This is a genomic window from Oceanobacillus sp. CF4.6 (genome assembly GCF_051262635.1).
Lineage (GTDB): Bacteria > Bacillota > Bacilli > Bacillales > Amphibacillaceae > Oceanobacillus.
On sequence record NZ_JBIMEX010000008.1, the window covers coordinates 115,344 to 173,014 of the forward strand.

General features: G+C 38.1%; 60 protein-coding genes and 1 other annotated feature (2 of these 61 cut by a window edge). Of the genes, 38 read left to right on the top strand and 22 right to left on the bottom strand.

Going from position 1 to position 57,671, the window contains the following annotated elements; genetic code table 11:
- The 3 genes from ACHABU_RS13345 to ACHABU_RS13355 form a co-directional block, all read left to right on the top strand.
- Positions 1 to 1,219, top strand: partial view of an AAA family ATPase gene (locus ACHABU_RS13345; protein WP_435765392.1) — the 3' portion only. The gene continues 1,742 nt to the left of window position 1, outside the view; 1,219 of the gene's 2,961 nt are visible here — the last part of the coding sequence; its start codon lies off the left edge, out of view; it ends in the stop codon at positions 1,217 to 1,219.
- 55 nt (positions 1,220 to 1,274) lie between these two features.
- Positions 1,275 to 2,222 (top strand): 3'-5' exoribonuclease YhaM, encoded by a 948-nt coding sequence (gene yhaM / locus ACHABU_RS13350; RefSeq protein ID WP_435765393.1) that lies wholly within the window; start codon positions 1,275 to 1,277, stop codon positions 2,220 to 2,222.
- 67 nt (positions 2,223 to 2,289) lie between these two features.
- Positions 2,290 to 2,484 carry a sporulation YhaL family protein gene (locus ACHABU_RS13355; protein ID WP_435765394.1) on the top strand — a complete coding sequence of 65 codons (195 nt, stop codon included), beginning with the start codon at positions 2,290 to 2,292 and terminating at the stop codon, positions 2,482 to 2,484.
- A 51-nt stretch (positions 2,485 to 2,535) separates the two neighbouring features.
- Here ACHABU_RS13355 and ACHABU_RS13360 read toward each other — a convergent pair whose 3' ends face one another.
- The 3 genes from ACHABU_RS13360 to ACHABU_RS13370 form a co-directional block, all read right to left on the bottom strand.
- Entirely contained in the window at positions 2,536 to 3,456 is a 921-nt protein-coding gene (locus ACHABU_RS13360; RefSeq protein ID WP_435765395.1) for a peptidylprolyl isomerase, read from the bottom strand.
- Between the two features lie 109 nt (positions 3,457 to 3,565).
- Entirely contained in the window at positions 3,566 to 3,751 is a 186-nt protein-coding gene (locus ACHABU_RS13365) for a hypothetical protein (protein WP_379497016.1), read from the bottom strand.
- A 152-nt stretch (positions 3,752 to 3,903) separates the two neighbouring features.
- Positions 3,904 to 4,440, bottom strand: a complete 537-nt coding sequence (locus ACHABU_RS13370; RefSeq protein ID WP_435765396.1) for a DUF3267 domain-containing protein — start codon at positions 4,438 to 4,440, stop codon at positions 3,904 to 3,906.
- A 199-nt stretch (positions 4,441 to 4,639) separates the two neighbouring features.
- On the opposite strand from ACHABU_RS13370, the gene ACHABU_RS13375 reads away from it, so the two are divergent.
- Positions 4,640 to 4,999: a DUF1878 family protein gene (locus ACHABU_RS13375; RefSeq protein WP_435765397.1), complete on the top strand. Its 360-nt coding sequence runs from the start codon at positions 4,640 to 4,642 to the stop codon at positions 4,997 to 4,999.
- 70 nt (positions 5,000 to 5,069) lie between these two features.
- Here ACHABU_RS13375 and ACHABU_RS13380 read toward each other — a convergent pair whose 3' ends face one another.
- From ACHABU_RS13380 to ACHABU_RS13390, 3 genes are all read right to left on the bottom strand, one after another.
- The gene (locus ACHABU_RS13380; protein WP_435765466.1) at positions 5,070 to 5,429 is read right to left on the bottom strand and encodes a YtxH domain-containing protein; all 360 of its coding nucleotides are present in this window, start codon (positions 5,427 to 5,429) and stop codon (positions 5,070 to 5,072) included.
- A gap of 635 nt (positions 5,430 to 6,064) precedes the next feature.
- Entirely contained in the window at positions 6,065 to 6,586 is a 522-nt protein-coding gene (locus tag ACHABU_RS13385; RefSeq protein ID WP_435765398.1) for a tryptophan transporter, read from the bottom strand.
- Between the two features lie 151 nt (positions 6,587 to 6,737).
- Entirely contained in the window at positions 6,738 to 7,163 is a 426-nt protein-coding gene (locus ACHABU_RS13390; protein ID WP_435765467.1) for an HIT family protein, read from the bottom strand.
- 614 nt (positions 7,164 to 7,777) lie between these two features.
- On the opposite strand from ACHABU_RS13390, the gene ACHABU_RS13395 reads away from it, so the two are divergent.
- Positions 7,778 to 8,524 carry an ABC transporter ATP-binding protein gene (locus ACHABU_RS13395; protein WP_435765399.1) on the top strand — a complete coding sequence of 249 codons (747 nt, stop codon included), beginning with the start codon at positions 7,778 to 7,780 and terminating at the stop codon, positions 8,522 to 8,524.
- Positions 8,517 to 9,731 (top strand): ABC transporter permease, encoded by a 1,215-nt coding sequence (locus ACHABU_RS13400; RefSeq protein ID WP_435765400.1) that lies wholly within the window; start codon positions 8,517 to 8,519, stop codon positions 9,729 to 9,731. The genes ACHABU_RS13395 and ACHABU_RS13400 overlap by 8 nt, the downstream gene beginning before the upstream one ends.
- Before the next feature lie 35 nt (positions 9,732 to 9,766).
- Here the strand turns inward: ACHABU_RS13400 and ACHABU_RS13405 are convergent, their stop codons facing one another.
- The gene (locus ACHABU_RS13405) at positions 9,767 to 10,936 is read right to left on the bottom strand and encodes a M20 family metallopeptidase (RefSeq protein WP_435765401.1); all 1,170 of its coding nucleotides are present in this window, start codon (positions 10,934 to 10,936) and stop codon (positions 9,767 to 9,769) included.
- A gap of 686 nt (positions 10,937 to 11,622) precedes the next feature.
- Positions 11,623 to 12,057: a ferritin-like domain-containing protein gene (locus ACHABU_RS13410; protein ID WP_435765403.1), complete on the bottom strand. Its 435-nt coding sequence runs from the start codon at positions 12,055 to 12,057 to the stop codon at positions 11,623 to 11,625.
- Between the two features lie 106 nt (positions 12,058 to 12,163).
- Here ACHABU_RS13410 and ACHABU_RS13415 point away from each other — a divergent pair, with 106 nt between their 5' ends.
- The 3 genes from ACHABU_RS13415 (at position 12,164) to ACHABU_RS13425 (ending at position 13,893) form a co-directional block, all read left to right on the top strand.
- Complete coding sequence (locus tag ACHABU_RS13415) at positions 12,164 to 12,805, top strand: phosphatase PAP2 family protein (RefSeq protein WP_435765468.1); 642 nt, start codon at positions 12,164 to 12,166, stop codon at positions 12,803 to 12,805.
- Positions 12,806 to 12,975: 170 nt separating this feature from the next.
- Positions 12,976 to 13,410, top strand: a complete 435-nt coding sequence (locus ACHABU_RS13420; RefSeq protein ID WP_435765404.1) for a disulfide oxidoreductase — start codon at positions 12,976 to 12,978, stop codon at positions 13,408 to 13,410.
- A 3-nt stretch (positions 13,411 to 13,413) separates the two neighbouring features.
- Positions 13,414 to 13,893: a thioredoxin family protein gene (locus tag ACHABU_RS13425; protein ID WP_435765405.1), complete on the top strand. Its 480-nt coding sequence runs from the start codon at positions 13,414 to 13,416 to the stop codon at positions 13,891 to 13,893.
- Between the two features lie 51 nt (positions 13,894 to 13,944).
- On the opposite strand, the gene ACHABU_RS13430 is transcribed toward ACHABU_RS13425, so the two are convergent.
- Complete coding sequence (locus ACHABU_RS13430) at positions 13,945 to 14,445, bottom strand: antibiotic biosynthesis monooxygenase family protein (protein ID WP_435765406.1); 501 nt, start codon at positions 14,443 to 14,445, stop codon at positions 13,945 to 13,947.
- Positions 14,446 to 14,608: 163 nt separating this feature from the next.
- On the opposite strand from ACHABU_RS13430, the gene ACHABU_RS13435 reads away from it, so the two are divergent.
- From ACHABU_RS13435 to ACHABU_RS13455, 5 genes are all read left to right on the top strand, one after another.
- Positions 14,609 to 16,780 (top strand): transglycosylase domain-containing protein, encoded by a 2,172-nt coding sequence (locus ACHABU_RS13435; protein WP_435765407.1) that lies wholly within the window; start codon positions 14,609 to 14,611, stop codon positions 16,778 to 16,780.
- Between the two features lie 102 nt (positions 16,781 to 16,882).
- Complete coding sequence (hemE, locus tag ACHABU_RS13440; protein WP_435765409.1) at positions 16,883 to 17,917, top strand: uroporphyrinogen decarboxylase; 1,035 nt, start codon at positions 16,883 to 16,885, stop codon at positions 17,915 to 17,917.
- A 30-nt stretch (positions 17,918 to 17,947) separates the two neighbouring features.
- Entirely contained in the window at positions 17,948 to 18,883 is a 936-nt protein-coding gene (gene hemH, locus ACHABU_RS13445; RefSeq protein ID WP_435765410.1) for a ferrochelatase, read from the top strand.
- Positions 18,883 to 20,292 (top strand): protoporphyrinogen oxidase, encoded by a 1,410-nt coding sequence (gene hemY, locus ACHABU_RS13450; RefSeq protein WP_435765411.1) that lies wholly within the window; start codon positions 18,883 to 18,885, stop codon positions 20,290 to 20,292. Before hemH ends, hemY begins: the two co-directional genes overlap by 1 nt.
- A 309-nt stretch (positions 20,293 to 20,601) precedes the next feature.
- Positions 20,602 to 21,570, top strand: a complete 969-nt coding sequence (locus ACHABU_RS13455; RefSeq protein ID WP_435765412.1) for a nuclease-related domain-containing protein — start codon at positions 20,602 to 20,604, stop codon at positions 21,568 to 21,570.
- A gap of 285 nt (positions 21,571 to 21,855) precedes the next feature.
- Here ACHABU_RS13455 and pepF read toward each other — a convergent pair whose 3' ends face one another.
- Positions 21,856 to 23,670 carry an oligoendopeptidase F gene (gene pepF, locus ACHABU_RS13460; protein WP_435765413.1) on the bottom strand — a complete coding sequence of 605 codons (1,815 nt, stop codon included), beginning with the start codon at positions 23,668 to 23,670 and terminating at the stop codon, positions 21,856 to 21,858.
- A gap of 191 nt (positions 23,671 to 23,861) precedes the next feature.
- The gene (gene yhfH, locus ACHABU_RS13465) at positions 23,862 to 23,993 is read right to left on the bottom strand and encodes a protein YhfH (RefSeq protein ID WP_379496996.1); all 132 of its coding nucleotides are present in this window, start codon (positions 23,991 to 23,993) and stop codon (positions 23,862 to 23,864) included.
- Between the two features lie 112 nt (positions 23,994 to 24,105).
- Here yhfH and ACHABU_RS13470 point away from each other — a divergent pair, with 112 nt between their 5' ends.
- From ACHABU_RS13470 to ACHABU_RS13480, 3 genes are all read left to right on the top strand, one after another.
- Complete coding sequence (locus ACHABU_RS13470; RefSeq protein ID WP_435765414.1) at positions 24,106 to 24,837, top strand: MBL fold metallo-hydrolase; 732 nt, start codon at positions 24,106 to 24,108, stop codon at positions 24,835 to 24,837.
- A gap of 133 nt (positions 24,838 to 24,970) precedes the next feature.
- On the top strand, positions 24,971 to 25,966 hold the full coding sequence (locus tag ACHABU_RS13475) for a lipoate--protein ligase (RefSeq protein ID WP_435765415.1): 996 nt from the start codon (positions 24,971 to 24,973) through the stop codon (positions 25,964 to 25,966).
- Positions 25,967 to 26,232: 266 nt separating this feature from the next.
- On the top strand, positions 26,233 to 26,772 hold the full coding sequence (locus ACHABU_RS13480; RefSeq protein ID WP_435765416.1) for a competence protein ComK: 540 nt from the start codon (positions 26,233 to 26,235) through the stop codon (positions 26,770 to 26,772).
- Here the strand turns inward: ACHABU_RS13480 and ACHABU_RS13485 are convergent.
- Positions 26,702 to 27,094, bottom strand: coding sequence for a hypothetical protein (locus tag ACHABU_RS13485; RefSeq protein WP_435765417.1), 393 nt, complete (start codon positions 27,092 to 27,094; stop codon positions 26,702 to 26,704). The two genes, ACHABU_RS13480 and ACHABU_RS13485, sit on opposite strands and share 71 nt — an antisense overlap.
- A gap of 208 nt (positions 27,095 to 27,302) precedes the next feature.
- On the opposite strand from ACHABU_RS13485, the gene ACHABU_RS13490 reads away from it, so the two are divergent.
- From ACHABU_RS13490 to ACHABU_RS13520, 7 genes are all read left to right on the top strand, one after another.
- A complete protein-coding gene (locus ACHABU_RS13490; protein ID WP_435765418.1) occupies positions 27,303 to 27,959 on the top strand; it encodes a TVP38/TMEM64 family protein in 657 nt (218 codons plus the stop codon).
- Between the two features lie 56 nt (positions 27,960 to 28,015).
- Positions 28,016 to 28,567, top strand: coding sequence for a signal peptidase I (gene lepB / locus ACHABU_RS13495; RefSeq protein ID WP_435765420.1), 552 nt, complete (start codon positions 28,016 to 28,018; stop codon positions 28,565 to 28,567).
- A 184-nt stretch (positions 28,568 to 28,751) separates the two neighbouring features.
- Positions 28,752 to 32,246 carry a helicase-exonuclease AddAB subunit AddB gene (addB, locus tag ACHABU_RS13500; RefSeq protein WP_435765422.1) on the top strand — a complete coding sequence of 1,165 codons (3,495 nt, stop codon included), beginning with the start codon at positions 28,752 to 28,754 and terminating at the stop codon, positions 32,244 to 32,246.
- On the top strand, positions 32,239 to 35,976 hold the full coding sequence (addA, locus tag ACHABU_RS13505) for a helicase-exonuclease AddAB subunit AddA (protein WP_435765423.1): 3,738 nt from the start codon (positions 32,239 to 32,241) through the stop codon (positions 35,974 to 35,976). Before addB ends, addA begins: the two co-directional genes overlap by 8 nt.
- 93 nt (positions 35,977 to 36,069) lie before the next feature.
- Positions 36,070 to 37,266 (top strand): DUF418 domain-containing protein, encoded by a 1,197-nt coding sequence (locus ACHABU_RS13510; protein WP_435765424.1) that lies wholly within the window; start codon positions 36,070 to 36,072, stop codon positions 37,264 to 37,266.
- Between the two features lie 359 nt (positions 37,267 to 37,625).
- The gene (locus tag ACHABU_RS13515; RefSeq protein ID WP_435765425.1) at positions 37,626 to 37,997 is read left to right on the top strand and encodes a YisL family protein; all 372 of its coding nucleotides are present in this window, start codon (positions 37,626 to 37,628) and stop codon (positions 37,995 to 37,997) included.
- Between the two features lie 329 nt (positions 37,998 to 38,326).
- Positions 38,327 to 39,829: an alpha-amylase family glycosyl hydrolase gene (locus ACHABU_RS13520; protein WP_435765426.1), complete on the top strand. Its 1,503-nt coding sequence runs from the start codon at positions 38,327 to 38,329 to the stop codon at positions 39,827 to 39,829.
- Between the two features lie 51 nt (positions 39,830 to 39,880).
- On the opposite strand, the gene ACHABU_RS13525 is transcribed toward ACHABU_RS13520, so the two are convergent.
- The 3 genes from ACHABU_RS13525 to ACHABU_RS13535 all read right to left on the bottom strand — a co-directional run bounded on the left by ACHABU_RS13525 (position 39,881) and on the right by ACHABU_RS13535 (position 42,183).
- The gene (locus tag ACHABU_RS13525; RefSeq protein WP_435765428.1) at positions 39,881 to 40,753 is read right to left on the bottom strand and encodes an SDR family oxidoreductase; all 873 of its coding nucleotides are present in this window, start codon (positions 40,751 to 40,753) and stop codon (positions 39,881 to 39,883) included.
- 90 nt (positions 40,754 to 40,843) lie between these two features.
- Positions 40,844 to 41,035 carry a YppF family protein gene (gene yppF / locus ACHABU_RS13530; protein ID WP_435765429.1) on the bottom strand — a complete coding sequence of 64 codons (192 nt, stop codon included), beginning with the start codon at positions 41,033 to 41,035 and terminating at the stop codon, positions 40,844 to 40,846.
- 281 nt (positions 41,036 to 41,316) lie between these two features.
- Complete coding sequence (locus ACHABU_RS13535) at positions 41,317 to 42,183, bottom strand: DegV family protein (RefSeq protein WP_435765430.1); 867 nt, start codon at positions 42,181 to 42,183, stop codon at positions 41,317 to 41,319.
- A gap of 115 nt (positions 42,184 to 42,298) precedes the next feature.
- Here ACHABU_RS13535 and ACHABU_RS13540 point away from each other — a divergent pair, with 115 nt between their 5' ends.
- Positions 42,299 to 43,141, top strand: coding sequence for a YitT family protein (locus ACHABU_RS13540; protein WP_435765431.1), 843 nt, complete (start codon positions 42,299 to 42,301; stop codon positions 43,139 to 43,141).
- Positions 43,142 to 43,158: 17 nt separating this feature from the next.
- A complete protein-coding gene (locus tag ACHABU_RS13545) occupies positions 43,159 to 43,563 on the top strand; it encodes a hypothetical protein (protein WP_435765432.1) in 405 nt (134 codons plus the stop codon).
- Positions 43,564 to 43,663: 100 nt separating this feature from the next.
- Here the strand turns inward: ACHABU_RS13545 and ACHABU_RS13550 are convergent, their stop codons facing one another.
- From ACHABU_RS13550 to ACHABU_RS13565, 4 genes are all read right to left on the bottom strand, one after another.
- Complete coding sequence (locus ACHABU_RS13550) at positions 43,664 to 43,927, bottom strand: NifU N-terminal domain-containing protein (RefSeq protein ID WP_379496978.1); 264 nt, start codon at positions 43,925 to 43,927, stop codon at positions 43,664 to 43,666.
- 153 nt (positions 43,928 to 44,080) lie between these two features.
- Positions 44,081 to 44,293 carry a DUF3813 family protein gene (locus ACHABU_RS13555; RefSeq protein WP_435765433.1) on the bottom strand — a complete coding sequence of 71 codons (213 nt, stop codon included), beginning with the start codon at positions 44,291 to 44,293 and terminating at the stop codon, positions 44,081 to 44,083.
- The gene (locus tag ACHABU_RS13560; protein WP_435765434.1) at positions 44,294 to 44,443 is read right to left on the bottom strand and encodes a hypothetical protein; all 150 of its coding nucleotides are present in this window, start codon (positions 44,441 to 44,443) and stop codon (positions 44,294 to 44,296) included.
- A 136-nt stretch (positions 44,444 to 44,579) separates the two neighbouring features.
- Positions 44,580 to 45,416: an HAD family hydrolase gene (locus ACHABU_RS13565; RefSeq protein WP_435765435.1), complete on the bottom strand. Its 837-nt coding sequence runs from the start codon at positions 45,414 to 45,416 to the stop codon at positions 44,580 to 44,582.
- A 137-nt stretch (positions 45,417 to 45,553) separates the two neighbouring features.
- Between ACHABU_RS13565 and ACHABU_RS13570 the strand changes: the two genes are divergently transcribed.
- Both ACHABU_RS13570 and ACHABU_RS13575 read left to right on the top strand, forming a co-directional pair.
- Entirely contained in the window at positions 45,554 to 46,315 is a 762-nt protein-coding gene (locus ACHABU_RS13570; protein WP_435765436.1) for an alpha/beta fold hydrolase, read from the top strand.
- Between the two features lie 115 nt (positions 46,316 to 46,430).
- Entirely contained in the window at positions 46,431 to 46,742 is a 312-nt protein-coding gene (locus tag ACHABU_RS13575; protein WP_379496973.1) for a metal-sulfur cluster assembly factor, read from the top strand.
- 169 nt (positions 46,743 to 46,911) lie between these two features.
- On the opposite strand, the gene ACHABU_RS13580 is transcribed toward ACHABU_RS13575, so the two are convergent.
- Positions 46,912 to 47,730 (bottom strand): undecaprenyl-diphosphate phosphatase, encoded by an 819-nt coding sequence (locus ACHABU_RS13580; protein ID WP_435765469.1) that lies wholly within the window; start codon positions 47,728 to 47,730, stop codon positions 46,912 to 46,914.
- A gap of 147 nt (positions 47,731 to 47,877) precedes the next feature.
- Here ACHABU_RS13580 and ACHABU_RS13585 point away from each other — a divergent pair, with 147 nt between their 5' ends.
- Complete coding sequence (locus ACHABU_RS13585) at positions 47,878 to 48,198, top strand: hypothetical protein (RefSeq protein WP_435765437.1); 321 nt, start codon at positions 47,878 to 47,880, stop codon at positions 48,196 to 48,198.
- A gap of 50 nt (positions 48,199 to 48,248) precedes the next feature.
- On the opposite strand, the gene ACHABU_RS13590 is transcribed toward ACHABU_RS13585, so the two are convergent.
- On the bottom strand, positions 48,249 to 48,425 hold the full coding sequence (locus tag ACHABU_RS13590) for a DUF2929 family protein (RefSeq protein WP_435765438.1): 177 nt from the start codon (positions 48,423 to 48,425) through the stop codon (positions 48,249 to 48,251).
- Between the two features lie 182 nt (positions 48,426 to 48,607).
- On the opposite strand from ACHABU_RS13590, the gene ACHABU_RS13595 reads away from it, so the two are divergent.
- The 6 genes from ACHABU_RS13595 (at position 48,608) to ACHABU_RS13620 (ending at position 53,801) form a co-directional block, all read left to right on the top strand.
- Positions 48,608 to 49,237 carry a hypothetical protein gene (locus tag ACHABU_RS13595; RefSeq protein ID WP_435765439.1) on the top strand — a complete coding sequence of 210 codons (630 nt, stop codon included), beginning with the start codon at positions 48,608 to 48,610 and terminating at the stop codon, positions 49,235 to 49,237.
- 90 nt (positions 49,238 to 49,327) lie between these two features.
- Entirely contained in the window at positions 49,328 to 50,293 is a 966-nt protein-coding gene (locus ACHABU_RS13600; protein ID WP_435765440.1) for a BMP family ABC transporter substrate-binding protein, read from the top strand.
- Between the two features lie 113 nt (positions 50,294 to 50,406).
- Positions 50,407 to 51,345, top strand: coding sequence for a beta-ketoacyl-ACP synthase III (locus ACHABU_RS13605; protein WP_435765441.1), 939 nt, complete (start codon positions 50,407 to 50,409; stop codon positions 51,343 to 51,345).
- 26 nt (positions 51,346 to 51,371) lie between these two features.
- The gene (gene fabF / locus ACHABU_RS13610) at positions 51,372 to 52,610 is read left to right on the top strand and encodes a beta-ketoacyl-ACP synthase II (RefSeq protein ID WP_435765442.1); all 1,239 of its coding nucleotides are present in this window, start codon (positions 51,372 to 51,374) and stop codon (positions 52,608 to 52,610) included.
- Positions 52,611 to 52,756: 146 nt separating this feature from the next.
- Positions 52,757 to 52,957: a hypothetical protein gene (locus ACHABU_RS13615; RefSeq protein WP_435765443.1), complete on the top strand. Its 201-nt coding sequence runs from the start codon at positions 52,757 to 52,759 to the stop codon at positions 52,955 to 52,957.
- 82 nt (positions 52,958 to 53,039) lie between these two features.
- Positions 53,040 to 53,801, top strand: coding sequence for a YjbA family protein (locus tag ACHABU_RS13620; protein WP_435765444.1), 762 nt, complete (start codon positions 53,040 to 53,042; stop codon positions 53,799 to 53,801).
- 223 nt (positions 53,802 to 54,024) lie between these two features.
- On the opposite strand, the gene trpS is transcribed toward ACHABU_RS13620, so the two are convergent.
- The gene (gene trpS / locus ACHABU_RS13625; RefSeq protein ID WP_435765445.1) at positions 54,025 to 55,014 is read right to left on the bottom strand and encodes a tryptophan--tRNA ligase; all 990 of its coding nucleotides are present in this window, start codon (positions 55,012 to 55,014) and stop codon (positions 54,025 to 54,027) included.
- Between the two features lie 54 nt (positions 55,015 to 55,068).
- Positions 55,069 to 55,243 (bottom strand) — a binding site (T-box leader).
- Between the two features lie 786 nt (positions 55,244 to 56,029).
- On the opposite strand from trpS, the gene ACHABU_RS13630 reads away from it, so the two are divergent.
- From ACHABU_RS13630 to ureC, 3 genes are all read left to right on the top strand, one after another.
- A complete protein-coding gene (locus tag ACHABU_RS13630; RefSeq protein WP_435765446.1) occupies positions 56,030 to 56,332 on the top strand; it encodes an urease subunit gamma in 303 nt (100 codons plus the stop codon).
- A 302-nt stretch (positions 56,333 to 56,634) separates the two neighbouring features.
- On the top strand, positions 56,635 to 56,967 hold the full coding sequence (locus tag ACHABU_RS13635) for an urease subunit beta (protein ID WP_435765447.1): 333 nt from the start codon (positions 56,635 to 56,637) through the stop codon (positions 56,965 to 56,967).
- A protein-coding gene (gene ureC / locus ACHABU_RS13640) for an urease subunit alpha (protein ID WP_435765448.1) crosses the window boundary here: on the top strand, positions 56,957 to 57,671 show its start. It continues 998 nt past the right edge of the window; 715 of the gene's 1,713 nt are visible here — the first part of the coding sequence; it begins with the start codon at positions 56,957 to 56,959; the stop codon falls past the right edge of the window. The genes ACHABU_RS13635 and ureC overlap by 11 nt, the downstream gene beginning before the upstream one ends.

Below are 57,671 nucleotides of genomic sequence, written 5' to 3' on the forward strand. Positions count from 1 at the left end.
AAAAGCAAGACGGTTGGAGCAGCAAATCCATCAGCAATATGAGAACTACCCCTATTTGGAAAGGGTAGAAGTATCCTATTGGCCGGAATTCTTTCATAAATTAAATCAAATCTCAAAATTGCTCAGAGAGCGGCAAAAGCATGTTAAACAAGCTGCTGTACTTGAGGAAGAGATACGTGTCTTCAAACAGAAGGTCGATCGATTCCTAGTGTATTCAGGAATCGATATTGCTGATAAAAGCGATGAAGATAAGCTTCATGTAATTCGGAAAATGATAAAAACACAGGATGAAAAATTACAGGAGTATGAGCACTACTGCAATTTACTGAATGAATTAAAAGACAAGTATCAGGAATTAAAACAGAAAATGCAGACATATGAGATCGAAATAAAGCAATTATATGAAATTGCAGAAGTTGACACAGAAGAATTATTTTATTCCCATGCAAGGATGACAAAAGAAAGAAACGACTTAAAAATCGAATTGGAAAAAACGGTTGCTCAGTTGATTAAAATCTTACCTCAAGGAAGCTTTCAACAGTATACAAACAATACTACTACAGAAGAAGAATTAAAAATAATGCAACAGCAGATCGCGATATCGGTGGATAGGTTGGAAGAACAAGTGGAAATGGAAAGAGAGACAATTGCTGCCATTCGGGCAGAACTTGCTGCAATGGAATCGTCTGAATCCTATTCCAATAGTCTCCATCGTTATGAAATGGAAGCAGAACAGTTAAAAAGTATGGCAAAAGAATGGTCCGTCCTAAAAACCGCGAAAGAAATGCTCAGCGAGACAAAAAGAGATTACCGTGACAAATATTTAACAAAGGTAATTGAAGTAACGACCAAATATTTCAATGAATTAACCGGAAATAGGTATGTGTTTGTCTATGCACCTACAGAGAACCATCCTTTTCAAGTAGAAACATGCGATAATATACGATACACTGTAAATGAATTATCACAGGGTACCATCGATCAGCTATACGTTTCATTGCGTTTGGCAATCAGTGAAATTATGAGTGAAAAACATGGGTTACCATTTATTATTGATGATGCATTCGTGCATTTCGATGCTGTAAGAACGAAAAGAATGATTTCTATGCTGAATCAGACAGCTGAAAAACAGCAAGTCATTCTCTTTACATGCAAAGAGGAAATTGCTGCAGTATCAACGATGAAACGAATTGACCTTACCGGCAACCTGTATGTCTGACATATATTTGCAATATAGAGTGTTTTTATTTATCAATTACTAGGGAGGGGAATATATGAAACAGGGAATTGGAAAGAGTACAGTAGGAGATACTTTCGATGATTTTCTACTAATCAAGGAAGCTACCAAGGGAGTAGCAAGCAATGGAAAGGCATTTCTGACACTGATACTAAGGGATGCCACTGGTGAAATGGAAGCAAAGCTTTGGGATGCCACAAAAGAGGATGAATCTCTTTTTATTGCTGAACAGATTATTCGAGTAACAGGAGAAGTAAATCAGTTCAGGGGAAAATCGCAACTGAAGATTATGTCATTGCGTCCTGCACAGCCAACGGATGGTGTTCAAATATCTGATTTTGTGGAGAAAGCACCCGTTGAGAAGGCATATTTATCAGAAAAGCTGACAGAAGCTATTTTTGAGATGCAAAATCCTACGATACAACGACTTGTACGGGCTTTTATTAAGAAGTATCAGGAAGGTCTGCTTACGTATCCTGCAGCCTCCAAAAACCATCATGAATATGCATCTGGATTGGCTCACCATATCGTGAGTATGCTTCATGTAGGAAGAGAACTACATAAACTGTATCCAGAATTGAATAAGGATTTACTATACGCTGGGATTATATTGCATGATCTCGGTAAACTAAAGGAGCTTTCTGGGGTCATTACAACTTCTTATACGTTGGAAGGTAAGTTGCTTGGACATATTCCCATCATGGTGGAGGAAATCGGCTTGATGGCCAGAGAACTTCAAATAGAGGGAGAAGAAGTATTAATACTTCAACATTTAGTCTTAAGCCACCATGGTAAAGCAGAATGGGGAAGTCCAACGCCTCCATTGGTGCGCGAAGCTGAATTACTTCATTTGATAGATTTAATTGACGCAAAAATGAATATGCTCAATCGGGCACTCGATAAAATCAACCCTGGAGAGTTTACCGAGCGGTTGTTTGCAATGGATAACCGAGCGTTTTATAAACCTTTATTCGAAGAAAATTAACCTATAGTTATTTTCCTCATTTTTGTTCATATATATGATAGAAAGGATTGGACAAGGAGGAAAAATGATGGAAGCAATTCCTTTATGGGTTTTCGCAGTAATTATCCTGATTTTCCTTAGTGGGTATATGGCTTATCGAGCAATGCTTGCAGAAAGAAAATTAGATCAACAATTTATTGAACGAGAAGGTAAAATTTATCTGGAGCGAATACAAGAGGATAGGCAGAAGCGTGAAGCAAGAAAACAACAGCGATCACATTAAAATAGGCTGTCAGGAGTTAAATGCTCCTTGACAGCCTATTTTTGTAAGATATTATCCTTGTGGTTCTTCTTCGGTTTCCTCATTTGTTTCAGTTTGTTCCTCTGTTTCCTCTGGTGGTGCAAATAAATCTTCATATCCTTCTATATTAACTTTGACTTCTGCCTCTTGTACCAAACTATTAATTTTCTCTTGTGCTTTTGTCATATCCAGTTTGGAAGCAGCCAAATCACGTTCAATATCACCTTTAACGTCTTCTAATTCGCCAACTGGTTCCTCTGTTTCACGTTTATCATTCACTTTGATAATGTGAAAACCGAATTCTGAAGCAACAGGCTCACTAATTTCTCCAACTTCCATACTATAAGCTTTATCTTCAAATTCAGGTACCATATCTCCTACAGTGAAATAACCTAAGTTCCCACCATCTTGTGCCGAACCATCTGTAGAGTATTCTGCAGCAAGTTCTGCAAAGTCAGCGCCCTCATCGAGTTTCGTTTTTACTTCATTTGCAGTTTCTTCATCAGCAACTAAAATATGCTGTGCATCAATTTCTGTTTCCATACGGTCGTATCTTTCCTGAATTTCTTCCTCAGTAACTTCAACATCTTCTGTTAAAGCTGCTTCTTGTAATAAGCTAATATAGATAACTTCTCTATAGGCCTCTTCATCAGCGAAACCACTTTGTTGAAGGACCATTTCAAATTGGTCACCAAATTGTTCTTTAGCTGCTGTGATTTCGGCATCGACTTCTTCGTCAGTAACTTCATATTTATCTTCAAGCACCTTTACCGTAACCATTTCAGAAAGAATTGCTTCACCATTACGGTCTTTTAATTCTTCATAAAATTCTTCTTTTGTAATATCTCCTGCAGTTGATTGTGCAACTATTTCAGAATCTGCTTCGTCTGAGCTGCATGCAGCCAATGTGAATATTCCTGCTGTTATAGTAGCAGCCAATGCCAATTTTTTCATAATCGAAATACACTCCTAATCTTTTGTTACTTCTAGTTTTTACAATCATAAATATATCATACTTCCACTTGAAATCAATCGTCTTACGTAAAAAACCTATAAAATACCGTTAAACTGCCACATTCAGAACACGTAAGTACGAACAAACAAGTAATGCTACCATAATCATATTGATCACTCTAAAGTTTTTTGCTTGTTTTGTTTTATCTAATTGCATTTTCACACAAAATTTACTGATAAGGAAATTAAAAATGACCAGCACAATAAATGCATATATCATATAAAAGATAAACATAACCTTTTCCCCCTTTACAACCCTGAGATCCCCATAACCTTCACTTTACCAAAAAGTAGTGTGAATGAACAGGTCAATATAGAAAAAGGTGATTTGCTGTACTTTAAATTTCTTCATCAAATTAAAAAAGAGTTAGGCACAGGTCCCGACTCCTAGTTTTCTTTAAGAAGGATATCTAATCCATCATGTACATTTTGAATATAGGCTCTCTTTGGAGCTTTAATAATATGATGAACAAATAAAAAATCGATAGAGGTTATACCAATATGGATACATGTAAATAGTAGAATATATACATAATCATTAGGGAATACAAGACTCGCAACTAAACCAGGTATCGTTATGAAAAGTGTTGGTGCCAAACTGACCATTAGTGATTCCAATTTAGATAAATGGGCCTCCGTATGAAAAGATGGAAACCATTTAACTTTAGATTTAAAATAGATTTTAATCCGTTTTTGCATCATAATTAAAGGTAGCATATTCATAAACGCGTGTATTATTGGTAATAGTAAAAGCGCAATTATAAAGGGAATTATTCCTGCTTCATTTATACTGGTTAAGCCATGTAAAAGTGAGATAGGAACAAATAACAATACAAATGCTAGGACGCCAATAATTATAGAAATTAGCATCAGTCGATTTTGTCCAATTTCTTTTGATATGTTTATAGATTTCCAGCAATTCATATCCGAATCACCTCAATACTTTCTAATGTTATTATTATCATAGTGTAATGAGCACTTCATGAATAATAGTACGTTTATCGATAAAAATCAATGGTTTTTTTATTATTTATTTGTAAAATATTTTTTGTATTATTTATTTATGCTGTACAATGGAATTACAGTTATATGAATTGCTTTTATTTGGAAGGGGAGTATACGATTGGAAGCATGTAATCAACCGAATGATGGTACATCTTTTCATATACAATTACTTTCAAAAATTATAGATTTGAATCAATACCCCTTGATTAAATTAATAATAGAAAATAATATTTCTTGTGAAGAATACAATGTGTTGATGGAGATGGTTCAAGGTCTAAATGAAACCTATGAATCGCAAAAAGAGGAGGGATTTTTAGATTTCACTTCTTTATTAATCCATTTTGCGGGAATGTTGAACCAAAAGCTAAATCCAGATGAAACAATAATAGCTTTGAAGAAAGAAGGATGTTTTCCACTTCTTATGGATGAATTCAGCAAAATACTGGATGAAAATGATAAAAAATATCGAAGAAGATAGATACGTTTGTTTGTTGAACAATGATAAAGAGCTTCCTGAAAATGGGAAGCTCTTTATCATTGTAAGAAGATTATTGCGTTTTCATCTTATTTTCGAGATCTTTAATACTCGTTTCAATTTGTTCCAAAGACTGGTAAATACTTTCCTGATGTGGTTCAACCGTGTCTTTCCAATCTTCAAGGGAATTTTTAATTTCCTCTGTCAGTTCCTTAATTAAAACTGCACCTTCTTTAGAAGTTTGTGTAAGCTGATCCTTTAGTCGCAAGCCATCTTTCTTTAAAGTCGATAGCAAATTCCCTATTTCCATTCCCTGATTCTTTACTCGACCTCGTATGGAACTACCGGATTCAGGCGTGCTTAATAATGTAACTGCAGCACTGAGAGTACTTCCAACCAGAAGTCCTAATACCAATGATTTCCCACTAGACATAATAACGCGCTCCTTTCCTGCTTCCATTATATCATTTCCTCTTTTGGTACTGCTATCAAACATCATTTTAAAAATTCATCTTTTTATTTTACATTATAAAAAAAGAAAGCATTTAATTCCATTTTAAATAAACAAAAGCTATTTTTAACATTCGTTGCTTATACTTTTCGCAGTTGAAATAAAATGAAGTAACTGCTGGCTGATTTCCAAAGACGTGCGCTATTGCCGCCGTCCGGGATCGCTCTGGGCGGATGCTTTCCGCGGGCACGACCTCAGCCTCCTCGAGAAACCCACTCTGCGGGTCTTCGGACACGTGCTATTCCCACAGGAGTCACCGCCCGCCGCTCACCCGGACTGGTGAAGTTGTATGATGCTATTTTAGCTATACAAGTATAGTAATTATTAGCAACCTTCAAGCCAGCTCTGGGAAATACACGTAGACTTCTGCGGGAGGAAAGGCTCACCAGCCGCCCGCGAAAAGCGAAGTGTATTTCCCAGAGCGGTTGCCGAAGTTTCTGCATACGGATAGAAAACCAGCAGTTACTTCGCAGTTTATAGATTTTGTAGCAAAGTAACAAACTTTTACATAGCTAAACAAAAACCCTCTGACCAAATGTCAGAGGGGTGGGAATGTGTTATGTGACCGTAATTGGCTTTGATCTTTTCATAATTCCTTGGACTACTGGATAAGTAACGATCATTATAATGGTATTTACAACAGTGGCTGGTAAAACAATACCAACGAATAATGCCACGAATCCGCCTTCCATCAACCCTACGATAAATAATGCTACTGCAAGGAATATGGACCCACTAATCATTGTGCCAACTGCAGTAAGTACAGGTGCACTTAGGTTAGTACTGACTCGGTCTTTTACCAATAAAAACATTGCTAGGAATAGCATAGCTGTGATTGGTTTATCAATGATGTTGGCAATTTGCCCACCAGGTGCCGATGTAGTTAAAGCAGATATGATTCCAGTTGCAATCGACAATATAAGAACATACTTCATTTTAGGGAAAAGCAAAATTCCCAGAAACATCATGGATAACAGCATATCGGGTTTAACACCAAATAACATTGGTGGTACAACCGTATGAAGGACAGCACCCATTCCCACTAAAAGTGATAAAATAACCAAAATTCTTGTATTCATTTGTAAAAACTCCTCTGCTCAGCTTTACTCAGCTATTTTTTTATTCCCAACTGTACACTATTGTCAGCTGCGGAATGTTAAAGATATTATACCAGAACTTATTGCAATTAAAAAGCATTCATTTTCTGTGAAAGGGACTTCTGGACGATTCCTAAATAGCTGCACTTATTTCACTTGCAATATTCTGCAGGTCTTCGGAAGTGTAGTCATCTGTATGTACTGTCCAATTTGGTGTGTAACCATCACTATCTCCGAAACGTGGAATGATATGAATATGCAGATGGAAGACGGATTGTTCCGCTGCAGCTTCATTATTATTTAACAGATTCATCCCAAGTGGACGATATGTTTTGTTAATTGCATTGGCAATAATCGGTACTCTTGCAAATAATTCTTTTGCAACCTCTGGTGGTGTTTCAAAAATATTTTTCGTGTGTGTTTTTGGGATAACAAGTGTATGACCTTTTGTTACTTGGCTAAGGTCAAGGAATGCATATACATGCTCATCCTCGTACACTTTTGCTGAAGGAATATCCCCATTAATGATTTTACAGAAAATACAATCGTCATGCGCCATTGTCAAATCGACTCTCCTTCAATAGTTATATTACTGTTATTGTATAAAGTTTCAGGAAGAAAAGTAAAGTAATTACTATTATTTTCTGACAAAATGGATTACTCGGAGAAAATAAGGAAACAGGCTAGATCCGCTTTTTACACGGACCTGCCTGCTTTAAGAAGAAAGAGGATGCCATCACCTCATGCAAGGCAATTGTTAACAATCAGTAAATTATGCGTGGATGATTCTTCACAATTTACAAAACCGCCATACCAATTATCCATATCACTCGAAGTGGACTTTGGTAAAAGGGCTTTTTTATTTCATTAGTATCCCAACACGAACACCCCATCTTGTGTACTACGAAATTCAGAACAATTATCGAAAACTAACACCTCATTTGTGTGTTTTTTACACGAAACTACATTAGATATTCGATCGCTGACACCTCATTTGCGGTTGACAAGATTTTGTTGCGATGAGACATCCTCGTTTCTTCTTTTATATTTTGTGCCGAAAAGTTCAACTTATACATCGATAATAAAAAAATGTCCAAATTTGTTGTAGGGTTTGGCTTTGGCAAGACCTCTCAATAATGATAAAATTAAAGGCAGTAAAGAGGAGGGACTCTTGTGGAATCATTATTACATATTGATAACCTGCATGGTGGGTATACACATAAAGATGTACTGCACGGCATTTCCTTTGATGTAAATCCTAAGGAAATCGTCGGTCTGATTGGATTGAATGGTGCAGGAAAAAGTACAACAATAAAACACATCATTGGATTAATGCAACCGAAAAAAGGAACTGTCCGTGTAAATGGGAAGTCATACAAAGAAAGTTCGGAAACGTACCGGAATCAGATTGCATATATTCCTGAGATGCCAATACTATATGATGAGTTGACACTACATGAACATCTTCGCCTAACTGCAATGGCGTATGGGATATCCGAAAAGGTTTTTGAGAAGAGGCTTCCACCTTTGTTAAAGGAATTTCGATTGGAAAAAAAGCTAAACTGGTTTCCAGTTCATTTTTCTAAAGGGATGCGTCAAAAAGTCATGATTATGTGTGCTTTTTTAATTGAGCCTCCATTGTATATTGTAGACGAGCCATTTGTTGGACTGGATCCATTGGGTATCCAATCGTACTTACAATTAATGGATGGGATGAAAAATAACGGATCGGGTGTATTAATGTCCACACATATTCTTGCGACAGCGGAGCGCTATTGTGATCGTTTCGTAATTTTACACGATGGAAAGGTAAGAGCAATTGGAACGCTCGAGGAATTACGTGAAAGCTTTAATATGGCTGGCGCAACATTAGATGATCTTTATGTGCAGTTAACGAAGGAAGAAGATAGCCATGTTTGATTCGCATGAATTTTATAAAAAACGGTTCTCTTCCCATATAAAAGAGACGAGCCGTTATTTAAAATATATTTTCAATAGTCATATGGTATTTGCAATTCTCTTCTTTATTTCTGCCTCAGCCTATTATTATCAACAGTGGCTGACACAGTTGCCTGAGAATTTTCCAACATCACTTATTATTGGTGTGATATTTGGGTTGATTGTGAGCTATAGTCCAATCCGAACATTACTAAAAGAACCGGACCTTGTGTTTATTATTGTAGCAGAAAACAAAATGGGGGCCTATTTTCGTAATTCACTTATATACAGTTTTGTTATTCAATTGTATTTATTGTTGCTTTGCGCAGCAGCATTTGGACCTTTATACTTTGCTTCATATCCGGACAGGCAAGGTAATATTTACCTGCTAACACTAGTCGTTGTGCTTATTTTCAAGGTTGCTAATTTAGTTGCAAATTGGTGGATGCTTAAAGTAAGGGAGCCGGGGATTCGAAATACGGATTTCTTCATACGAACAGTATTAAATGTTGTTATCTTTTATTTTATTATCAAAGGGGAAATGCTATTTGCGGGAATAGTATCTGTCATATTCGTTGGTGTTTTCCTTTATGATTACTATTTATCCAGTAAGCAGTCTGGTATTGCATGGGATATGTTGGTGGAAAAGGATCGAAATAGAATGCAGGCTTTTTATCGTCTTGCTAATATGTTTGCTGATGTACCGCATCTGAAAAATCGTGTGAAGAAAAGGCAATGGCTTGTGAACTTCGTAAGCAAAGGTATCCCTTTTGAAAAGGAAGCTACTTATAACTACTTGTTCCGTATTTCCTTTATCAGAAGCGGTGACTACCTCGGAATGTATCTTCGTCTAATTGTTTTGGGTGGATTATTTATTTATTTCATTCCTAATTTGTGGATGAAATTAATATTTGCCATTCTGTTTCTGTATTTAAGTACTTTCCAGATGATGACACTCTACCAACACCATCGGACTAATATGTGGCTCGATCTTTATCCGGTAGATAACATATACAGAAAAGAAGCGGTGTTAAAAATCATTTATCAGCTTAGTGGAATCCAAGTACTTATTTTCTCGCTATTGTTTCTACTGTTAGGTGAATTTGTAGGATTTATACTTGCTTTTGCAGCCGGTGTACTATTTACAGTCACTTTTGTCAACGGTTATATTAAATCACGATTGAAATAAAAAATGGAGCCCGCTCGTTGGGCTCCATTATTTATCTATGAGCGTTGGTAGCCGAAGTAGGCCCCAATTAAAGTTTTAGCGGCGATTGGCAGGGATTTCTCATCAATATCAAATTTCGGATGATGATGTGGGTATGGATTCCCTTTTTTATTTGCACCTGTAAAGAAGAAAGCACCCGGTTTCTCCATTGTATAATAGGCGAAATCTTCTCCTGCCATGTATGGGAGTGTTTCTTCTGCTTTATGAATTTCAACAATGTTTTTACTTGCATTTAATACAATTTCAGCTTCTTCTGGATGGTTAATTAATGGTGGATATCCCTTTACATAGTCAAATGTGTAAGCAGCATCATTTGAAATGCAAATACCTTTAACGATTTTTTCCATTTCCTCAATAATTTTTTCCTGTACGTCCACATCCATATGTCGAACAGTTCCAGTTAATTTTGCTTGATCTGCGATAATATTAAAAGCATTACCAGCCTCGAACATTCCAATTGTAATCACCGCAGTTTTCAATGGATCCAATCTTCTACTGACGATTTGCTGCAATTGGGAAACAACTTCAGATGCGATTACAATAGCATCTTTTGTTTCCTGAGGATATGCACCATGACCTCCTTGGCCTTGAATTGTAAGTTCGAAACGGTCCGCACCTGCCATCATTACTGATTTAGAAGTCTGTAGCACACCAACTGGAAGGGTCGCCCATAAATGATTACCAAACACTGCGTCCACATGATCAATGGCACCTGATTCGATCATCGGTTTTGCTCCACCTGGTGCATATTCTTCGGCATGTTGATGGAGAAATACGATTGTCCCTTCCAAGTCTTCCTGGTATCCCTTCATAACTTTTGCAAGTGTTAGCAATGAAGCTGTATGACCATCATGTCCACAAGCGTGCATGACACCCGGGACTTTAGATTTATAAGGGACATCCTTTTCATCCTGAATTGGTAACCCATCAAAATCTGCTCTTAAGGCAACCGTTTTTCCTGGTTTCCCCCCTTTAAGCGTGGCAATGACTCCATTACCTCCAATATTGGCTTCATATGGAATCTCCAGTTGTTCATAATAATCTGCAATATATTTTGCTGTTTTTGTTTCTTGAAAAGAAAGTTCAGGATACTGGTGCAAATATCTGCGGATTTCAACCATTTCTGAATATATTTCATCTATCGATTTATGTATTTTTTTCAACAAAATAATTCCCCACCTTTAATCTTTATTTAAAGCAAGCATGATGCTTCTGAATAGATACATGTATTAATACTGACTTTTTTCTACAAGAGTGGATTGCTTTTACTCGCCCCAACTTGTTTTTGCCACAAAATCTATAAACTACGAAGTAACTGCGATCCCGCCGTCCGGGATCGCGGCGGGCGGATGCTTTTCGCGGGCACGGCCTCAGCCTCCTCGAGAAACCCACTCTGCGGGGTCTTCGGACACGTGCTTTTCCCGCAGGAGTCACCGCCCGCCGCTCACCCGGACTGGGGAAGCTTGGTGATATGAGTTTTATAAATCACTAATCCAGTTAGCAGTTTGTATGCTTAAAATCAGCTCTGGGGAAATATACGAAGACTCCAGCCGCCCGCGGAAAGCGAAGTATATTTCCCCAGAGCGGTCGCCGAAGTTCCTATCCTAGTTCGCATTTTATCTTAATTTTGCATACTTACAAGACAACAAACATTACAAAAAGAGCCGTAATATAAATAGTATAACATTTTTCTAACAATTTTTAACTTAACACCCCCCAACATGTATGTGAAACGATTGTAGTAGTGCAGAGCATCTAAAAAGCAGAGCTTTTTAGACTAGCAAACCGAAATATAAAAAAAAAGGATGGCTGATTTAACAGCCATCCTTTAGGGAAAGGGGGTTACGATATATTAAGTAAGTCTCGGATCAGCAAGTAATCGTTCTATTTCTTCTTTGTGATGTGTCTCATCAGAAATCAAATCTTCCAATTTAACAACAAGTTCAGTATAGCCAAGTGACTCAGCCTGTTTCTTACGTTGTTCATATCTATCGATTGTATCTGACTCTGATTGAAGAGTAGCTTCCAATAATTCTTTAACTTCTGTTGGTTGTGGTACCTCGGCAGCTTTCGTAGTTGGCGTACCACCAAGCGATTTAATTTTTTCAGATAAATATAATGCATGACTCAGTTCGTCGGTTATTTCTGCCTCAAAGAAAGGTTTGAGAGCGGAACGGTATAAACCTGATACAACCGATGCGCTATAAGTGTATTGAATGGTAGCACCATACTCATGCGATAAGTCTTCATTTAAACCATCAATTAAATTCTGTAAATCTTTTTCCATAGTACCCCTACCTTTATTAATTATTTTGTATACTATATAAAATACCCGATTCAGTTTTTTTCAAACCTAAATTAAGATAAGATAATAGAAGGGGAGGAAGTAATTGGTGAAAAACAAAAGGCAATCTACTATTTTACTATTATTATCAATTGTGTTCGTAGTTACAGTAGGTTGGATTGTTCAAATTATTAATGGTAGTATCCCATATATTGATCGATGGACAAGGGGATTGGTTGGAACGCTGGATAATTCAGTTTTTTACGAGGGATTTCGTATCGTCACGGAACTGGGCTCCCGATCCTTTCTTTTTCCTTTTGTAATTGTAATGGCAGTTGTAATATGGGTATTGCTTAAGAATTGGTTTGCTGCTCTTGTGTTCGCAGGAGGGACTTTGGCAACACATATGTTAAATCTCTTTATAAAAAATGTGGTGGATCGGGAAAGGCCAAGTATTTCTGTGGCTGCTAATGCAGAAGGATACAGTTTCCCATCGGGGCATGCAATGATTCCAATGGTTTGTTATGGTTTGCTGGCCTATTTTCTGGTGAAAAAAATGAAATCCAAATCAGCAATTCTAATGACTCAAATTATCTTAGCTTTGATTGTATTTCTTATCGGGATCAGTAGATATGTTATTAACGTTCATTATTTAACCGATGTGATGGCGGGGTTTGTGATCGGCTTTATCTGTTTGGTTGGATTTATATATCTTTATGAATCTGTCCAAAAAATCAGGTCTCAGTCTTAAGACGGAGGGGTTAATTTAAACAAATATTTCTGGTAGAAGGATGGCAAATATATAAAATAAGATGTTCAATAATCTGTCAAATAACTTTTTACACCGAGAATAAAAAATTGTATTTATTTGAGGGCATTTGTATAATACAATTGTACACTAAAGTAGAGAGGAACATTCAGATGGGAAATATGACCAAGAAAGCAGAAAATTTATTACTGCTCATATGGATACAAGCCTTTCTGGCAATGGCCGGGAGTTTGTTTTATTCTGAGGTAATGGGATATATTCCATGTGAATTATGCTGGTACCAGCGTATTTTAATGTATCCTCTAGTGGTTATTTATGGTGTTGCAGCTATCAAGAAGGAAATTAATGTAGCATTACCAGGGCTAATTCTGAGCGGAATTGGGATGTTTGTTTCCATGTATCATTATATGGTTCAAAAAGTTTCTGCATTTCATGAATTAGGTGGAACATGTACTGGAGGAGTACCATGTAATGCTATTTACGTGAATTACTTTGGGTTTGTAACGATACCGTTTTTGGCTGGAATAGCATTTATTGTTATTTTTGTTTTGCATCTTATGCTACTAAAAGAAATGAGGAGAAATTAGCTTATGGGGAAGAAAATGTTAATTATTATTGGTTCAATTGTTGTATTATTTGTCGCTCTATTCTTTGTTATCGACTATAAAAATAACCAAGCATTAGACAGCAATGAAAATCCATACGGAACAAATGATTTAGATCAAGCTACGATTGATCAGTTAGACGATCCATTGTACCAAAATATCATTTTGCCGAATGATTTAAATGAAAAGATCGATAACGGGGAAGAAGTTACGGTTTATTTCTATAGTCCTACATGTGTATATTGTCAAAATACAACACCATATCTTGCACCACTTGCTGAAGATATGAATATTGACATGAAGAAATTTAACTTGCTTGAATTTGGTCAGGAAGGACTTTCGTATAATATTGAGTCTACACCAACTTTAGTCCATTTTGAAAATGGGGAAGAAGTATCCCGACTCGTTGGTCAATATCCTGAGGAAGAATATGAAGTATTTTTTAATGAATATGTTTTAAACTAATAATAAAGAAATCAGAAGCTAGCTGTGCCACTTTCAGCTAGCTTCTGATTTTTATTCTTCTTCTTCTTTTAACATGGTACAGGTAGTCAAGAAGGGCTGCTCCATAAAATTCGCGGGCTTTTTTGCGGTTTGATTTTTATGTGCTTCCTTAAACTGATCGGATTCTTTCCAGTTTTCAAAATCATTAGCGGTATGCCATTGCGTCAATACGACATACGTATTATTTACGCTCGGTCTTAGTAAACGAAATGCCTGGAATCCTGTCATACCTTCAACCGTATTCCTTCGATTTTTAAACCGATGCTCAAATCCAGGTTTACTTTCATCAGATACAGGAATATTGTTCATAACAACAAATCCCTCTTTAAGAATCTCACCTGTCTGCATGATTACCTCATATTCCCTTCCCGAACTAAATAGCTTCTTATCACTATTCTCATAGTAAGCAATACCACCACCACTGCTATTCATTAAATGAAGCTTAATATCTGGGTTTTTTTGATCGATGTTTTGCAGGAAATTAATCGTCCCATTCGTCATATATGCTTTCATACAAAATTAGCCCCCTTGTCGTTTATATATTATCATATTACCCTTTACTTTAAATAACTACACTAGATGTTATTTAAAGTAATTATCATCTAATAAGGAGTATATTCTTTAACCTTGGCGAAAAATGTCGTATAATAGTTTTGAAATGTGTAGAGGTGAACATATGCAAAAAAAAGAAAAAAAGGATAAAAAGCAGTGGACCTTTCGAGGAAAAGTTAAACTGTTTATATGGGTTGCTGTTTCCATTCTTACACTAGGTATTGTAGCTTTTGGAACGATCATGTATGGTGGGAAGCTTGTTGTGGGTGATGAGGATCTTATTTTGGATGCAACCACTACAATTGAAACACGTGACGGGGAAGTCGTCGATACATTATATAACGAGAATCGTACAATGGTATCCATTGATCAAGTACCTGAATATTTAATAGATGCATTTGTTGCCGTAGAAGATAGAAGATTTTATGACCATGAAGGTGTGGATATAAAGTCAATCATGCGTGCTATTTATAAGGATATTCTAGCCATGAGTAAAGTAGAAGGTGCAAGTACCATTACACAGCAGTTGGCTAAAAATCTGTTCCTCTACAATGATAAAACATGGACACGTAAAATGAAAGAAGCAATGGCCGCAATATATCTTGAGAGACATTTATCAAAAGATGAAATTCTGGAGTTATATATGAACGAAATTTACTTTGGCCAAGGCTTGTATGGAGTAGGAGCAGCTTCGAACTACCTTTTTTCAAAAAAGGTAGAGGATTTAACGTTATCTGAAGCAGCCTTAATTGCAGGACTTGTAAAAGCTCCAAATGGGTATTCTCCGATAAATCATCCGGATAAAGCACTCGAAAGACGGAATATTGTGTTGCAATCAATGGAAGATGCCGGTTATATTTCATCAGAGATGGAACGGAATGAACAAAAAAAGACACTTGGATTATTGGTTCAGGAGGATGAGCCGACACCTTGGACAGATAGCTATATCGATCTCGTTATGAAAGAGGCTGCTGAAGAACATCAGCTTTCTGTGGATCAGTTAAAAAGTGGTGGTTATCGAATTATTGTGAACATGGACAGTGACATACAGAAGATTGCGCATGAACACTATCAGAGAGATGCGTTTTTCCCTGGGAATACTTCTGGTGTTGAAGGAGCTTTTGTCATGTTGGAGGAGGACACTGGAAAAATTGTCTCTGCAATTGGAGGAAGAAATTATCAGCTGGGTGATTTAAACCGTGTGACTGTTCAAAGACAGCCGGGATCAACTTTTAAGCCGGTTGCTGTTTACGGTCCAGCAATGATGCTGGAGGAGACCTACAACCCATTTTCACTTCTTCCAGATCAGATGGCTTTAGAAAATGCCGTTTCCAATTCTGACGGCGTTTATGCGAATACAGTAACGATGTATGAGGCTTTAATACAATCGAAAAATACATCAGCAGTTTGGCTGCTTGATCAAATCGGTATCGATTATTCGAAGCGTTATTTGGAAAAGTTAGGGATGCCAATCGAGGATGAAGGCACATCGATCGCGCTTGGAGGTTTGACACATGGTGTGACACCTCTACAAATGGCTCAAAGCTTTCTAGCATTTTCTGCGGATGGAAAGATACTGGAATCTGCTACGATTGATCAGATTATTGATCGAAATGATGAAGTCATCTTTGAATCGGAAGTGAAGTCCCAGCAGGTTTTTACTCCGCAAGTCGCATGGAATATGACAGAAATGTTAATTGATACAGTAGAACGTGGTACCGCAACAGCTGGAGAATATACAAAAGCCTTGGCAGGTAAAACCGGATCTACGCAGCATCCACTTGTCGAAGGACAAACAAAAGATGCCTGGTTTGTAGGCTATACACCAGATTATGTTACTGCTTCCTGGATGGGCTATGATAAATCTGACGCAGACCATTATCTAACAAAGGGAAGTGCATATCCAACCAGTCTCGTCAAATCAATTTTGACTGAAATGGATAAACAGTCAGGTGGTTCACTGACCGCAGAATTCACAAAGCCAGATCATGTAGATGATTTACCGGAACCGATTATTCTCCCGGAAATAACCAATCTTACAGCTGATTTCGAACTTGGTGGATTATCCTTAGTACAGGGAAAACTAACATGGAAAGGCTCAGACGATGACCGAGTTGTTTACCGTATCTATCAGGATAACGAAGGAATAGATAAACGTATCGGAGAAGTAATAGGTGAAACAGAATATAAGATTAACAATGCACTATTCCGCAATAATAAGTACTATGTAGTAGCGTACGACCCATTGACCAAAATGGAAGGCGGAAGATCGGAAACCGTTGAACTTGTATGGTAAATGAGACAAATTCATGACAAACCACGACCTTTCCTATACAGTAATGTCGGAAATCGCTATAGTTAGTAATGGAGTCAGTAGAATGAGTAAAGGATGAAGTGTATGTCGATAAAACGTAATGATACAATTTTAAAAGCTTATAACGGTGAAAAAACAGATTATATACCAGGATGGTTTATGAGACAGGCGGGGCGTTCCCAGCCGGAGTATCGTGAACTGAAAGAAAAGTATTCATTATTTGAAATTACCCATCAGCCGGAATTATGTGCATATGTAACACGACTTCCCGTTGAAAATTATGGTGTGGACGCAGCAATCTTATATAAAGATATTATGACTCCATTGCCATCATTGGGCGTAGATGTTGAAATCAAGAGCGGAATCGGCCCAGTAATTCATAATCCGATTAGGAAATTCAGCGATGTGGAAAAACTTGGTGAACTAAATCCAAGTGCAGATATTCCATATGTAATGGATACAATCCGTCTTTTAACAGAAGAACAACTTGAAGTCCCGCTAATTGGGTTTAGTGGTGCACCATTTACATTGGCAAGTTATATGATTGAGGGTGGGCCGTCAAAAAATTATATGAAAACAAAAGCATTAATGTACAATGAGCCCGAGACATGGTTCGCATTGATGGACAAGCTCGCGGACATGATTATTACTTATGTGGAGGCTCAGGTTGAAGCAGGTGTCAAGGTCATTCAAATATTTGATTCATGGGTAGGTGCGTTAAATGCAGCAGATTACCGTGTATTTATTAAACCTGTAATGACGAGAATATTCGCTGAACTTAGAAAGCATAACGTCCCTTTAATTATTTTTGGAGTGGGAGCTCGACATTTATTGCTGGAGTGGAATGACTTGCCGGTGGATGTTATTGGTCTAGACTGGCGTACGTCAATCACAGAAGCAAGAGAAATGGGTGTGACCAAAGTTGTGCAAGGAAATCTTGACCCGACCATTTTGCTTACCGAATGGGAAATTATTGAAAAACGTACGAAAGGAATTCTGGACGAGGGGATGCAGCAAGGCAAATACGTTTTCAATCTAGGTCATGGTGTAACTCCGGATATTAAACCTGCAACATTGAAAAAGTTGACAGCGTTTATTCATTCATACACAGGGAAGTAGTTGAAAATCTTTTAAGAGGTGTTGTTTAAAATGGATAAGAAAAAAATAGGATTATTAGTAATGGCTTATGGTACGCCAAATAAAGAAGAAGAAATTGAACCCTACTACACGCATATTCGGCATGGAAGAAAGCCTGAACCGGAAGCACTGCAGGATTTGAAGGACCGCTATAAGGCGATTGGTGGTATATCTCCATTGGCAAAAATCACGGAAGACCAGGCACAAGCTTTAGAAACTAGCCTGAATGAAGCACAAAACGAGTATGAATTTAAAGCTTACATTGGTTTGAAACATATCGCACCTTTTATTGAAGATGCAGTAGAAGTAATGGCTAAAGATGGCATCACAGAAGCAGTTTCTCTAGTTCTAGCACCCCATTACTCAACTTTCAGTGTGAAATCATATAATGACCGTGCAAACACGGAAGCAGAAAAGCACGGAATCACAATTGATTCCGTAAAAGATTGGTACACAGAACCTGGGTTTATCAAGTTCTGGGCTAATGGTATTAATGAGATTTATGCAGAAATGCCTGCAGCAGAACGCGAGAAAGCGGTACTTATCGTTTCAGCACACAGTCTGCCTGAAAAAATATTGCAAAATGGTGACCCATACCCGGATCAATTAAGAGAAACAGCAGAATTAATAGTTGAAGAGACAGAGATTAAAAACTACGCATTGGGATGGCAAAGTGAAGGTAACACACCAGATCCATGGTTGGGACCAGATGTACAGGATCTTACACGTGAGCTTTATGACAAACAAGGATTCCGTTCCTTTATTTATGCTCCAGTAGGTTTCATTGCCGACCACTTAGAAGTATTGTTTGACAATGATTATGAATGTAAAGTGGTATGTGATGAACTTGGTGCGAACTATCACCGACCTTCCATGCCAAATGTTCACCCTGATTTCGTTCATACGCTTGCAAAAGTTGTCTTGAATAAAGTAAAGAGTGAAGTGTGATGGATGTTAAAAAGATAGTTGTTGTAGGTGGCGGAATTACTGGATTATCCGCCGCTTACCACTTGCAAAAGCAAATAAGGGCAAGCAATTTGCCTTATGAAGTGAAATTGGTTGAAGCAAGCAATCGCCTGGGAGGCAGAATCGAGAGTATAAATAAAGACGGTTTTACGATTGAATTGGGACCTGATTCTTTACTTTCAAGAAAACCATCCGCTGTAAAATTGGTGGAAGAGCTTGGTCTGAGTGATCAAATTGTTCGCAATGGAACGGGACAATCGTACATTTTAATAAAAAATAAGTTACATAAAATGCCTAAAGGTGCATTTATGGGAGTCCCTAAAGAAGTCCGCCCTCTACTCGGATCCAATGTATTTTCTTTAAATGGAAAGTTACGTGCTTTAATGGATCTTGTCTTACCTAAAAGCAAAGAAACAGGGGACCAATCACTTGGTTTGTTTATGCGCAGGCGTTTTGGGAATGAATTAGTTGATCATCAAATTGATCCCTTATTGTCCGGAATCCATTCAGGTGATATTGATAAAATGAGTCTGAAGGCAACTTACCCAATGTTTTATCAAGCAGAACAGAAGCATGGCAGTTTGATGAAAGGTTTACAAAAAACATTACCGAGTAGTCCCAAAAAATCGAAAAGTGATAAAAAGGCTGAAGGTGTATTTTTCTCATTGGAAAATGGGTTGGAAAGCTTGGTAAAACGTCTTGCGGATAAACTTGATGCTAACACGATTAGAACGAATACAGCCGTCGATCACATAGAGAAAAAAGATAAAGTCTATCATCTTCTTTTAAGTAATGGAGAAGTTTACAAAGCAGATGCGGTTATTATGGCGACACCACATACAGCAGTGCCAACCATGCTAAGTCAATACGACTTTTTGAAAACACTCTATGATATTCCAGCTACATCAACAGCAAATGTTGTAATGGCCTTTAATCAAGCTGATATTAAAAAGGACATTGACGGCACAGGATTCCTAGTCAGTCGAGACAGCAATTATCGTATTACTGCCTGTACATGGACACATCGCAAGTGGCCAACTACAACACCAGAAGGCAAAGCATTATTCCGTTGCTATGTTGGTAAACCTAATGATCAGGAAATCGTAGATCTATCAGATGAAGAAATTACAGACATCGTTTTAAAAGACTTAAATAAAACAATGAAATTAAAGGCAAAACCAGAATTCAGTATTATTACACGTTTTAAAAATGCTAGACCACAGTATGACGTCGGGCACTTGGAACGCGTTGCAGAAGTACGTGCCAATGCATCCGAAAAATTGCCAGGTTTATTCCTGACAGGAAGCTCCTATGATGGAGTTGGTATACCAGACTGCATTCAACACGGCGAGAAAAGCGCATCTGATGTGATCGCATTTTTGAATAGATAAGGACAGGAAAGCTCCGATTTGGTTCGGGGCTTTTTCTGTGTGTTGTTGACATCTGAGGGACCGGTGCGGCGGAATTAGGCATGGATTTGATGGAAATGCTGAAGTTCATGAGAGATTGGCTGAAGTTCACGAGAGAAATGCTAAAGTTCACAGAAGATATGCTGAAGTTCACAAATTCGGCCGAGCGGTTGTACATGATGTGGAGCAAAAGGAAATGTTAAAGTTATAAAAAATTACTTGATCTGCAGGAATTTATCGATTGGTATCGAATATTGTAATATACAAATAAATTAGAAAGGTTGAATGATAGTGATTGTACAACCACTTGTGATATCCAAATATATTTTGCAGGTAGAGGCTTTAAACAGGAGGTTAATTCTGAACCACCCAATCAAAGATATCGTCAACAGTCAGGCTCGAATTCTCCGGGCAGGCTATAATGGCGAGGCAGCCCTCCAATTTCCGCTTAGCTTTCTCCCTTATGACGATTTCCTCATTTTTCATCATTTACGAATACCAGATGCTCATGGTTTTTTCCAAATTGATATACTCCTGCTGTCAAAAGAATTTCTCTTAATTATTGAAGTTAAAAATATTGATGGTGAAGTATCATTTGATGATATTGGGCAGTCAATCCGCAGAAAGGAAGGAAAGGAAGACTCATTCACAAATCCAATTGAACAAATTAATTTGCAACATATAAGATTACTTCGCTGGCTCCGTAATTACAATCTACCGACCATCCCCATAGAGAAAATTGCTGTGTACAGTTCTCGACACACCATTCTAAAAGATCTTACCAACGATAAGGCCATTTCAAATACAGTAATTCGCAAAGATAAAATACTGAGTAAAATTGAGGAGATTAAACAAAAACATCCCATACCTGTTCTAACGGAGGATCAATTAATGGAACTGTCTTATAAACTACTTTCAGCACATACAGAAGAGAGCATTGATGCTTTGGAAAAATTCAAGGTATCTCCAGAGGAGTTAATAACAGGCGTGATTTGCCCAGAATGTGGTGAAGTCCCTATGATACGAAAAAGTGGAAAGTGGAATTGTATTCACTGTAAGACTATTTCTAAGACGGCGCATAAACAAGATTTAAGGGACTATGCTTTATTGATATGTGAATATATAAGTAATAAGAATGCGAGGGAATTTTTGCAACTTCCATCTACTAACACAGCTAGAAATTTACTGAAAGGTAATTATCGCCAGATAGGTGATACCAGTGGTCGAAAATACCATCTTGTTGAAGAGATATTTGAATAAAAGTCCTTAGGCCCTGCAAACGCAGGGTTTTTTATGTCCATTTTATCTGAGAAATGCTGAAGTTCACAGTGAAAATACGGAAGTTCACAGTAGAAATGCTAAAGTTCACAGTGAAAATATGGAAGTTCACACAATAAATGCGAAAGTTCACAAATTCCTCTTCGAATGACGACATTCAGCAGTACCCGGTCGACCCCCGACTCAAGGACAGTCCCGCCGCACCAACCCACACCCCAGTGCCGTACAAAAAAAGGTGATCACTAAAGGTGATCACCTTCTAAAAATTTATTCGTAACTTTTAACGAGTTCATCCACAAGTGAACCTACATAATCTACTGCAACTTTAATTGCATCGGGTTTGGACATGTCCACTTCTGCTTGTTTGATAAGGTCGAGTGGTTTTTGTGTGCTACCTGATCGAAGGACATCGAGCCAGCTGTCAATTGCTGGCTGGCCTTCTTCCTTTATTCTTTGTGCCACTGCCGTTGATACAGTTAGGCCTGCTGAGTATGTATATGGATACAGTCCCATGTAGTAATGCTGTTGACGCATCCATGTTAGACCTGCTCCTTCATCAAATGTGACTGCATCACCCCAGAAATTTTCAAGTGCTTCCTGTTTTTGATTACATAACACATTGGCTGTAAGTGGAACACCTTGCTCTGCCAAATCATAGATACGGCGTTGGTATTCAGCTTCCAATAAATGGGTAACAAAGTTATGGTAATAGGTTCCGAGTAACTGTGTGATTACCCAGCGTTTCATACGAACATCATCTGTATTATTCATAAGATGTTCTGCTAACAGCAACTCATTCAATGTTGATGGTGCTTCGACAAAGTAAGTGGAAGGACGGGTATTGAAAAGTGATTGGTTATTACCTGCAAGATAGAAATGGGCTGCATGTCCTAGTTCGTGAGCAAGTACAAAAGCCCCACGCATGGTATCCGTCCAAGTAATCAAAATGTATGGATGAACACCATAGGGACTTGAACAGAACGCACCATTTGCTTTACCAATATTATCAGAACGATCAATCCAGCGATTGGCAATGCCTTCCCGCATGATTTCCGTATATTCCGGTCCCATTACTTTTAATGCTTCAATAATCGTTGAAGTTGCATCTTCATATGTCGTTTGAGGGTTGAACTCTGGATCGAGTGGTGCTTTTAGATCGCAGTATCGGATTTCTTCAAGTCCGAGTTTCTCCTTCTTCAGTTTGGCAAACCGACGCATATGTGGAGCAAGGTTCTGTTGAATGATATCCAGTTGATTATGATACATTTCCTTTGTTACCTGTTGCGATGACAAAAGCATATCGGTAACAGAATCATAGTTGCGTAGTTTTGACATGGTAACCTGTTTTGTTACTTCGGTTGCATAAGTTGCTGCAAACGTATTTTTATAGTCGTTTAATGTATTTGTAAATGATTCATATGCAGCTCGGCGTGTCTCTGTATTTGGTGAGAATTCATAGCGATCTTCATATAATGCTTCAGACATTGGAAGTTCCACATCGTCCTGATCCTTAATGGACTCGAATTCCATATCAGAAGCTTTACTGCGTTGATATATCATATGTGGTGCACTATGTACTTGACTTAATGCTGCTAGTGTTTCTTCAATTTCTGGCGAAAGGGTATGGGCTTTGTCTTCGATCAAATCTTCCAACATCTTCTGATAAGTCTTCAGCTCAGGTTGCTCCTGAAGGAACTGTTTAATCGTTTCATCGGGAAGTGTTAATAATTCGGATTGGAAGAAAGAAAGTTTTGCATTAACACGAGCCAGTGCTGAAGATACTTTGGATGTATCTCTTTGATTATCAGGGTCTGATCCATCAGCACTTGATCGAAGGTTCGCATAGACGGCAACACGAATGACGCGTTGTTGGAATGCTTCCAATGCTTTCAATGCCTGCAGCAAAGTGTTGGAATCAGCATGAAGCTTTCCTCTATAGTCAGTAATTTCACTTACAACATCCTGAATCTTAATCAGCTCTTTTTCCCAGGCGGCATGATTTGGAAATAACTCCGTTAAATCCCACGTTTGCTCTTGTGGTACTTCAGAACGACTCGATCTATGAGTAGTTGAGATCGTCATATACATGCTCCTTTACTAAATGTATTTCGCAACTCAAAATAATTATAATATACAAATTAACATAATGGTAGAACTTTCTGATATATCCAAAATAAAAAAAGCAGCTATAGGAATAGCTGCAACTAGAGAACTTTATTTTGTTGTAGTACAGTTATAGTAGTGGAGTAGTTACACGTAAATACAGTTTCTATTTATCTTGCAGGATGATCACATTCATCACAGATATTACCATAGCAATCAGCTTTCTCATGTACCATGTCTTCACCGCATTGGGAACATTTCTTTTTAGGCAAATTTCTGAAAAACTCAATTACACTGATCATGTGTATCCTCCTCTTTAAATGGCGTATTTGATGTTAAATCTATTGTAATACAACAGTATGTATTTTGTCAATACTGTGTTACAACATATTTTGAAAATAGGAGTGAATTAGAATGAAATTAACGATTATTGGATGCTGGGGTGGTTATCCGGCAAGGGATGGTGCTACTTCTGCCTATTTAATTGAAAAAAATAATTTTTCATTACTTATTGATGTTGGAAGTGGATCATTGTCCAAATTACAAAAGTATAAAGATATTTCTGACCTGGATGCTGTTGTACTTTCTCATTACCATCATGACCATGTGGCAGATATTGGCGTACTTCAGTATGCAAAACTAATTGAATTCTATGTGAAGGGTTCTGAAAAAATACTACCGATTTATGGTCATGCAAAAGATAATAAAGGATTTGAATCACTGACTCATCAATTTACAAAAGGAATAACCTATCAGCCAGAAGAAGAACTTAAGATTGGCCCATTTACGATTCAGTTTCTAGAAACAGTTCATCCTGTTCCGTGTTATGGAATGCGGATTACAGATGGTGAACGTGTTATTGTTTATACCGCAGATACAAGTTATAAGGAAGATTGGAAGGGCTTTGCCAAAAATGCAGATTTGCTGATTACAGATTGTAATTATTATGCAGGTCAGAATGGTTCCAAAGCTGGTCATATGAATAGTGAAGAAGGGGCAAAAATAGCAGTAGCCGCCGGTGTGAAAACATTAATGCTCAGTCATCTTCCACAATTCGGAGACCTTAATCAACTGGCACAAGAAGCACAGCAACATTTTAATGGAATCGTAAAAATAGCCGAAGAAGGAATGGAGTGGAACGGCTAGAATATTAAATATGGGTTCGAAGGAGGGGAAACCGGACTTTTTGAACAACTACATCAAGCTATTTCTTTTGATAACTTTGAAAGTTTGGATTAAACTTATCTATAGTAAGCAGATAAAGGGAGGAACGCGCGAAATGAAATTTATTGACAACAAAGGGATCACAGACCCGATGATCAATCTGGCAATTGAAGAATATATTTTAGAAAACTTTGGGGAGAAAGATACATATTTATTATTTTACATTAATAGACCGTCCATCATTATTGGACGTAACCAAAATACAATTGAAGAAATCAATACAGATTATGTCGATGAAAAAGGAATTAAGGTAGTGCGTCGTCTCTCTGGTGGCGGAGCGGTATACCATGATGAACAAAACCTTAACTTCAGTTTTATTACAAAAGATGATGGTGACAGCTTCCAGAACTTTGCTAAATTTACGCAACCAATGATTGATGCGATGAATAAATTGGGTGTTCCTGCAGAAATGCAAGGACGTAATGACCTTGCTGTTAAGGGGCGCAAAATTTCCGGTAATGCAATGTTCTCAACAAAAGGACGCATGTTCAGTCACGGTACGCTCATGTTTGATTCTGAGTTAGAAGAGTTAACAAAGGCATTGAAGGTTAAAAAAATCAAAATTGAATCAAAAGGGATTAAATCAATCCGTAGCCGAGTAGCCAATATCTCTGAGTTCCTGGAAGAGAAAATTACGATGAATCAATTCAAAGAAATAATTCTCAAACATGTGTTCACAGTAGATGATGTAAAGGATGTTCCTGAATACGTGTTAACAGATAAAGATTGGGAAAACATCCATGAAATCTCCAAAAAACGTTATCAGCAATGGGAATGGAACTATGGGAAATCTCCAGCATTTAACGTGCAGGAAACTTATAAATTTGACGCAGGCCTTGTAGATGTTCGTCTCGACGTCAAAAAAGGAATCATTGAAAACTGTAAAATTTTCGGTGACTTTTTCGGTATTGGTAACGTGGAAGAACTTGAGAATAAATTAATTGGTGTTCGACATGAACGTAAAGCTATTGAAGATACACTTGCTGATTTTGAGGTTTCGCATTACTTAGGAAGAATATCTAAAGAAGACTTCATAAATCTACTCTATTAGATTCAAGGAAAGCCCGCTGAGATATTTGCAAAACACACTTATGGCGAAATTCTTAGAAATAATTAAGTAAATTAATAATAAATAGTAGTAAATTAGCACAGGCGAACGTTTGTATAAAGCGCCTGTGCTTTTGATTTTCTGTAGAAAATCGACAAAATATTATTTTTTCGTAAAATTTAGTTTATATGCACCATTTTTCCTATAAATATGATAAATTAGTACTTAAGCCACTTTCTTTTTATTTTTCTAGGAAAGGAAGTATAAAAGTGTTAAAAAATTATTATTTTACCTCTCATGAAATTACTCCGTTTACAATGGCAGTAATTGCCGAGCATGATGTGAAGGGGGATCAGATAACTCGTGTTCTGGAAGAAGATGCAGAATATGTGTTGGATGGTACCCCTACTAAAATTATTGATGATGCATGTCGATTTTTCGGTGCAAGTCTCAAAGGAAGGCAAGATGGAACGAAAGACATCAGTGGTATCACACATAAAGCGCCTATCTCAATCGACCCTTCAAGTGGGATGTATTTCTTTCCTACTACCTCACCCAGTAGTTCAAAATGTTCCTGGATTGCTCATTCACACATCGATAAAGTCAACAGGTCTGGAAACCATCAAACGGAAATGCTTTTTAAAAATGGCAGGAAAGTGATCATAGATATTTCATATGGATCTATGTTGAATCAGTTGCAGCGGACAGCTCAGTTCCGTTATTTGCTCGATAATCGAATTAGGTTTTTGCACCAGCATCTATCTGCTGATATGGTTGCAGAGCCTTCAACATCAGTTCTTGGACAATGACCTCCACCTTTTTGCGGATGGCGGGATTAAAGTAATTGCGTTTCTCTTCCCGACCTTGACAGAGAAAGAGAAAAGATGAGAAAGAATCATTTTTATTCAGGGTTACAATTTGCATGTTCTTCTGCCTCATCACCATTTTTAGTTTTCTCCGTTCAATGGATGCTTCGGTTTCCATTTTTTCTAAAAGTTTTATATAAGGTTCTTTAATTTTAAAGGCACCATTCTGAACATAATTCCTATCCTGTCTGATAACGACCATCGCCATGGACAAGAAAAGAAAACGGGAAGCAAGTTCTAAGTCTTTGTCTGTTAGATAGCGCAATTGAATCACTCCTTCATATGTAGAACGTTTGTTCCTTTTATCTTATTATATGATAAAGTTTAAAAAAATACACGACTAAATCTAAAAAATTGAATAATAAAAAGAAAGTGGCCCAATAAGATGTTAAAACTATGCATTTTACCTTGTTTACTTTAAAATATAACTAAGATTAAGAAGCCGTTCATACATATGAGGAGAATCCGTCTAAATGTATTTATTAAACATCAATTTTTCCAATTGGAGATCCGTCCTTGAAAGGGAGGGACTGGAAGAATTTATTCAGCAGATATTAAACCAATATGAAGGTTTGGGACCGTTGCCAGGAATACTTTTTCCGTTTATTGAAGCATTTCTTCCTTTTCTTCCGTTAATTGTATTTGTTATGGGTAATGCAGCAGCTTATGGATTATTGGAAGGATTTCTTCTTTCCTGGGGCGGTGCAAGCGTTGGAGCAATCGTTGTATTTTTACTGATTCGTAAGCTTGGCAATACGAGATTACTTAAAAAAATTAGTTCGAATAAACAGGTTACACGTGTTACGGTATGGGTGGAACGACATGGATTTGGACCTTTATTTTTGTTACTATGCTTTCCGTTTTCGCCATCAGCGATTATTAATGTGGTAGCAGGACTTTCAAGAGTAAGTACGCAACAGTTTATTCTGGCTGTTTTATTAGGGAAGGCGGTAATGGTTTTCTCGATTTCCTACATCGGTTCAAGCATTATGGAATTCGCCCAGAATCCAATGAAAACAATCATGGTAGGAATAGGGATTGTCTTATTTTGGATGTTAGGCAAATATCTTGAAAAAAGATTGCAAAAAAAAGCAGTAAATAAGAACTATCCAACGATGAATAAAGATTAAAATAGCTTCTCCATGGGTAAGATAAGAGTAGATGATAACCCTGGAGGAAGATAACTATGAAAAATTATAATTATCGCAGACTGATACCTATAGTCATTCTTGCAGTTGTACTTGCGGTAATTTTACGGTCAACAATCTTTGCAAGCTATGTTGTTGATGGTGAGTCTATGGAACCGACATTATATGATGGTAATTTACTAATGGTAAATAAAATTGTATATGATTTAACAGATATTGATCGATTTGATGTAATTGTTTTCCATGCAAATGAAGAAGATGATTATGTGAAACGGGTTATAGGATTGCCTGAAGATGAAATTGAATACAAAAATGATCAATTGTTTGTAAATGGAGAACTTGTGGAAGAGAAATTTCTGAATGCTTATGTACAAGCAAGTGATTCCAAACCGTTTACAAATAACTTCACATTAGTGGAAACAACTGGTGTTCAAAAAGTACCGGAAAACAAGCTGTTTGTTATGGGAGATAACCGGCAGGACAGCTTGGATAGCAGATCATTTGGTTTCATATCAACAGATCAGATCGTTGGAAAAGTCGACGTGAAATACTGGCCACTCTCACAAACAAAACTTAGCTTCGGCAAATAGGTAATTGGGTCTCTCTATTATAGAGCTTCTATCTTTGTTAAAATAGATAGAAGCTCTATTTATTTTAACAAGTAAAAAGTATAAACTTTCTTACTTGCATAAGTGCGGGCTTTGGTATTCTCCTAAAGGCTTGACGAACGCCAAGTTTTCTAAAAATAAATAATCATTCTACGGGGGCTAGACAATGGGACTTCGATTTATTACAGGGAGAGCCGGTACAGGGAAAAGCGGAAGAACGCTGGATGAGATTAAAGAAAAGTTAATTCATAACCCTCAAGGTTCCCCAATTTTCTATATCGTGCCAGATCAAATGACATTTCAACAGGAATTTGCATTATTTAATGATGAGAATATAAAAGGAAGCATCCGGGCGCAGGTTGTAAGTTTTTCGAGACTTGCCTGGCGGATATTACAGGAAACTGGTGGAGGGACAAAGCAATTTATCAGTTCGGTAGGAATCCAAATGATGCTTCGGAAGATTATAGAGGAAAAGCAAGGGGATTGGAAGGTTTTCCAAAAGGCGATGGAAAAGCAAGGCTTTTTAAACCAGCTGGAGACGATGATCACAGAGTTTAAACGATATCAAGTAACACCCGATGTACTTCGAATGCAGATGGAACATTTAAACCAATTTGTCCATAAAACACACGGTGAAGTAGCATTGACAAACAAGTTGGATGACTTATTGTTTATTTATGAAAAGCTAATCACTGCGTTGCAGGGAAACTATATTGACGGGGAAGATCAATTGCAGCTGCTGGCAGAGAAAACCAGTGATTCCAACTTACTAGAAGATGCAGATATTTACTTTGATGGTTTCCATAGTTTTACGCCTAAAGAGCTTATCGTTGTGGAAGCATTGATGAAAAAGTGTAATTCGGTGACCGTAACATTAGTGCTGGATAATCCAAACGAGGAAGTTTCAGAACTTGATCTGTTTTATCAAACAACGGAAACCTATCATATTTTAAAACAAATCGCTGATGAAAATCACATCTTTATAGATGAACCAATTTTCCTTGATCCGGAGAATGGCAGATTTAGCAATCGTCCCCACTTCTTCCATTTGGAACAGAATTTTGATGTAAGACCGTCTCCTGAATTTCATGGAGAAGTTCCGATTAAAATTGCTGAAGCGGTACATCCACGAGCAGAAGTGGAAGGCGCTGCCCAGGAAATTCTCCGATTGGTTAGGGAAGAGAAGTATCGGTTTCAGGATATTGCAGTATTCATCCGCCAAACAGATGTCTATCATGATTTGATCCACACCATTTTTGATGATCATGATATCCCGGTATTTATTGATGAAAAACGAACCATGCTTAATCATTCACTGATTGAGTTCGTTCGCTCTGTATTGGATATTGTGGAAGGGAATTGGCGTTATGACGCGGTTTTTAGAGTGCTGAAAACCGGATTTATACGAGCAACAGATAAGGAATATCCATTAACAAACAATGCAATCGATGAACTGGAAAACTATTGTTTGGAATACGGAATCCGCTCACGAGAACGATGGTTTGCGGAAGAGGAATGGAAGTTTCAAAGGTTCCGTGGATTTGAACATGGAACACAGACCGATTTAGAAAAAGAGACACAAATACGCATCAACAAATATCGTCAGCAAGTTACAAAAGCACTGAAGCCTTTTGATGAGCAAATTAGAAAGGCATCAACAATTAAAGAGTTGTCCACATCAACCTATATGCTACTTGAAAATTTAAATGTTCCACATCAACTCGAAGAAACACGGGAGCTATATGATGAAAATGGAGAAGTCGAAAAAGGAAGAGAGCAAGATCAAGTGTGGGAAGCCGTTATTCAATTATTGGATGAAATGGTTGAAATGGCAGGGGAGGAAAAAATGACTTTGTCTACGTTCCATTCCACATTGGATGCAGGCTTTGAAACCCTTACGTTTTCCCATGTACCACCGAGTATTGACCATGTTATCGTTGGTACGATTGATAGATCAAGAATTAGTGGGGTGAAATGTTCATTTCTTCTTGGGGTTAATGATGGAATTTGGCCGATGAAACCACCAGCAGATGGAATGATTAATGAAGAAGAACGGGAAATTTTGGCAGTAAATGGTATCCGTCTCGCGGACAGTGGGAAACGTCAACTGCTCGATGACTGGTTTTATATGTATATTGCCTTTACAGCGGCAAAGGACAGACTTATGATCAGCTATCCATTGAGTGATGAAGAAGGAAAGGCGAAAATGCCATCGCAACTTATAAATCGTGTCGAGAATCTTTTTCCATCCTGTTGTGATCATCTACTGCTACAGGACCCAGATGAATTGGCAGATGCAGATCGTTTTATAACAACACCCGTGAAAACGAGATCTGCACTGACGGCACAATTGGCGAGAAGTCGTAAAGGTTATCCCGTAAGCTCTGTATGGTGGGAAGTATTCAACTGGTATGTGCAAAACGAGACGAAATACAGCACTACTTATACCATCCTACAAAGTTTATATTATGAAAACCAACCTATTAATCTGAAAGCAAAAACGGTGGAAGAGCTGTATCCGAAACAAGTGAAGGCAAGTGTCAGCAGATTGGAAACCTATTATAATTGTTCCTACCAGCATTTTGCGAAATACAGCCTAAAATTGGACGAGCGCAAAACCTATAAATTAGATGCACCAGATATTGGCCAGCTTTTCCATGAAGCATTAAAAACAATTACCGAGTGGATTCAAGTGGAAGGAAGAGATTTTGCGCAACTGTCCAAAAAGGATACGGATAGTTATGCCCAAAAAGCAGTGCATAGCCTTGCACCAGTGCTACAGCATCAAATTCTCCGCAGCTCGAACAGATATAAATACATTCAACAGAAGTTACAGGAAATTATTGCAAGAGCCGCATTTATTTTAAGTGAACAGGCAAGGCAGAGTAACTTCTCGCCGGTCGGACTGGAACTTGGCTTTGGCGAAAGGGAAGAGCTGCCGCCATTAACGATGGAATTGCCAAATGGCTATGAGCTGTTATTACGTGGAAGGATTGACCGTGTAGATAAGGCATTAAATGAAGATTCCCTGTACTTAAGAATTATCGATTACAAATCAAGCGCAAGAGGACTGAACTTGATTGAGGTTTATTACGGTTTGGCACTCCAGATGCTGACCTATCTCGACGTTGTCTTAACGCACTCCGAGCAGTGGCTTGGTTCAAAAGCTACACCTGCTGGGGTGCTGTACTTCCATGTTCACAATCCGATGATCTCAGGAAAACGCAAAATGAGTGACGATGAGATTGAAGAAGAGCTTTTCAAAAAATACAAGATGCAAGGTCTGCTTCTTTCCGATGAAGAGATTGTTAGAATGATGGATACAACGCTTGAGACAGGTACGAGTCAAATTGTCCCGGCAGGTCTTAAGAAAAATGGCGGATTTAACAGCTATTCAAAAGTTGCTGATGATGAAACATTTCATAACCTGCAAAACCACATTCATCAACTAATGACCAATGCTGGTATTGATATGACAAGCGGGGGAGTTCATTTAAACCCATATCAGCATAAACAAAATACCGCATGCACGTTCTGCCCGTTCCATTCTGTCTGCCAATTTGATCCTGTCTTGGAGAAGAATAATTACCGCAAGCTTACGGATATGAAAGACGATGAAATTTTAATGAAATTAAGAGAGGAGGAAAATATCGATGGTTAATTGGACAAAAGAGCAGGAAGATGCCATCTATACGGAGGGCAGTGATATTCTCGTGGCTGCTGCTGCGGGGTCCGGTAAAACAGCTGTATTAGTCGAAAGAATTATTCAAAAGCTGTTATCGAATAATAAACCGATTGATATCGACTCCTTGCTCGTCGTAACCTTCACAAATGCTGCGGCACAGGAAATGCGAAATCGTGTTGGAATAGCACTTGAAAAATCGCTAGCTGAAAATCCGACTTCCATGCATTTGAAAAAACAATTGTCGTTGCTGCAAAGAGCGTCCATATCTACCTTACACTCTTTCTGCATGGATGCGGTAAGAAAGTACGCTTATATGATTGATATTGATCCATCTTTTCGGATTGCCGATAATATGGAAGGCGATTTAATTAAGCAGGAAGTCCTCGATGATTTATTTGAAGAATGGTATGGCGATGAAACAGAAAATCAGGAACAATTTTTTGCGGTCGTGGATCGTTTCTCCAATGACCGAAGTGACCTCGAAGTAGAAAATCTGATTCTTGATTTATATACCTTTGCAACACAGAATCCATGGCCAAATCAGTGGCTCGACAAGCTAGCAGATGTATACCAAATTCCGGATAATTGGCAGGAAGCGGATTTAACCTGGTTAACGATGATCAAGCGGGAAGTAAAAGATCAGTTTGATGCGATTAAACAGGAGATGGAGCTTGCCTTGGCAATTACGAAGGAAAATGATGGTCCATACCATTATGCGGATACAATCGATGCAGATATGGCTCTTTTATATGGAGTTTTGCATGACACGAGCTCATGGGACGAACTGCAATCCTATATGACTTCCACTGCTTTTGGGAAACTTTCCGGCAAGCGTGCAGAATGTAACGATTTAAAGAAAGAAAAAGTGAAGAAGCTCCGGAAAAGTTACAAAAATCGCTGGGATGGAATGAAGAGCAAGTGGTTCAGCAGGAATTTAGACAGTCATATAGCAGATATGAAAGAGATGGCGCCAGTAATAAAACAATTGACAGAACTCGTTAAGGAATTCAAATCGAGATTTACCGAACATAAACGGGAAAAAGCACTCGTTGACTTTTCCGACTTGGAGCATTATTGCTTGGAGCTACTTGTAGATGAATCTTCTACAATAGATAACATTATTCCGTCTACCGTAGCACTGCAGTTTCAGAAACAATTCAGTGAAGTATTGGTCGATGAATACCAGGATACAAATCTCGTGCAGGAAACCATTCTCACATTGATCAGTGATCGGTCAGGTGCAGGGAATATGTTCATGGTAGGGGATGTCAAGCAGAGTATTTATCGCTTCCGACATGCAGAACCAAGCCTTTTCATCGACAAATATAAACGGTTTGCAAATGATGATGAAGTAGCAAAACGAATCGATTTGGCAAGTAATTTCCGAAGCCGTGAGCAAGTGCTTACAGGGGCGAATTATATTTTTCGGCAGATTCTTGATGAAGAGCTCGGGGAAATTAATTATGATTCCGATGCTGAGTTGATTTACGGTAATAAAATGTATGATGAAATGCCATACGATAAGCCACATCCTGAATTGCTCATCATTGACCGTGAAGCAGTTGAGGACAGGGAGGAAGTTTCCGGTGAGGAAGAGAACTTTCAGGACTTAGAAAAGGCACAGCTTGAAGCACGAGCATATTCGGAAAAAATAAAAACATGGATTGGCCTAAAGGAAGGCTATGCTCCAATGAAGGTTGTGGATAAAGAAACGCAAACACAGCGCGACTTGCAGTATCGAGATATTGTTATCCTGATGCGTTCCATGACATGGGCAGCAACAATTGCCGATGAATTGAAGAAACAGGGTATCCCTGTATATGCTGAGCTTTCGACGGGTTACTTTGAGGCGATTGAAGTGAAAGTGATGATCAGTCTCTTAAAGGTGATTGATAATCCAAGACAGGATATTCCGATGGCATCGGTTCTAAAGTCACCGATTGTCGGCTTGAATGAGGATGAACTTGCTTCCATTCGCTTGGCTGATAAGTATGGGTCATTTTTCGAAGCCACTGTAGCATATAAGAAACAGTATTCAGATCGTACTGCTACTAAAGTGGAACAGTTTCTCATTCAACTGGATCAATTTCGATTAGCATCCAAGCAAGGAGCACTATCGGAGTTAATCTGGGATATATACAGAGAAACAGGCTACTATGATTTTGTCGGCGGCATGCCAGGTGGACGTCAGCGTCAGGCTAATTTAAGGGCATTATATGACCGTGCACGTGGTTATGAGACGACATCCTTCCGAGGACTATTTCGTTTCCTTCGCTTTATCGAAAGAATGGAGGAGCGTGGAGATGATTTAGGTGCTGCTAGAGCACTCAGTGAACAGGAAGATGTTGTACGGATTATGACAATCCATAAAAGTAAAGGACTCGAATTCCCTGTCGTAATAGTAGGAGCGATGGACAAGCAATTCAATCAACAAGATTTAAGGCAAAAATATTTGCTGCATAAAGATCTTGGGTTTGCGAGTAAATATATTGATCCAAGAAAACGAATTACGTATCCGACATTATTTTACCATGCACTGCAGCAGGAAAAATTGAGGGAGCTTCTCGCCGAGGAGATGCGCGTATTGTATGTAGCATTAACCCGGGCAAAAGAAAAACTCATTATGGTCGGAACAGTAGCTTCCATGGAGAAGAAACTTCAAAAATGGCAGAAAATGATTGATCATTCCGAATGGGTTCTACCAGCGCATTTCCGTATGGAGTCCAAGACATATTTGGATTGGGTTGGTCCAGCACTTATCCGTCATCAAGAAACAGAAGGGCTTCGTACAGAGGAGATTGGGGATGCGGTATTAAATGAAATACAAGCAGATCCATCGAGATGGGATATATCGATTATCCATGCCAGTGATCTAACCAATCTAGAAGAAACCACACCGGAAACAGACTTCGCATCATTGAAAGAAAAAATTATCAATTGGCAACCGGTGGATGTGGAAGATCATGATTTACGTGAATTTGTAGATGAACGATTATCCTATCATTATCCATATGAACAAGCAGCAAGTTCACGGGCGAAGCAGACGGTAACAGAGCTGAAACGGCAGCAGGAAATCAAGGATGAGTACAGTGATGACCAACTCGTTCAATCATTTAAAGCACCCATCATAAAGCGTCCGAAATTCATGCAGACCGAAAATAAAGTTACACCAGCTGAAAAAGGTACTGCGATGCATACTGTCATGCAGCACTTGCCAATGAACAAGCCTTTAACTAAAAAGCAAATCGTAGAATATGTGGAGCTTCTCGCAGAAAAAGAAATATTGACGAGGGTGGAAGCGGATATTGTGGACGTGGAACCAATCGAACAATTTTTCCAAACCGACATTGCTCAGGTTATTATGAATAGTACTGAAATCTATCGTGAAGTACCATTCAATTTGACATTGCCTGCAAGTACGGTATACGCAAATTGGAAAAGCGACACCGACGAACAAGTCCTGATTCAAGGGGTAATTGACTGTCTCATACCAAAAGATGATGGCTGGATTATCCTCGACTATAAGACGGATACAATTGCAAAAGATGTTACTGAAGTTGTGAGTGAGCAATTGGTTAATCGGTACGAAACACAGATGTCCCTGTACCGGCGCGCCCTTGAAGAAATTTGGAGGCAACCAGTTAAAGAAACATACTTGTACTTCTTCTCCAAACAATTATTGGTAGAAGTGCCCAAGCTACAATAAAAGACAACCAGCCTTCTTTAAAACGTGAGAGGGCTGTTTGCTTTTGAATAAAAATTGGGGAAATGATATCTCCCTTATAGGAAGGAAATTAAAATGGGAACTAATTTTTCTCCGACAAAAGAGAATAATCGATTGGTCTGGATCGATGCAGCTAGAGGATTTGCGATCTTTGGAATATTCATTGTTAATATTGGAGCATTTTCAGCGCCTTATTTCATGCATGGGGGAGCAGAGCAAGTATGGAATTCACCATTGGATCTTATGGCTCAAGGGTTTATTGATATATTTTTCCAAGCAAGTTTTTATACCTTATTTTCCATCCTTTTTGGTTTTGGTATTCAGTTGCTAAAAGATAGGCTTGTTGCACGAAATGCGGACGTACAATCTTTCTTATTCAAAAGGCTGATTATCCTTATTGGCTTTGGAATCATCCATGCACTTTTCATCTGGCACGGTGACATTCTACTATCTTATGGTCTTATTGGTCTTCTGTTGTTGCTTTTTCTGAACGTGAGGGATCATTTGCTGATAGCTTGGGGAGTATTCCTACTTGTCGGAAGTGTAGGGATGTTATCGCTGGCCATGTATGGAGCCCGTAATTATTTAGGTGGGTATAATGAGACAGTTATCAACCAGGCGTTGACTAACTATCAGAGTAGTAGTCTATTAACAATCTGGTCACAAAATTACGAGGACTGGACCTATGCAAATGGAGGAATTGGATTCCTATTCTTGGCAGCAACACTGCTTCCTCTATTTTTATTCGGCATGTATATTGCCCGTAAACGCTGGCTTCATGAACGAGAGAAACATGTAGTTACACTTAAGAGAATATGGTTAATTTCACTCATTGCCTTTGTTACTATAAAAATGGGACCCTATTTATTTGGAAATCCGATCTGGTTTTCTTACATTCAGGATAATATTGGTGGCACTGCATCTGCAATTTTCTATATTGTCTCGATTACGCTGCTAGCTCGGAGTAAGCTTGGGCTAAAATTGGTTCAGCCATTCATCAGTGTTGGAAGAATGGCATTGACAAATTATCTCCTCCAATCTGTGATTAGCTTTATTCTTTTCTATGGAGTTGGCTTTGGATTATACGGAAGAATCACTCCTGCTGCAGGAATTGCTATTGTACTCATTATCTTTACAGTACAAGTATTTTTCAGCAAATGGTGGTTTAGGAGATTCCGTTTTGGACCAATGGAATGGATATGGAGGAGTTTAACATATAATAGTCTGCAACCGTTCCGCAAAAACACCGGAAAAAGGGGAGAAGGCGAATGAATCTAATCTTACAACGATACACAAAAAAGGATCCCAATTTTATTCTAATTTTATACGGACCAATGGGTGATCACTTTTAAGTTTGCACCATGGGGTCAGAAAAAAGTGATCGATATCGAAACTGTTGAAGATTAATAGTATTACTCAACTTTCACACCAATAAATAAATTTAAATATGTAGCTGGTTAAATATAGAATGATTTACTAGAAAATTTATGTGACCGTTTTGTACCAAGCTTGTATTTTTTTCTTTACGTGGTTATCTATAAAATGAATTATTTGGAAGTACATGTTATGATACGTATAGACATTTTTTCAGAGAGACCATGGAATCACTGAAACAAAGGGAGGATACATACATGACACATATGCACATAACGGCTTGGGTGCTAGGAATTATACTGTTTTTTTTAGCAATCTCAATGAGGGATCGAGATAATGCAAAAGCTGCAAAAATGCTTCATATGATTTTGCGCCTAGTTTACTTGTTTATTCTTTATACTGGTGGAGTTCTAGTTTGGGATTATATCGCAAACAGCGGAATGCCAATCCTGGCTGAAGCCATCACCAAGGGTCTTGCCGGAATCTGGATGATCGCTGCGATGGAAATGATTTTGGTTAAAAAGAGCAAAGGTAAACCTACAAAAAGTTTCTGGATTCAGTTTTGGATTGCGCTGATTATCGTATTGGTTCTTGGATTTGTCCGCTTGCCAATGGGTGTACAGTTATAATTAGAATTTGATAGATTGCCTCCATTACACGGGGCAGTCTTTTTTTTGAGGCTGATTTACCACGGTTACGAGTGATTCGCTGATAAAACTAACATATTCGCCGATAAAATGGGAAATCCGCCGATAAATAGCTCCAATTCGCCGATAAAGTAAAAAAATCGCCGATACCCCGTACAAAATCGCTGATAACGTTAAGAATCTGGTCAAAAGACGCTAGCGCCAAAGTAACATGTGAAGTCTTTTCAACAATACCGGGTTTGTCATTGACTATTCTCTTAATTGATTAATAATAAAATAAGAGTTACTATATCTTTGGTGGAGGATCGTTTATGAAAAAGATAGCATTTATGCTTTTAATAGTTAGTATGATGACAACCACGTCATTTATTCCAGTCATTTCTGCAGATGGAGAGCGGACTGTGGAAGAAGAAATTATATATCATATCATGGTGGACAGGTTCAATAACGGGGACCAGAGCACTGAAGCTCAAGTAGATGTCAATGTAGATGACCCCGCTGCATATCACGGTGGAGATCTTCAAGGTGTTACGTTAAAGCTTGATGCATTGCAGGAGATAGGTGTTACAACAATTGCATTATCTCCTTTAATGACGAATGCTGACAATGGCTACCATGGCTATTGGATTGAAGATTTTTATCGTCTGGAAGAACAGTTTGGAACCATGGAGGATTTGAATACATTGATCCAGGAAGCGCACGATCGGGATATGAAGGTGGTAATGGAATTTGTAACCAATTACGTTGCGAATACTAATCCCATTGTTGATGACCCGGAAAAAGCAGATTGGATTATTGAACAGGATATAACGGAGCCAGCATGGACTGCAAATACGGTGCAGTTGAACTTGGATCATCCTGAAGTTGAAGGATATCTATTAGATGTCGCTGAACACTGGATGAACGAGACAGACCTGGATGGCTATACGCTTCATGCAGTAGACGAGGCTTCCATTGAATTTTTAGGTGATTTTACAAGTCATTTAAAAAGTGTGAATCCGGAATTTTATTTACTGGGAGACATACTTGTTAGCGATGAAGCAAGTGAAGAACTATTAGCTGAAACAGAATTGGATGCTTTTGAAAATAGGACGTTGAGAGATTCCATGGCAGAGGTTTTTGCAGCTCCCGATAATCCTGTCTCCGATATTTATGAAACATGGTCAACTGCTTCAAATCAAGATGGATTATTATATATGGATGATTTTTATACGGAGCGGTTTACACAAACGTATTCCGAAAATCATAGAAACTCACTAACAGCATGGACTCTTGCGTTGACTTATATGTACACCACACCGGGAACACCAACGATTCTACAAGGGACGGAATTACCAATGTATGGTGCGACGCCTAAAGACTCCCAACGACTGGTGCCATTCAACAGTGGTGAACCGGAATTAAAGGAATTCCATAATCGAATTTCGTCACTAAGAGAGCAATTTCCTGTACTCCATTACGGTGACTTTGAAATAATCGATTCAGATGGAGCAATGAGTGTATTTAAACGAACATTGGATGATGAGTCGATGTATATAGCGATTAATAATGGCAGTGAATCTGCGTATGTAGACGTTTCGGAAATTGAATCCGGGATGCAACTGAATGGCTATCTTGGAGATAACCTTGTAAGGGAAAATGAGAATGGTGATTACCGAATCGGTTTGCCACGTGAATCAACAGAGGTTTACTCCATACAACCTGATGAAGGATTGAATTGGATATTTATCGGATTTGTTCTAGTTGTATTTGGCCTTTTTATAGGTGGAATCATTGCCCTGAGTATAAAACAGAGAAAAAGCAATGACAAATAAAAATAAGGCTCTCCAACACAAAATGGGGAGCCTCATTATTTTCACCTATCTTTAGCCATTCACGACAGTACCGCCATTAACATGCATCATTTGACCAGTAACATAGCTGGAGTCCTCACTGGCAAGATAAACATATGCCGGTCCTAATTCCTGTGGTTGTCCTGGACGCTTCATTGGAGAATCTCCCCCAAATTGATCGACTTTTTCCTTATCGAAAGAAGCTGGGATTAATGGGGTCCAAATTGGGCCTGGGGCAACCCCATTTACCCGGATTCCTTTTTCAACAAGTTCGCCGGAAAGGGCTCTCGTAAAGGAAGTAATCGCACCTTTTGTTGATGAATAATCAATCAAAGAAGGGTTGCCTTTATAAGCAGTAATTGAAGAAGTATTGATAATGCTGCTTCCATCTTTCAGGTTTGGCAACACAGCCTTTGTTAAATAAAACATGCTAAAAATATTTGTACGGAAAGTTTTTTCCAATTGATCACTTGTAATATCCATGAAGCTGTCCTGTGGATGCTGCTCGCCAGCATTATTTACAAGAATATCGACTTTGCCATAAGTATCGAGCACTTCCGTAACTGCAGCTTCACAGAAAGATTGATTTCCAATATCCCCATTAATTAAAATACATTTTCTGCCTTCATTTTCAACAATTCTTTTCGTGTCTTGTGCATCTTCATGTTCATCAAGGTAAATTATCGCAATATCTGCACCTTCTTTGGCAAAGTGAATACTTACCGATCTTCCAATTCCGCTGTCTCCACCGGTGATGATGGCGACTTTATTTTTTAACTTTTCACTGCCTTTATAGTTTTTGCGAATATATTTAGGTTCAGGATTCATTTTTGTTTCAATGCCCGGTTGTTTGTTCTGCACTTGAGCTGGGGGTGTTTCTTTACCATTTGATTTTTCCATTCCCATGAGATGACCTCCTTGAATAATTGTTTAATTAAAATGTACCCGAAATATAGGAATTCAATCATGGAGAAGATTCAAAATAAAAAAAAGCCCTTATTCAGGACTTTTAATTTCGTGCGCTGAAACGGCGCCTTTCTCATGAAGGCAGCTATATATGTCATGATATGTTACAATGTCGATTTCTCCGTTTATATATTTCTTTTGATAGTAATCCAATAAATTGTCAATGGTGTGCGGTGCAAATTTGTGCTCCATTTCAAAGTCATTCAAGAGTTGATTAAGCATCGAAAACCCCCATCTTAAGTTTAGCGTAGCTATATATATACAACTATATGAGGTGGGATAATCATTCATGCAATTATTTTTATAATAACGCCACTTTCGCACCAATAAAATAAGTTCAAACAGTTAACTGAATTAAAATTAGAATGTTGAAATAATTACTTTGCTACCATTTGAGAGAACAAGGCTATTTTTCGATGGGGAAGAGTGGCTAACCTTTTAACAGTTTGTTAAACTATGAAAGAATCCTGCCCCATATGAAAAACGGGACAGGATTAACATAATTATTTCACTGGTTTATTGGAGAAGAATAATGCAATGGTTCCAGGACCTGCATGAGAACCTACTGCAGCACCAACCATGTCTATGACGATATTATCTTTTTTAACACCAAATTTCTCACTGATCATGGTAGCCAGCAGTTCAGCCTTTTCCAAGTCGTCACCATGACTGATGCCAATTGTCTGGTTTTGAAAATCTGTTCCGCGTTCTTTCATCACTTCCAACATGCGATGAAGAACTTTTTTCGAGCCACGAATTTTTTCAAGCGGAATTAGTTTTCCATTCTCGACATGCAGTAACGGTTTAATTTTAAGTAAAGTACCGACAAATGCTGCCGTTTTACTAACACGACCACCGCGGTATAAGTATTCTAAATCATCAACTGTGAATATATGCTCCATATGTTCAGCCTGATATTTAGCAGCATCGATAATTTCATCAAGAGAAGCACCACTTTGTGCAAGTTTTGCTGCATGGATAGCAACTAAACCACAACCGATTGATGCGCATTTTGTATCGATAATATGGATGGGAGCATCAGGATAGTCTTCTTTTACTTCTAACTCCATCATTTTAGCAGTCTGATAGGTACCTGAAAGCTCTGAGGAAAACGCAATATATACGAGCGGCTCATTTGCTTTCGCATATTTCGTGAAAACTGCTTTAAAGATGCTCGCTGAGACTTGAGATGTTTTTGGTGATTTACCGTCTCTCATGGAGTTATAAACTGTTTTTGGATTAATTGTTTGGCCATCTTCATATTCTTTATCATCCAATTGAACAGTTAATGGTACCATTTCAATGTTAAATTCGTTATAATATTTCTTTGACAAATCACTTGCACTATCAGCTAGAATTTTAATCGACATTTTGCCACCTACATTCTGTTTTACTTTCGTTTATTCTAGTTTAAAGCTATTTAGAATTTTAGTCAAAGAACTAATATTTGAATTATTAAAATGCAATCTAAAAGGAGGTATCCCCATGTTTATGATGGAAGCGAAACGGGTAATTATAGTTATTTTTGGGGCACTATTAAATGCACTTTCCTTGAATTTTTTCCTGATTGGGGCGAATGTATATGCCAGTGGATTTACTGGAGGTGCACAACTTTTATCCAGTATATTCAATGATTTTATAGGAATTAATGTCAGTACAGGAATTTTACTCTTACTACTCAATGTTCCAGTTTTATTAATAGGTTGGTACAAGGTAGGGAAGGGTTTTACAATTTATAGTATCATTTCCGTATTTTCCACTTCCATATTTCTGCAGTTCATACCTATCATTGAGCTATCGAGTGATATTATGCTGAATGCTGTATTTGGCGGTGTCATCGCTGGGGTCGCAGTTGGAATTACATTAAAAAATGGGGCATCTACTGGCGGTATGGACATTGTCGCGATGATTTTATCAAGAATTAATGATAAACCAATAGGAAATTACTTTTTAATTATGAATGCTGGTATTATCGTACTTGCAGGACTCTTGTATGAGCCCGAAAATGCGTTATACACCATGTTAACGCTATACGTTTCCACCAGAGTGATTGATGCACTTCATACTCGTCACGAGAAAGTCACTGCGATGATTGTAACCCTTAAGGCCGATGAGTTACAAAAGGCAATTCATGATAATTTGGTTCGTGGAATAACAATTCTTCCGGCAAAGGGAGCTTACACAAAAGCAGATAAAAATCTATTGTATCTGGTAATCACACGATATGAACTGTATGATCTCGAAAAAATAATTGCCGAAGTAGATCCAAATGCTTTTACTAATATTGTAGAAACCGCAGGCGTATATGGATTCTTTAGACGTGATTGATAAGGAGAGAAAATGATTTGAAATATTTCATAATTTTGGCAGCTGTATTCATGCTCGTTGCTTGTGGAAATGAAGATACTAAATCAGACAATGTGTTGACAGAGGACCGTGCTTCGGTCAGCTTTCAGAACATTGATGTAAACGTAGATAGCCGTGAATTTGTTTTAACTGGTGAGGTAAGTGGTGTGGTGAACGAATTCTTTTACGTTATTGACCAAGGCGAAGAACGTTTGCTTGATGAAAAAAGCATACCGTTGGATGCAACATCAGGAGATTGGGGTGCATTTGAAATTAATGAGACAATCCCGGAATCTGATTCTGCGGTAGATAGTGAAGATCCGCCAATTATAACGTTATATGGCAAAGATAATAATAATGAAATGGTAAACCCGAATTATATTCCGGTGGACCTAGGTGACTAACCAAAGAAGACGACAGAAGGATTGATAACTCTGTCGTCTTTTTATTTCAGTTAGAATAATACGAGGTTTAGGACATTAAGCCATTTGAACCCTAATGGCTTTAATAATTGTGTTTTTCAAATACTTCCAAGACCTTTGGGTTAAGATTGTCCCATTCAGCGTCAAACTGTTTGTTTACCGTAATGAAATTTTGATATCCGAAAACATTATCCACTTCTTCCAGATTCATTAAATCATTTAAAATTTCATAATCACTTGTATTACCTGGCATAACGGAAACACTGTTCGTTCCCTCAAAAATTAATTTATCTGTAGTAAATTTCATTGCATTCGGGTTTGGTGTACCTTCCACGCGAATTCCCATAGCTTTTCCCTCCTAATCATACTTATCTTAATAGTATCAGAAAAGCGTATTTTTAAAAAGCAAAAAAGAACCTCCCCTATATTTGGGGAGGAATTATTGCAAACCCTTTTCATTATTTAAATGAATTGGCGATCGCGTTTAAAGCATAGCAGGTTATTTTAATTGATTATGCTGTTTCAACTGCTGTTCAAGTTGCTGTAATTCCTGGCGTTCCTCAGGTGATGCGTCCTGATAAGCAGCCTGAATCGCATTCTGTGCTGCCTGTTGATCTTGGGGGCTGGCTTGTGCTTGCCCTTGGCCACCGTTTTGCGTGTTCATCATATTCGTTACCGCGTTTCTTGCGCGTTGAAATAGATTGTTTTCCAATTAAAATCCTCCTCCAGTAGTATGGTCTGCTTGTTCATTTTTACGTTCTGCTTCGGATAAAGTGGAGCGGTAGGTGAATATTTCTGCGTGTTTTTTAACAGCTGCTGCTCCTTGATGACTAAAACGTTTCGATTTACTTCGCTTGCCCAAGACGAAAACCTCCCTGGAGAATAAGTCTTACATACTTAAACAGGTGCTGAAGTAAAACATAAAAGTGAACGTATGTTATACGCTCACTGATAGTATGGTCCATATTGAATTTTATAAAACAGGTAACAACTGGTGATTATACCGTTTTTGTCTTGATCTTCAAATAATTCTCTAAGAAAATACTGATTCCGTCTTCTTGATTTGTAAGGGTTTGGTGCTTTGAAATGGACTTTAATTCACTGATTGCATTTCCCATCGCTACACCAACACCAGCATAATCAATCATTTCCAAATCATTATCTTCATCTCCAAAAGCGATTACTCTCTCCTTGGGAATATTATAATAATCGGCAATTTTTTGAAGGCCTACCGCTTTGTTCATACCCTTTTTTATAATTTCTATGATATTCCACGGTGCGCCCCATTTACGATGTTCAATAATTTCAGCATGATAATCATTTAAATGGCTTCTCAATTGCTGAATATGCTCCTCCTTTGGATGAATGAGCACAGATGTTGGGTCCTCGTTTAATTTATCTTTCAGGTTTCCAATAATGTATGGCGAGTCTTTTTGCGTTTCCTGAAATATATCGATAATTTCTTGATTAAAGTTATCGAGATAAACGTCATCCATAACTTCAGCCAATATATTTTTGACATCCAGCTCATAACAGGCATCAATAATGGTATAGGCTGTCTTAATAGGCATTGGATTGTGCATCGCAAAATCCCACGTTCTGTCTTTTGGATGGTGAATTAATGCGCCATTGAAATTGACCATTGGGGTAGTCATTCCAAGCTCGTTATAGTAATTGATACTTGCTCGATGCGGTCTTCCTGTTGCGATGACTACAACATGTCCTTCAGCCATCGCTGTACGGATCGTTTGTTTTGTACGTATACTGATTTCTTTCTTATCTGTTAAAAGCGTGCCATCAAGATCTAATGCAATTAAATGTTTTTTATTATTCATAAATTCACCCCATATGTGAATAGTTTATTAATTATTACAGTATATGTAAAGTAATTTATAATTTACAATGTTTGCAGGGATGTCGGAATACATTTAAAATAGAAGTAACATGTCTAGATAAGGAGAGGGAAACCTGAATGATTGGCGTATATAAAGAAACAATAAAATCAATTCCGAGTTTAATTATAGTCGACGCACAAAAAGAAAATGAAGCATTACCAGTTGTTACATATTTCCACGGCTTTACAAGTGCTAAAGAACATAATCTCCCACTGGCATACTTACTTGCTGAAAAAGGTTATCGAGTTATTTTACCGGACAGTAGGTACCATGGAGAAAGAGAGCCAGAAGTTTCAGCACTAAAAAAACAAATCTCCTTTTGGGAAATTGTCATGCTAAATGTGGAAGAGCTCCAAGTAATAAAAACATATCTCGATGAACGTAATTTACTCCAGGATGGACGGTTTGGAATAGCAGGTACAAGTATGGGTGGTATTACAACCTCTGCAGCCTTAACACAGTATTCATGGATCAAAACAGCAGCAATCCTGATGGGCTCTCCAAAAATCACAACATTTGCCAAAACACTTGTTGAAAGCTTCAAAAAAGTCGGTAATCTACCAGTTACAGATGAAATGATTGAAAGCATGTACGAGCGACTGGAAAAGATGGATTTGTCCAAGCAACCAGAAAAGCTGAATGATCGTCCTTTATTATTCTGGCACGGAGAAAGCGATTCAGTTGTTCCATTTGATCATTCCTATACATTTTACGATGAAGCAGTCAAACATTATACAAATAAAGCAAATATAGATTTTATAAAAGAAGCAAATACAGACCATAAAGTGAGTCGTTATGCTATACTCGAAACAGTAAAATGGTTTGAAAAGCATTTATAAAGGACAGAGTTGTGAATTCTTCCTATATAAGATATGTAAAATGGATTTAAATTATTTAATAATCGTTAAATTTATGTTTAAATAGAAGTAGGAAAATGTATAGGAGGTAAATTATATGGATGAAGCATTAAAAGAAAATTTAATGGGTGCCATTGAAAATGTTATTGACCCTGAATTAGGAATTGATATTGTTAATCTAGGTTTAATTTATGACGTAGAACTAAATGATGATGGTGTCTGTGATGTTACAATGACTCTCACAGCAATGGGATGCCCATTATCTGCTCACATTGAAGCGGATATCAAACACGCACTTGCTGATATTCCAGAAGTTAAAGAAACAAACGTAATTATCGTCTGGAGTCCACCATGGGGCAAAGAAATGATGTCTCGCTACGCGAAAATCGCATTAGGAATCCCGGATTGATGAATGAAACGAAGAATTTCCTTGGAAGGTTATAATCCTCCAAGGAAATTCTTTTTTTACCGTGTGTCAAGCAGGGAGCTGAAGTTTTTACAATTCAGCTCCCGCACGCTAACGATATAAAGAGGCTACCTTCAAGGAAAATATTCCTAAAAAGCAGCCTCTATCTATTTTACAAGAAGAAAATTACTAATAAGCCAACAACAATACAATAGTAAGAGAAGTATCTTAGATTACCTTTTGCCATAACGTTCATGAACCATTTTAGGGCAAAGTATGTTGCGATAAATGCTGTGATAAACGCAACTACGTAAGGAATCCATAACGTACTGAATGTTGGGTCTTGAATGATATTCGGTATTTCAAGAATGGACGTACCAAGGCTAACTGGAATATAAAGCAGGAAAGAGAAGCGTAATGCTGTTTCTTGTCTCATTCCAACGAGCATAGATGCAACAATGGTGGCACCGGAACGACTAATACCTGGAGTAACAGCAATGGCCTGTGCAAATCCAACAATTATTGCGTCTTTCATTGTTAGATCGCCGTCATTTTTCTTTCCACGAAGATTACGAATCATCCATACAGCAGCTGCTGTTATTAGTAATGTAACACCAACGACATTCATTGCATTTGCGTTGATTAATTCGCCAATTGCATCTCCGAACAGTACTCCTATAACGCCGACGGGAATGGTTGCAACAACCAAGTAAATGATAAAGCGAAAATCACTCTTTGCAGCTTCATCTTTTTTGGTGATGTAGAGCCATCCGTTTTTTATCAATCGGATAATGTCTTCTCTAAAAACAACTAGTATTGCCAATAAGGAAGCAAAATTGACAAAGATTTCAAAAGATAAACCTGGTGTCTCAATCCCGAAAAGCTCTCTGAAAATCATAATATGACCGCTGGAAGAAATGGGTATAGGTTCCGTTACGCCCTGAACTAATCCTAATATAAAGTATTGAATGATTGTCCAAATATTTGTTATAAAATCCATTGCACTCTCTCCTTATTTCTTCTCCGATCCCATCTTAACGTTGGGATGGAATTCTCTCATTGAAATTATGCTTTTCATTAAATCCAAGTCACCACTCCATAGGCTACTGAATAGGCTGAAGGTGAGGAGGATGATGAAATGAATAATGATACTAAACATATGTATGACCTTTGCAAAAATCATATGCATTCCTATGTTCTTGCACAAACGACAGACGGAACGCAATTTGATGGAATTATAACAGGGTTGGATGATGAATACGTTTATTTTGCTGTGCCAATAGAAGATGCTCAACAATCTCACCATCAGGATGATAGCAGATTATTTGGTTATGGATATCCAGGTTATGGGTACCCCGGATACGGTTATCCCGGTTACGGTCGTCCACGAAGAAGGTTCCGGAGATTTATTCTCCCATTGGCGGCATTAACAGCATTAAGTATATTACCCTGGTATTAAAAATAGAAAACCCTTGCCATCTTTGCTTAAAGGCAAGGGTTTTACTACGATTATTCCTTTTCCACTTTCAATATAACATCGCCTATAATAAATGCAGCTACTGATAAAATAGCAGCAAGTATTAATGCTTCAAACAATACGAAAGGCTCACCGGCCATACTTGTTAAAACAAAGCTTATTGCTAAGGATATAAATACTGCCCATACAATTGTCATTATGTAATGCATACCAAACACCTCACCTTTTGATTCTGTTGTAGGTTGTCCATATCGTAAAAAAATGGAACATGTACATTTGAATATAATTATAACATGATTTTTTAGTTAGAATGTAATTCATCTTCATATCTCATATATTTTATCAAATTTTAATTAAAAATAAAAGGATTGTTTTAAAGGAGGAACAGGTAATGCCTGTATTGGTTGTGAACTGTGATGATTGGCTTGGTTACCATATTGTAAACAAGCTACTTGAACAGGGTTATAAAGTAGATGGAATCGTGCATGCTGATAGAAATGATGAGCCAGATGAAGACCTGACGATGTTTTTTGGGAGAAACAGCTCCTTTTCAATGATTCCAGCAGACAAGGAAAAGAAATATAATATAGGAATTATTGCAGGAGATTACGATGGAAAAATTAATCAGAAGATAGAGAAACTAATTGTTATCAACCCAGATAAAAAGGAACAGAGATCAATGGTGAATTACACGACGAGTTGTACAATGATAAAGGCGCCATTGCTTTTTGGGGAATGGATGCCGATGAATGAAAAGGGGGTCTTTCATAAGAATGAGTTCATTCCTTTTACTTCTGGGAAATTTAAAGAAAGTTCCTTATATGTGCAAGACTTTACAAAAGGACTACTGCAATGGATGAAGGTACCCAATCTACCATCAGAATTGCATATTTACTCTAGCAATCATAAGAAGGAAGTAAACACGAAACTTGATAAAAATATTTATCTCCGTGACAATATATCTAATAGAGATCACGTGAAGACTGTAATTGAGCATTACGTTCTATTTAAAAAACGTTAGAAAAGACATAACTATTTAGGATGAAAATCGTTTACCAATAAATCATGTACAGGTACAATAGATATAGACTATTCGTTCATGCGAAATGGAGTGTTTACCTTGAAAAAGATAACGATCGTTTTAATATCTGTAGCATTAATAACTATTCTTTCTGGTTGCTCTTATTTTGAAACGGGTCAAATTCAAAATGTTGGCTTGTTGGTTGACACTTCCATTGATGACAATGTATGGAATAAAAAAGGATACGATGGCTTGCTTGAAATAGAAAAAGAGTTTGATGTACAAGTTTACTATGAAGAAGATATCGATACGGAAGAAGAGATAAACAATGCGGTTGCTGAATTTGTTCAGGATGGCGTTAATCTTATCTTTGGTCACAGCAATATGTATGGGAGTTATTTTATGGATATAGCTGAATCATATCCTGACGTTCAATTTGTTTATTTTAATGGTGGAAATGCAGCAGATAATGTAACGAGTTTAAACTTTAATTCACATGCAATGGGATTTTTCGGTGGGATGGTTGCGGGTAAAATGACGGAATCGAATCAAGTTGGCATTATTGGCGCATATTCCTGGCAACCAGAGATTGAAGGATTTTATGAAGGGGTTAAGTATCAAAATCCAACTGCTCAGATTGAGATGAATTTTCTTAGTGCCTGGAACGATACGGAAACAGCATTAACGATGTATGAAAACATGAAAAAGGAGGGGGTGGATGTATTCTATCCTATCGGTGATTCCTTCAGTGAAGATATTATTAAGATGGCAGAAGGAGATGGTCTGTATGCCATCGGTTTTGTGGCTGACCAGTTAGAACTAGCACCTGATACTGTTTTAACTAGTACGATACAACATGTGGACAAGCTGTACGAATATACAGCTACTGAATTTGATAATTTTCATTTAAATAGTACCGTTTTGTCATTTGATTTTCAGGATGACGTTATTTCACTTGGTGAATTTAATGATCGTGTTCCTGAGGCCTTTCAGGAAGAGATGGCGGAACATGTTGAAGATTATACGGAAACAGGGTTGTTGCCCAATGAAGAGTGAAAAAAGGAATGAAAATATCCTATTTTTCTTGCTTAATGAGATTATTTACATTAAAATTAGTACCAAGTCATAATAATTGATATTAATTATTTGTATATAAGGGAGCTGTCAATATGAATGTTGGGATATTAGGTACAGGTCATTACCTTCCGACGAACGTAGTTACAAATAAAGACATGGAAAAAATAGTAGATACGAATGATGAATGGATCAGAACAAGAACAGGTATTGAGGAAAGAAGATTAGCTTCGGATGATATTGATACATCAGATATGGCATATCATGCAGCTCTCGGTGCGCTTGAAGAAGCCGATGTGGATGCTGCCGATATCGATTTAATATTAGTTGCAACCGTAACACCGGATACGCCATTTCCATCCGTAGCGTGTATGATACAGGATCGCCTTGGTGCAACAAAAGCTGCTGCAATGGATATAAGTGCAGCATGTTCAGGTTTTATGTATGGATTGATTACTGCCAAACAGTTCATCGAAACGAAAGCATATAAAAATATTCTTGTAGTCGGTACAGAAAAGCTTTCCAAAATAACAAACTGGGAAGATAGAAGTACTTGTGTACTCCTTGGTGATGGTGCAGGTGCTGCTGTTGTTGGTGAAGTATCAGAAGGTAAAGGTATCCTATCCTTTGAACTTGGTGCAAACGGTGCTGGAGGCAAGGAGTTATACCAGAATAAAGATAATAAGCTTGTTATGAATGGTCGCGAAGTGTATAAATTTGCGGTTAGACAAATGCCTGAGTCCACGGTGAATGTTGTGGAGGAATTGGGATTAAGTAAAGAAGATGTAGACTACCTTGTTCCACATCAGGCGAATATAAGAATTATGGATGCAGCACGTCAGCGTCTGGGAATCTCAGAAGATAAAATGGCCACTACGATCAAAAAGTATGGTAACAATTCTTCGGCATCCATTCCAATGGCTTTGTCAGAGTCGGTAAAAGAAGGTAAAATAAAAGATAATGATCTAATCGTATTGGTAGGGTTTGGCGGCGGCTTAACATGGGGCGCAGTTGCAATAAGATGGGGAAGATAAAACAACCACGGAAGGAGGAAGATCAAATGGAACAAAGAAGGGTAGTAATTACAGGGCTAGGTGCAATAACACCATTAGGTAACGATGTAAATACCTTGTGGGAAAATCTTCTGGCTGGAAAATCGGGCATTGATTTTGTAACGAAAGTTAATAAAGATAATTATCCTGCGAAGGTAGCTGCTGAGGTGAAAGACTTTGACCCTACAACCTTTATGGATAAAAAAGATGCACGCAAAATGGATCCCTTTACCCAATATGCGGTAGCAGCATCCAAAATGGCTGTAGAAGATGCAAAGCTTACGATTGATGACAGCAATGCACATCGAGTAGGTGTTTGGATTGGCTCAGGAATAGGTGGAATGAAGACATGGGAAGAACAGCATACGAAATTGCTAGAAAAAGGCCCTAAGAGAGTTAGCCCGTTTTTTGTACCAATGATGATACCGGATATGGCAGCTGGACAAGTATCCATTCAAACAGGTGCAAAAGGGATTAATTCATGTTCCGTCACAGCCTGCGCGTCTGGTGCTAATTCAATTGGAGATGCATATAAAGCAGTCGAGCGCGGTGATGTTGATTATATAATTGCTGGAGGAACCGAAGCACCGATTTCCGATATGGCTTTCGCTGGATTCTCCTCGGCAAAAGCATTATCAACGAACGAGGATCCAAGTAAAGCTAGTCGCCCATTTGATAGCAATCGGGACGGGTTTGTCATGGGTGAAGGTGCCGGAATTCTAATTCTAGAATCATTAGATTCTGCACTAGAGCGTGGTGCACATATTTATGGTGAAATAGCTGGTTACGGAGCAACTGGTGATGCCTATCATATCACTGCCCCAGCTGAAAACGGAGAAGGAGCGGCGCGCGCGATGCAGCATGCCCTTAAAGATGCAGGAATAACACCTGCAGAAGTCGATTATATCAATGCTCACGGGACAAGTACAGCATTGAATGATAAGTATGAAACAGCAGCAATTAAAACCGTTTTTGGGGATCACGCCAAAAAGCTTGCCGTATCTTCTACAAAATCAATGACGGGACATTTACTTGGTGCTGCGGGTGGTATCGAAGCTGTTATCTCAATTAAATCGATTCAAGATGGGATCATTCCAGCAACAACGAACTATGAAACTCCTGATCCGGATTGTGACTTGGATTATGTACCAAATGAAGCAAGACAACAAGAAGTGAACGTTGTCGTAAGTAACTCACTCGGCTTTGGTGGTCATAATGTCGCACTTGTGTTTAAAAAATACAAATAATAGAAGAAGCTGTTCAGCATCATGCTGGACAGCTTTTTTTATGTTGCTGTCAAAATATTAACCATGTGCATGCACCCAAAAGCAGGTCTTCTTTCTTAAAACGCAGCATAATATAAATAAAATGGACAAGCGGTGAGGGGATTCTAATGGGATATGTATTTTTCTTTTTAATAGGATTTGGACTAGCTGTTACAGGTGGAGTAACAATTATTGCATATATGAATTTCCTGCCTGCTGGCTTATCGTGGGCGGATTATTTTCTTTTTATAAGTGGAAGAGTAGAATGCTATTTTCTTCCTCTAGGGGTTTTGATCATGGGTGTTATATTGTATCGTTATCCGAATTAATTTTAATGCAACTTCTCGAATATTTTTCTCCGTGATGGCTATAATGTATTCTAAATCGGAAAATGAAAAGTGAGGGTTGTTTATGTTATATTTGCACGATGTTTGGGTGAACTGGTTTGAAGGGGAGGAGAATGGCTACAGTGTATGTCATTTTCATGAGTGGAGGAAAGAGGACAGCATTGAGCTAATGGATCAAGTACCTTTACTATACATAACAGAGACACTGTACAACTACATTGAGAACGATATGCATGATCTACCGAAAGCTTTACTTGATTCGATCTATAAACGGGCCTACACACGTAAGGGACAGAAAAGGTCTGTTGTAGAATATGCATGTATTGTTACAGATGGTAATGATATTCTGGCGGTTGACACAATTGGATATTCCATCCCAATTCGCAAAAGCAGATTAATCCCACGCCAAGAACAGCTTGTTTTCGACATGATTGATAACACGAAACCGCAATCTTTTAAATTTGATGACAGTAACTATGAAAAGGAATACCATATGCTTTCGATGCCTCCTGAATTTGTTTTTGGACTTACAAGAAAGGAAAGACAGTTAAAACAATTGCTCATGATTGGGTTGGATCAACTGAAGACTACGAATAACAGAGAAGAATTGCGTTACTGGCTAACAGAATGGGACCCGAAGCAGTATCCAGCAATCCGTTATATGGATGAAGATCGAGTATGGGAAACACTGTATAATGGCGTGAAAGAAGGCTGGAGCCCGTCGCATGAGGAGCTATGTGCAAAGCTCATACGTGGCCAGCAGTTCCTGGAAAAAATGTGGGAAGCGGAATTAGGACCTCAACACAATACTTCGAATCAGAAATAGTCAGACAACACTTTATTTCAATAATTGAGCTTGAGATACTGTGGTTTGATGGAGAATGCTGAAGTTCACAGGAAAGATGCTGAAATTCACAAAAAAAGTGCCGAAGTTCACACTAAAAAAGCTGAAGTTCACAAACAAAATGCTGAAGCTCACATTTTCAAGCAAATTCCACAACAAGAAAGTTGCCCGGGTTCGTTCTATGCCCGGGCAACTTTTTTTACAATTATTTTTTTACCCTTCCAAGCCCCATTGCTTTTTTTGCCTTCGCAACAGTCTTATTCGCTGTAAAGGATGCTTTTTCTGCACCTTGATCTAAAATATCATCCAATTTTACGGAGTTAATCAATTCAGCGTATCTGTCTTGAATTGGTTTCAACGTATCAATTACAGCATTTGCTACGCCTTGTTTAAACTCGCCGTAACCTTTTCCTTCGTATTTAGCTTCCAAGGATTTTATCGACTCCCCAGTGCAGCTGGAATAAATGGTAAGCAGGTTGGAAACACCGGGCTTATTTTCTTTATCATATTTAACAATACCTTCTGAATCAGTAACTGCGCTTTTGATTTTTTTCTCAATTTTCTTTGGTTCGTCAAGCATGGAAATAAAGCCTTTTTCATTTTCATCGGATTTACTCATCTTCTTCAAGGGTTCCTGTAAAGACATGATACGCGCTCCAACTTTTGGAATACGAATATCGGGAATGGTGAAAATATCATTAAAACGGTTATTAAAGCGCCCGGCCAAATCTCTTGTCAGCTCAAGATGTTGTTTTTGATCATCACCAACCGGGACAACATTTGTATTATAAAGTAGGATATCTGCAGCCATAAGAGACGGATAGGTTAATAATGCAGAGGAAATAGCCTCTTTCCCTGCAGACTTATCCTTGTACTGTGTCATACGTTCCAATTCACCGATATAGCTGATTGATTGCAACATCCATCCCAGTTGCGTATGTGCAGGTACTTCAGATTGTACAAAAAGTGTTGAGGTTTCAGGGTCGATTCCTGAAGCAAGATATAATGCTGCAAGGGAACGAATATTCTTTCTCAAATTCAATCGTTCCTGTGGTACGGTAATGGCATGTTCATCCACAATACAGAAATAACAGTCATTATCGTTTTGTAATTCCACAAACTGTTGGATTGCTCCAAGGTAATTACCAAGTGTTAAAGTTCCGCTCGGCTGAATTCCTGAGAAAATTGTTTCCATTTTTTATCACTCCATTTTTATGTCTACATTAAAAAAAAGCCCACTCTTCCCATCACAAGGGACGAATGAACCGCGGTGCCACCCTAATTACCTTACATAAAAATGTAAGATCACTTTATTAATAAGCTCGAAAGTCCAATTCCAATTCACCTTGATGCTTGTTTTCACCAACCACAAGCTCTCTGAAAATCAGCGGGTAATTGTACTACGTTTATTTCATTGCTAATGATATTGAGTTTTTTACTATTATATAAATCCTTTTGTCGAAAAGCAAGAAGAAAACTCTATCTATAAAATTATTTGAATTATGTGTAGAGTAGATTATCCTAATTGAAATGTTTTGTGGTTTCGTGACACATGGCTCCGCGGCGCCACCCGAGTGATCTTACTTAAGTAAGATCACTCTTTCATTATGTAAAGCTCCAAAGCCCAATTCCAATTCACCATAGTGCTTGTTTTCACCATCCACAAGCTATCTTCAATCTAGAGGGAGAATTGTACTCCACCTTTGTCATCGCAAATATTTCCTCTTTTATCCATCATAATTAACCTCCTTTCATATGTGAACTAATGGTTGTCTTCAAACATAATTAGCTAACCGAATGGATAAGAAATCTATAGAGATAGTAGTTTCTGAGCTCTTGATTAAGATCCATTCTTATTGATTATATGCAGCAGGCTGAAGCGATAATTATCTCAACCACTTTTCGCATCGGTTAATCTACCAGATGTAAAAGTGAACTTCCTTATACACTAGTCGTTCAGGAGAACCACCGTCTCTTTCAACATTTACCTGAGAATGAATGACACACTTGAATTACTTTTATTTAAAAAAAACTATATTTCAGAATGGAATGTAAGATTTGTCCTAAATAACGCAAAATTTATATTTTGTTTTTCTGATATCGTTCAGAAATCCTGGATGATTGAAGTTATTGTGTTAAAAACGTTTCCAAAGCTCAAAAAATGGAGATGCTTTTTAGTATATTTAATTACCGTCTAGGGAGGTTATAAGATGAAATTATTACCACGCGAAATTGATAAGCTATTAATTGTCGTTGCAGCAGATGTTGCTAAACGCAGAAAACAACGAGGTCTAAAATTGAATCACCCTGAAGCAATGGCGCTTATAACCTATGAAGTAATGGAAGGTGCAAGGGATGGTAAATCAGTTGCTGAATTAATGGAGTATGGGGGAACAATTTTATCACGGAATGATGTGATGGATGGTATTCCTGAAATGATTGACGATATCCAGGTAGAAGTTACCTTCCAAGATGGTACAAAACTTGTTACAGTGCATAATCCAATTCGCTAAAATTAGAAAACGAAGGCTTAGCCAAGTCATTTCGGTGACCCTTATACAAGGGGGAAGCTTTATACTTTTCTAACTGTGAATAAAAGTACAAGCGTCCGTTTAGCGACCTGGTTTTATTGGGTTATGCCGACTTCTGAGCTCATAGTCCATCTTTAGTCGGCCTCCCTTAAAAGACAGATTAAGTGTTGACAAATTGGATTAGGTTAAGGAAGTCTCATAGACGCTGGGCGCTAGTTGTTCCCGTAACCTATAATAAAAATTCTTCATAATTTCCGATAAGCTATGAAAGGGCTGAGATAGTAATGATACCAGGTGAATTTATCCTGAAAGATGAAGAGATTACTTGCAATGCGGATAGACCAAGTTCAAAAATTACGGTTATCAATACGGGTGACCGACCAGTACAAGTTGGTTCACACTTTCATTTTTATGAAGTGAATACGACGGCACTAAAATTTAGTCGAAAAGAGGCATATGGGAAGCGGTTAAATGTTCCTGCAGGGGCTGCAGTCCGTTTTGAACCAGGTGATGAAAAAGAAGTGGAATTGATTGATTATGCTGGTGAACGCAAGGTGTATGGATTTAATAATAAAGTAGATGGGCCATTAGAAAGCGGGGATGTCAATGAGTTTTAAAATGTCCAGGGAGCAATATTCACAAATGTACGGACCGACTACTGGTGATTCGATCCGCTTAGCAGATACGAATTTGTTTATTCAAATTGAAAAAGATTATACCGTGTATGGTGAGGAAGTTGTTTTTGGTGGTGGAAAGGTAATTCGCGATGGGATGGGACAGCATCCATTAGCAACGCGTAAGGATGGTGTCCCCGATACTGTCATTACCAACGTTGTAGTTCTAGATTACACGGGAATTTATAAGGCGGATGTTGCACTAAGAGATGGGCTTATTTACAAAATAGGAAAAAGTGGCAACCCACTTATCATGGACAATGTCGACATTGTTATCGGGACTTCCACAGAAATCATTGCTGGTGAAGGTAAAATTCTAACTACAGGTGGGATTGACACGCATGTTCACTTTATCAATCCAGCCCAAGTAGATGTAGCACTCACTGCTGGGTTAACTACATTAATTGGCGGTGGAACTGGTCCAGCCGCTGGATCTCGTGCGACTACCGTCACTCCAGGTGAATGGAATATCCATCGCATGCTACAGGCTGTCGAGGGATTACCAATCAATGTAGGCTTAACGGGAAAAGGTCATGCCGCAAGTGTTGAGCCGTTAGTTGAGCAGATTCATGCGGGGGCAATCGGATTAAAGGTTCATGAAGACTGGGGAGCAACTTCTTCTTCGTTGGACTTTTCACTAAGGGTTG

Bases quoted from the DNA above. Each gene is read 5' to 3' on its own strand.
- yhaM (WP_435765393.1), top strand. From the start codon at position 1,275: ATGAAACAGGGAATTGGAAAGAGTACAGTAGGAGATACTTTCGATGAT.
- ACHABU_RS13355 (WP_435765394.1), top strand. From the start codon at position 2,290: ATGGAAGCAATTCCTTTATGGGTTTTCGCAGTAATTATCCTGATTTTC.
- ACHABU_RS13360 (WP_435765395.1), bottom strand. From the start codon at position 3,456: ATGAAAAAATTGGCATTGGCTGCTACTATAACAGCAGGAATATTCACA.
- ACHABU_RS13365 (WP_379497016.1), bottom strand. From the start codon at position 3,751: ATGTTTATCTTTTATATGATATATGCATTTATTGTGCTGGTCATTTTT.
- ACHABU_RS13370 (WP_435765396.1), bottom strand. From the start codon at position 4,440: ATGAATTGCTGGAAATCTATAAACATATCAAAAGAAATTGGACAAAAT.
- ACHABU_RS13380 (WP_435765466.1), bottom strand. From the start codon at position 5,429: ATGTCTAGTGGGAAATCATTGGTATTAGGACTTCTGGTTGGAAGTACT.
- ACHABU_RS13385 (WP_435765398.1), bottom strand. From the start codon at position 6,586: ATGAATACAAGAATTTTGGTTATTTTATCACTTTTAGTGGGAATGGGT.
- ACHABU_RS13390 (WP_435765467.1), bottom strand. From the start codon at position 7,163: ATGGCGCATGACGATTGTATTTTCTGTAAAATCATTAATGGGGATATT.
- ACHABU_RS13400 (WP_435765400.1), top strand. From the start codon at position 8,517: ATGTTTGATTCGCATGAATTTTATAAAAAACGGTTCTCTTCCCATATA.
- ACHABU_RS13410 (WP_435765403.1), bottom strand. From the start codon at position 12,057: ATGGAAAAAGATTTACAGAATTTAATTGATGGTTTAAATGAAGACTTA.
- ACHABU_RS13420 (WP_435765404.1), top strand. From the start codon at position 12,976: ATGGGAAATATGACCAAGAAAGCAGAAAATTTATTACTGCTCATATGG.
- ACHABU_RS13425 (WP_435765405.1), top strand. From the start codon at position 13,414: ATGGGGAAGAAAATGTTAATTATTATTGGTTCAATTGTTGTATTATTT.
- ACHABU_RS13430 (WP_435765406.1), bottom strand. From the start codon at position 14,445: ATGAAAGCATATATGACGAATGGGACGATTAATTTCCTGCAAAACATC.
- ACHABU_RS13435 (WP_435765407.1), top strand. From the start codon at position 14,609: ATGCAAAAAAAAGAAAAAAAGGATAAAAAGCAGTGGACCTTTCGAGGA.
- hemE (WP_435765409.1), top strand. From the start codon at position 16,883: ATGTCGATAAAACGTAATGATACAATTTTAAAAGCTTATAACGGTGAA.
- hemH (WP_435765410.1), top strand. From the start codon at position 17,948: ATGGATAAGAAAAAAATAGGATTATTAGTAATGGCTTATGGTACGCCA.
- hemY (WP_435765411.1), top strand. From the start codon at position 18,883: ATGGATGTTAAAAAGATAGTTGTTGTAGGTGGCGGAATTACTGGATTA.
- pepF (WP_435765413.1), bottom strand. From the start codon at position 23,670: ATGACGATCTCAACTACTCATAGATCGAGTCGTTCTGAAGTACCACAA.
- yhfH (WP_379496996.1), bottom strand. From the start codon at position 23,993: ATGATCAGTGTAATTGAGTTTTTCAGAAATTTGCCTAAAAAGAAATGT.
- ACHABU_RS13470 (WP_435765414.1), top strand. From the start codon at position 24,106: ATGAAATTAACGATTATTGGATGCTGGGGTGGTTATCCGGCAAGGGAT.
- ACHABU_RS13475 (WP_435765415.1), top strand. From the start codon at position 24,971: ATGAAATTTATTGACAACAAAGGGATCACAGACCCGATGATCAATCTG.
- ACHABU_RS13490 (WP_435765418.1), top strand. From the start codon at position 27,303: ATGTATTTATTAAACATCAATTTTTCCAATTGGAGATCCGTCCTTGAA.
- lepB (WP_435765420.1), top strand. From the start codon at position 28,016: ATGAAAAATTATAATTATCGCAGACTGATACCTATAGTCATTCTTGCA.
- addB (WP_435765422.1), top strand. From the start codon at position 28,752: ATGGGACTTCGATTTATTACAGGGAGAGCCGGTACAGGGAAAAGCGGA.
- addA (WP_435765423.1), top strand. From the start codon at position 32,239: ATGGTTAATTGGACAAAAGAGCAGGAAGATGCCATCTATACGGAGGGC.
- ACHABU_RS13510 (WP_435765424.1), top strand. From the start codon at position 36,070: ATGGGAACTAATTTTTCTCCGACAAAAGAGAATAATCGATTGGTCTGG.
- ACHABU_RS13515 (WP_435765425.1), top strand. From the start codon at position 37,626: ATGACACATATGCACATAACGGCTTGGGTGCTAGGAATTATACTGTTT.
- ACHABU_RS13520 (WP_435765426.1), top strand. From the start codon at position 38,327: ATGAAAAAGATAGCATTTATGCTTTTAATAGTTAGTATGATGACAACC.
- ACHABU_RS13525 (WP_435765428.1), bottom strand. From the start codon at position 40,753: ATGGGAATGGAAAAATCAAATGGTAAAGAAACACCCCCAGCTCAAGTG.
- yppF (WP_435765429.1), bottom strand. From the start codon at position 41,035: ATGCTTAATCAACTCTTGAATGACTTTGAAATGGAGCACAAATTTGCA.
- ACHABU_RS13535 (WP_435765430.1), bottom strand. From the start codon at position 42,183: ATGTCGATTAAAATTCTAGCTGATAGTGCAAGTGATTTGTCAAAGAAA.
- ACHABU_RS13540 (WP_435765431.1), top strand. From the start codon at position 42,299: ATGTTTATGATGGAAGCGAAACGGGTAATTATAGTTATTTTTGGGGCA.
- ACHABU_RS13550 (WP_379496978.1), bottom strand. From the start codon at position 43,927: ATGGGAATTCGCGTGGAAGGTACACCAAACCCGAATGCAATGAAATTT.
- ACHABU_RS13565 (WP_435765435.1), bottom strand. From the start codon at position 45,416: ATGAATAATAAAAAACATTTAATTGCATTAGATCTTGATGGCACGCTT.
- ACHABU_RS13570 (WP_435765436.1), top strand. From the start codon at position 45,554: ATGATTGGCGTATATAAAGAAACAATAAAATCAATTCCGAGTTTAATT.
- ACHABU_RS13575 (WP_379496973.1), top strand. From the start codon at position 46,431: ATGGATGAAGCATTAAAAGAAAATTTAATGGGTGCCATTGAAAATGTT.
- ACHABU_RS13585 (WP_435765437.1), top strand. From the start codon at position 47,878: ATGAATAATGATACTAAACATATGTATGACCTTTGCAAAAATCATATG.
- ACHABU_RS13590 (WP_435765438.1), bottom strand. From the start codon at position 48,425: ATGCATTACATAATGACAATTGTATGGGCAGTATTTATATCCTTAGCA.
- ACHABU_RS13595 (WP_435765439.1), top strand. From the start codon at position 48,608: ATGCCTGTATTGGTTGTGAACTGTGATGATTGGCTTGGTTACCATATT.
- ACHABU_RS13605 (WP_435765441.1), top strand. From the start codon at position 50,407: ATGAATGTTGGGATATTAGGTACAGGTCATTACCTTCCGACGAACGTA.
- fabF (WP_435765442.1), top strand. From the start codon at position 51,372: ATGGAACAAAGAAGGGTAGTAATTACAGGGCTAGGTGCAATAACACCA.
- ACHABU_RS13615 (WP_435765443.1), top strand. From the start codon at position 52,757: ATGGGATATGTATTTTTCTTTTTAATAGGATTTGGACTAGCTGTTACA.
- ACHABU_RS13620 (WP_435765444.1), top strand. From the start codon at position 53,040: ATGTTATATTTGCACGATGTTTGGGTGAACTGGTTTGAAGGGGAGGAG.
- trpS (WP_435765445.1), bottom strand. From the start codon at position 55,014: ATGGAAACAATTTTCTCAGGAATTCAGCCGAGCGGAACTTTAACACTT.
- ACHABU_RS13630 (WP_435765446.1), top strand. From the start codon at position 56,030: ATGAAATTATTACCACGCGAAATTGATAAGCTATTAATTGTCGTTGCA.
- ACHABU_RS13635 (WP_435765447.1), top strand. From the start codon at position 56,635: ATGATACCAGGTGAATTTATCCTGAAAGATGAAGAGATTACTTGCAAT.